This is a genomic window from Streptomyces sp. NPDC048248 (assembly GCF_043201875.1).
In the GTDB taxonomy this organism is placed as follows: domain Bacteria; phylum Actinomycetota; class Actinomycetes; order Streptomycetales; family Streptomycetaceae; genus Streptomyces.
This window is the reverse complement of the sequence record NZ_JBICZL010000002.1, coordinates 1-56284: the sequence shown is the minus strand read 5'-3', so window position 1 is coordinate 56284 and position 56284 is coordinate 1. Positions and strand designations below refer to the sequence as shown.

The 56284-nt window shown below is 71.4% G+C and carries 48 protein-coding genes, 1 tRNA gene and 2 pseudogenes (1 of these 51 cut by a window edge); 32 read left to right on the top strand and 19 right to left on the bottom strand.

Annotated features, from left to right (window positions below):
* The 5 genes from ACGFZW_RS03525 to ACGFZW_RS03505 form a co-directional block, all read left to right on the top strand.
* A protein-coding gene (locus tag ACGFZW_RS03525) for an Asp23/Gls24 family envelope stress response protein (RefSeq protein WP_393891344.1) crosses the window boundary here: on the top strand, positions 1 to 98 show its end. 391 nt of this gene lie to the left of the window's left edge; only the last 98 of its 489 coding nucleotides appear in the window; the start codon falls outside the window, past its left edge; it ends in the stop codon at positions 96 to 98.
* A 491-nt stretch (positions 99 to 589) separates the two neighbouring features.
* Positions 590 to 1921: a polyprenyl synthetase family protein gene (locus tag ACGFZW_RS03520; RefSeq protein WP_393891343.1), complete on the top strand. Its 1332-nt coding sequence runs from the start codon at positions 590 to 592 to the stop codon at positions 1919 to 1921.
* Positions 1918 to 3453, top strand: a complete 1536-nt coding sequence (locus ACGFZW_RS03515) for a phytoene desaturase (RefSeq protein ID WP_393891342.1) — start codon at positions 1918 to 1920, stop codon at positions 3451 to 3453. The genes ACGFZW_RS03520 and ACGFZW_RS03515 overlap by 4 nt, the downstream gene beginning before the upstream one ends.
* Positions 3450 to 4451 carry a phytoene/squalene synthase family protein gene (locus ACGFZW_RS03510; RefSeq protein WP_393891341.1) on the top strand — a complete coding sequence of 334 codons (1002 nt, stop codon included), beginning with the start codon at positions 3450 to 3452 and terminating at the stop codon, positions 4449 to 4451. The genes ACGFZW_RS03515 and ACGFZW_RS03510 overlap by 4 nt, the downstream gene beginning before the upstream one ends.
* Positions 4448 to 5458, top strand: a complete 1011-nt coding sequence (locus ACGFZW_RS03505) for a DUF5914 domain-containing protein (RefSeq protein WP_393891340.1) — start codon at positions 4448 to 4450, stop codon at positions 5456 to 5458. Before ACGFZW_RS03510 ends, ACGFZW_RS03505 begins: the two co-directional genes overlap by 4 nt.
* A 27-nt stretch (positions 5459 to 5485) precedes the next feature.
* Here ACGFZW_RS03505 and ACGFZW_RS03500 read toward each other — a convergent pair whose 3' ends face one another.
* From ACGFZW_RS03500 to ACGFZW_RS03490, 3 genes are read right to left on the bottom strand one after another with little or no spacing between them, the layout of a single operon-like run.
* Complete coding sequence (locus ACGFZW_RS03500) at positions 5486 to 7054, bottom strand: FAD-dependent oxidoreductase (RefSeq protein WP_393891339.1); 1569 nt, start codon at positions 7052 to 7054, stop codon at positions 5486 to 5488.
* The gene (locus ACGFZW_RS03495) at positions 7051 to 7779 is read right to left on the bottom strand and encodes a class I SAM-dependent methyltransferase (protein WP_393891338.1); all 729 of its coding nucleotides are present in this window, start codon (positions 7777 to 7779) and stop codon (positions 7051 to 7053) included. The genes ACGFZW_RS03500 and ACGFZW_RS03495 overlap by 4 nt, the downstream gene beginning before the upstream one ends.
* Positions 7776 to 9020, bottom strand: coding sequence for a lycopene cyclase family protein (locus ACGFZW_RS03490; RefSeq protein WP_393891337.1), 1245 nt, complete (start codon positions 9018 to 9020; stop codon positions 7776 to 7778). Before ACGFZW_RS03490 ends, ACGFZW_RS03495 begins: the two co-directional genes overlap by 4 nt.
* A gap of 416 nt (positions 9021 to 9436) precedes the next feature.
* On the opposite strand from ACGFZW_RS03490, the gene ACGFZW_RS03485 reads away from it, so the two are divergent.
* Together ACGFZW_RS03485 and ACGFZW_RS03480 are read left to right on the top strand one after the other, a co-directional pair.
* Positions 9437 to 9955: a lytic polysaccharide monooxygenase auxiliary activity family 9 protein gene (locus tag ACGFZW_RS03485; protein WP_393891336.1), complete on the top strand. Its 519-nt coding sequence runs from the start codon at positions 9437 to 9439 to the stop codon at positions 9953 to 9955.
* Between the two features lie 473 nt (positions 9956 to 10428).
* Complete coding sequence (locus ACGFZW_RS03480; protein ID WP_393891335.1) at positions 10429 to 11376, top strand: hypothetical protein; 948 nt, start codon at positions 10429 to 10431, stop codon at positions 11374 to 11376.
* 184 nt (positions 11377 to 11560) lie between these two features.
* On the opposite strand, the gene ACGFZW_RS03475 is transcribed toward ACGFZW_RS03480, so the two are convergent.
* Positions 11561 to 11911, bottom strand: a complete 351-nt coding sequence (locus ACGFZW_RS03475; protein ID WP_393891806.1) for a DUF779 domain-containing protein — start codon at positions 11909 to 11911, stop codon at positions 11561 to 11563.
* 438 nt (positions 11912 to 12349) lie between these two features.
* Between ACGFZW_RS03475 and ACGFZW_RS03470 the strand changes: the two genes are divergently transcribed.
* Positions 12350 to 12907, top strand: a complete 558-nt coding sequence (locus ACGFZW_RS03470) for a PadR family transcriptional regulator (RefSeq protein WP_393891334.1) — start codon at positions 12350 to 12352, stop codon at positions 12905 to 12907.
* Positions 12908 to 12987: 80 nt separating this feature from the next.
* Entirely contained in the window at positions 12988 to 14709 is a 1722-nt protein-coding gene (locus ACGFZW_RS03465; RefSeq protein WP_393891333.1) for an acyl-CoA dehydrogenase family protein, read from the top strand.
* A gap of 98 nt (positions 14710 to 14807) precedes the next feature.
* Here the strand turns inward: ACGFZW_RS03465 and ACGFZW_RS03460 are convergent, their stop codons facing one another.
* From ACGFZW_RS03460 to ACGFZW_RS03450, 3 genes are all read right to left on the bottom strand, one after another.
* Positions 14808 to 15497, bottom strand: a complete 690-nt coding sequence (locus ACGFZW_RS03460; RefSeq protein WP_393891332.1) for a hypothetical protein — start codon at positions 15495 to 15497, stop codon at positions 14808 to 14810.
* 318 nt (positions 15498 to 15815) lie between these two features.
* Positions 15816 to 15971, bottom strand: coding sequence for a hypothetical protein (locus ACGFZW_RS03455; RefSeq protein ID WP_393891331.1), 156 nt, complete (start codon positions 15969 to 15971; stop codon positions 15816 to 15818).
* Between the two features lie 288 nt (positions 15972 to 16259).
* Positions 16260 to 16688 (bottom strand): DUF5997 family protein, encoded by a 429-nt coding sequence (locus ACGFZW_RS03450; RefSeq protein WP_393891330.1) that lies wholly within the window; start codon positions 16686 to 16688, stop codon positions 16260 to 16262.
* A 59-nt stretch (positions 16689 to 16747) separates the two neighbouring features.
* On the opposite strand from ACGFZW_RS03450, the gene ACGFZW_RS03445 reads away from it, so the two are divergent.
* Entirely contained in the window at positions 16748 to 17509 is a 762-nt protein-coding gene (locus ACGFZW_RS03445) for a LysR family substrate-binding domain-containing protein (protein WP_393891329.1), read from the top strand.
* Positions 17510 to 17590: 81 nt separating this feature from the next.
* Here the strand turns inward: ACGFZW_RS03445 and ACGFZW_RS03440 are convergent.
* Positions 17591 to 18329 (bottom strand): annotated as a pseudogene (locus ACGFZW_RS03440) (methyltransferase domain-containing protein).
* Between the two features lie 164 nt (positions 18330 to 18493).
* Between ACGFZW_RS03440 and ACGFZW_RS03435 the strand changes: the two are divergent.
* Positions 18494 to 18566 (top strand) — tRNA-Arg (locus tag ACGFZW_RS03435).
* A 48-nt stretch (positions 18567 to 18614) separates the two neighbouring features.
* Here ACGFZW_RS03435 and ACGFZW_RS03430 read toward each other — a convergent pair.
* From ACGFZW_RS03430 to ACGFZW_RS03420, 3 genes are read right to left on the bottom strand one after another with little or no spacing between them, the layout of a single operon-like run.
* The gene (locus tag ACGFZW_RS03430) at positions 18615 to 19382 is read right to left on the bottom strand and encodes an SDR family NAD(P)-dependent oxidoreductase (protein ID WP_393891328.1); all 768 of its coding nucleotides are present in this window, start codon (positions 19380 to 19382) and stop codon (positions 18615 to 18617) included.
* Complete coding sequence (locus ACGFZW_RS03425; protein ID WP_393891327.1) at positions 19379 to 21061, bottom strand: PQQ-binding-like beta-propeller repeat protein; 1683 nt, start codon at positions 21059 to 21061, stop codon at positions 19379 to 19381. The genes ACGFZW_RS03430 and ACGFZW_RS03425 overlap by 4 nt, the downstream gene beginning before the upstream one ends.
* Before the next feature lie 29 nt (positions 21062 to 21090).
* Positions 21091 to 22935: a flavin-containing monooxygenase gene (locus tag ACGFZW_RS03420; RefSeq protein ID WP_393891326.1), complete on the bottom strand. Its 1845-nt coding sequence runs from the start codon at positions 22933 to 22935 to the stop codon at positions 21091 to 21093.
* A 356-nt stretch (positions 22936 to 23291) separates the two neighbouring features.
* Here ACGFZW_RS03420 and ACGFZW_RS03415 point away from each other — a divergent pair, with 356 nt between their 5' ends.
* A complete protein-coding gene (locus ACGFZW_RS03415; protein WP_393891325.1) occupies positions 23292 to 23747 on the top strand; it encodes a MarR family winged helix-turn-helix transcriptional regulator in 456 nt (151 codons plus the stop codon).
* On the opposite strand, the gene ACGFZW_RS03410 is transcribed toward ACGFZW_RS03415, so the two are convergent.
* Complete coding sequence (locus ACGFZW_RS03410; RefSeq protein WP_393891324.1) at positions 23684 to 26272, bottom strand: helix-turn-helix domain-containing protein; 2589 nt, start codon at positions 26270 to 26272, stop codon at positions 23684 to 23686. The two genes, ACGFZW_RS03415 and ACGFZW_RS03410, sit on opposite strands and share 64 nt — an antisense overlap.
* 160 nt (positions 26273 to 26432) lie before the next feature.
* On the opposite strand from ACGFZW_RS03410, the gene ACGFZW_RS03405 reads away from it, so the two are divergent.
* The 3 genes from ACGFZW_RS03405 (at position 26433) to ACGFZW_RS03395 (ending at position 29166) form a co-directional block, all read left to right on the top strand.
* Positions 26433 to 27500 (top strand): BTAD domain-containing putative transcriptional regulator, encoded by a 1068-nt coding sequence (locus tag ACGFZW_RS03405; protein ID WP_393891323.1) that lies wholly within the window; start codon positions 26433 to 26435, stop codon positions 27498 to 27500.
* The gene (locus ACGFZW_RS03400; protein ID WP_393891322.1) at positions 27497 to 28228 is read left to right on the top strand and encodes a DUF6585 family protein; all 732 of its coding nucleotides are present in this window, start codon (positions 27497 to 27499) and stop codon (positions 28226 to 28228) included. The genes ACGFZW_RS03405 and ACGFZW_RS03400 overlap by 4 nt, the downstream gene beginning before the upstream one ends.
* 182 nt (positions 28229 to 28410) lie before the next feature.
* Positions 28411 to 29166, top strand: a complete 756-nt coding sequence (locus ACGFZW_RS03395; RefSeq protein ID WP_393891321.1) for a PE-PPE domain-containing protein — start codon at positions 28411 to 28413, stop codon at positions 29164 to 29166.
* Between the two features lie 73 nt (positions 29167 to 29239).
* Here ACGFZW_RS03395 and ACGFZW_RS03390 read toward each other — a convergent pair whose 3' ends face one another.
* Together ACGFZW_RS03390 and ACGFZW_RS03385 are read right to left on the bottom strand one after the other, a co-directional pair.
* Positions 29240 to 29671: a GNAT family N-acetyltransferase gene (locus tag ACGFZW_RS03390; RefSeq protein WP_393891320.1), complete on the bottom strand. Its 432-nt coding sequence runs from the start codon at positions 29669 to 29671 to the stop codon at positions 29240 to 29242.
* A gap of 229 nt (positions 29672 to 29900) precedes the next feature.
* On the bottom strand, positions 29901 to 30083 hold the full coding sequence (locus ACGFZW_RS03385; RefSeq protein ID WP_393891319.1) for a hypothetical protein: 183 nt from the start codon (positions 30081 to 30083) through the stop codon (positions 29901 to 29903).
* 330 nt (positions 30084 to 30413) lie between these two features.
* Between ACGFZW_RS03385 and ACGFZW_RS03380 the strand changes: the two genes are divergently transcribed.
* The 8 genes from ACGFZW_RS03380 to ACGFZW_RS03345 all read left to right on the top strand — a co-directional run bounded on the left by ACGFZW_RS03380 (position 30414) and on the right by ACGFZW_RS03345 (position 40116).
* Positions 30414 to 31238: a hypothetical protein gene (locus ACGFZW_RS03380; RefSeq protein ID WP_393891318.1), complete on the top strand. Its 825-nt coding sequence runs from the start codon at positions 30414 to 30416 to the stop codon at positions 31236 to 31238.
* Positions 31235 to 31918 carry a class F sortase gene (locus ACGFZW_RS03375; RefSeq protein WP_393891317.1) on the top strand — a complete coding sequence of 228 codons (684 nt, stop codon included), beginning with the start codon at positions 31235 to 31237 and terminating at the stop codon, positions 31916 to 31918. The genes ACGFZW_RS03380 and ACGFZW_RS03375 overlap by 4 nt, the downstream gene beginning before the upstream one ends.
* A 260-nt stretch (positions 31919 to 32178) precedes the next feature.
* Entirely contained in the window at positions 32179 to 32472 is a 294-nt protein-coding gene (locus ACGFZW_RS03370) for a putative quinol monooxygenase (protein ID WP_393891316.1), read from the top strand.
* Positions 32473 to 32717: 245 nt separating this feature from the next.
* On the top strand, positions 32718 to 35561 hold the full coding sequence (locus ACGFZW_RS03365; RefSeq protein WP_393891315.1) for a SpoIIE family protein phosphatase: 2844 nt from the start codon (positions 32718 to 32720) through the stop codon (positions 35559 to 35561).
* Between the two features lie 358 nt (positions 35562 to 35919).
* Complete coding sequence (locus tag ACGFZW_RS03360) at positions 35920 to 36912, top strand: phospholipase (RefSeq protein ID WP_393891314.1); 993 nt, start codon at positions 35920 to 35922, stop codon at positions 36910 to 36912.
* Positions 36913 to 37173: 261 nt separating this feature from the next.
* Positions 37174 to 37464 (top strand): hypothetical protein, encoded by a 291-nt coding sequence (locus ACGFZW_RS03355; protein ID WP_393891313.1) that lies wholly within the window; start codon positions 37174 to 37176, stop codon positions 37462 to 37464.
* A gap of 17 nt (positions 37465 to 37481) precedes the next feature.
* A complete protein-coding gene (locus ACGFZW_RS03350) occupies positions 37482 to 38399 on the top strand; it encodes an endo-beta-N-acetylglucosaminidase H (RefSeq protein ID WP_393891805.1) in 918 nt (305 codons plus the stop codon).
* Positions 38400 to 39285: 886 nt separating this feature from the next.
* Positions 39286 to 40116, top strand: coding sequence for a PIG-L family deacetylase (locus ACGFZW_RS03345; protein WP_393891312.1), 831 nt, complete (start codon positions 39286 to 39288; stop codon positions 40114 to 40116).
* Between the two features lie 640 nt (positions 40117 to 40756).
* Here ACGFZW_RS03345 and ACGFZW_RS03340 read toward each other — a convergent pair.
* Both ACGFZW_RS03340 and ACGFZW_RS03335 read right to left on the bottom strand, forming a co-directional pair.
* Positions 40757 to 42280, bottom strand: a complete 1524-nt coding sequence (locus ACGFZW_RS03340; RefSeq protein WP_393891311.1) for an aldehyde dehydrogenase family protein — start codon at positions 42278 to 42280, stop codon at positions 40757 to 40759.
* A 68-nt stretch (positions 42281 to 42348) separates the two neighbouring features.
* Positions 42349 to 43665: a GAF domain-containing protein gene (locus ACGFZW_RS03335; protein WP_393891310.1), complete on the bottom strand. Its 1317-nt coding sequence runs from the start codon at positions 43663 to 43665 to the stop codon at positions 42349 to 42351.
* Positions 43666 to 43856: 191 nt separating this feature from the next.
* Here ACGFZW_RS03335 and ACGFZW_RS03330 point away from each other — a divergent pair.
* A pseudogene (locus ACGFZW_RS03330) lies at positions 43857 to 44159 on the top strand (TetR/AcrR family transcriptional regulator); the annotation flags it as partial.
* Between the two features lie 95 nt (positions 44160 to 44254).
* On the opposite strand, the gene ACGFZW_RS03325 reads toward ACGFZW_RS03330, so the two are convergent.
* Together ACGFZW_RS03325 and ACGFZW_RS03320 are read right to left on the bottom strand one after the other, a co-directional pair.
* Complete coding sequence (locus ACGFZW_RS03325; RefSeq protein WP_393891309.1) at positions 44255 to 45532, bottom strand: glycoside hydrolase family 18 protein; 1278 nt, start codon at positions 45530 to 45532, stop codon at positions 44255 to 44257.
* Between the two features lie 209 nt (positions 45533 to 45741).
* Positions 45742 to 45894 carry a hypothetical protein gene (locus ACGFZW_RS03320; protein ID WP_393891308.1) on the bottom strand — a complete coding sequence of 51 codons (153 nt, stop codon included), beginning with the start codon at positions 45892 to 45894 and terminating at the stop codon, positions 45742 to 45744.
* On the opposite strand from ACGFZW_RS03320, the gene ACGFZW_RS03315 reads away from it, so the two are divergent.
* The 3 genes from ACGFZW_RS03315 (at position 45878) to ACGFZW_RS03305 (ending at position 49670) form a co-directional block, all read left to right on the top strand.
* Positions 45878 to 47050 (top strand): acyl-CoA dehydrogenase family protein, encoded by a 1173-nt coding sequence (locus ACGFZW_RS03315; RefSeq protein ID WP_393891307.1) that lies wholly within the window; start codon positions 45878 to 45880, stop codon positions 47048 to 47050. The two genes, ACGFZW_RS03320 and ACGFZW_RS03315, sit on opposite strands and share 17 nt — an antisense overlap.
* A gap of 359 nt (positions 47051 to 47409) precedes the next feature.
* On the top strand, positions 47410 to 48582 hold the full coding sequence (locus ACGFZW_RS03310; protein WP_393891306.1) for a hypothetical protein: 1173 nt from the start codon (positions 47410 to 47412) through the stop codon (positions 48580 to 48582).
* Positions 48579 to 49670, top strand: a complete 1092-nt coding sequence (locus tag ACGFZW_RS03305; RefSeq protein WP_393891305.1) for a phosphotransferase family protein — start codon at positions 48579 to 48581, stop codon at positions 49668 to 49670. The genes ACGFZW_RS03310 and ACGFZW_RS03305 overlap by 4 nt, the downstream gene beginning before the upstream one ends.
* Before the next feature lie 24 nt (positions 49671 to 49694).
* On the opposite strand, the gene ACGFZW_RS03300 is transcribed toward ACGFZW_RS03305, so the two are convergent.
* Complete coding sequence (locus tag ACGFZW_RS03300) at positions 49695 to 50123, bottom strand: hypothetical protein (RefSeq protein WP_393891304.1); 429 nt, start codon at positions 50121 to 50123, stop codon at positions 49695 to 49697.
* A 209-nt stretch (positions 50124 to 50332) separates the two neighbouring features.
* Between ACGFZW_RS03300 and ACGFZW_RS03295 the strand changes: the two genes are divergently transcribed.
* From ACGFZW_RS03295 to fxsA, 5 genes are all read left to right on the top strand, one after another.
* A complete protein-coding gene (locus ACGFZW_RS03295; RefSeq protein ID WP_026170119.1) occupies positions 50333 to 50773 on the top strand; it encodes an Lrp/AsnC family transcriptional regulator in 441 nt (146 codons plus the stop codon).
* Between the two features lie 56 nt (positions 50774 to 50829).
* On the top strand, positions 50830 to 52470 hold the full coding sequence (locus tag ACGFZW_RS03290) for an amidohydrolase (RefSeq protein ID WP_393891303.1): 1641 nt from the start codon (positions 50830 to 50832) through the stop codon (positions 52468 to 52470).
* 540 nt (positions 52471 to 53010) lie between these two features.
* A complete protein-coding gene (gene lnt / locus ACGFZW_RS03285) occupies positions 53011 to 54684 on the top strand; it encodes an apolipoprotein N-acyltransferase (RefSeq protein WP_393891302.1) in 1674 nt (557 codons plus the stop codon).
* A complete protein-coding gene (locus ACGFZW_RS03280) occupies positions 54681 to 55439 on the top strand; it encodes a polyprenol monophosphomannose synthase (protein ID WP_393891301.1) in 759 nt (252 codons plus the stop codon). The genes lnt and ACGFZW_RS03280 overlap by 4 nt, the downstream gene beginning before the upstream one ends.
* 115 nt (positions 55440 to 55554) lie before the next feature.
* Positions 55555 to 56130 (top strand): FxsA family membrane protein, encoded by a 576-nt coding sequence (gene fxsA / locus ACGFZW_RS03275; RefSeq protein ID WP_393891300.1) that lies wholly within the window; start codon positions 55555 to 55557, stop codon positions 56128 to 56130.
* Positions 56131 to 56284: the final 154 nt, after the last annotated feature.

Genomic DNA, 56284 nt, shown 5'->3' with positions numbered 1-56284 from the left:
TGGAAGTCGTCGAGGTGAACATCGCCGTCGATGACATCCATCTGCCGGACGAGGAGGACGAGGAGGAAGAGGGGCAGACACGGGGACGCGTGCGCTGAGCGGGGAGACCTTGCTCGCCGCATCCGAAGGGCAAGCGGCTCCGGGGAGTGCACCTCGTGGAGGCCGAACGGCGGCTCTCCGAGCGGGGGATGGGCTGCTGTGCTCGCTGGTGCCGCCGCCCGCAGCGGAGATCCCGTCGGCATGGGTGCCGCTGTGGGTGACGTGCGTTCGGGTCGTGCCGCGGGGCCCTGTGCTTCGACGGCGCCCCAGCAGACCTGTATGGAACGGGTCCTGGCGCCGTGTCACCTGAGCAGAGGTCACCAGGCGTGCGGAGGCGGGCTGTCTCCTCCGCCGAACGGGCGGCCTCCCGGCCGTGGCGCCGAAACGGGCGGGAAGGGCCGTGATGGACTGAACCGGCGGTGACCGCGCCGGCTCGGGGCCCACGGCACGGCGCCGTTCACCGCATTTTCCGATGGCGCGCCGAGCCGGGAACATCTGCGACCTCATTCGATCGACGCCATGAGAGATCGACGCCAGGAGAGGACGTGCGATGCGCACCCGGGCGAACGAGTCCCTCGCTTCCCTGTGCAGTGCGGCTGAGCGGTCCGGCTTCGGCGCGGCTCCTCCCGGCCCCGGTACGGCTCCGTCCGGCCCGTCGCGCGGGCCGGGCTCCGCAGGCACCGGCGCACCCGGTGCCTGCGACACCTTGGATGCCGATGCGGTGGACGCCGACGTGCCGGGCGCGGTCGACGTGGTCCTTGCCGCCGTACTGCGCGAGCGGGCCGCCGACGCGGTGGGGATCGATCACACCTTCGCGGCGGACCTCGTCGAGCGGGTCGCCCGCTTCACCCTGAGCGGCGGGAAACGTACGCGCTCGCAGTTCCTGTGGTGGGGGTTGCGGGCATGCGCCGGCGGCACCACCGCGGTGGAGGTGACGGCCGCCCTGCGGATCGCCGCCGGGCTGGAACTCGTCCAGACCTGCGCCCTGGTGCACGACGACGTCATGGACGGCTCCCCACTGCGCCGTGGCCGGCCGGCCGTGCACGCAGACCTGACGGCGCAATACGGTGCCGGGAGCGGTGACGGCGCCACGGAGCCGTTCGGTAGGGCGGCCGCCATTCTCGCCGGGGACCTCGCGCTCGCCTGGGCCGACGACACCGTCACCGAGACCGACCTGGCGCCTGCACCGCGCCGCCGGGTGGACGGGATCTGGCGGGCCATGCGCACGGAGATGGTCGCCGGCCAGTACCTCGATCTGCACAACCAGGTCACCCGCTCCCGTTCGCGGGAGCAGGCGATCCGCACCGCGTCCTTGAAGAGCGGGCGGTACTCCGTCGAGCGACCGCTGACTCTCGGAGCCGCCCTGGCAGGGGCCGATGAGAGCACCGGTCGCGCCCTGGGCGCCGCGGGCCGCTGCGCGGGGATCGCCTTCCAGCTCGGCGACGATCTGCTCGGGGTCTTCGGCGATCCGGACCGCACCGGCAAACCGTCCGGCGACGACATCCGGGAAGGCAAGCTGACCTACCTCGTCGCCGTCGCCCGGGCACGCGCCGAGGACGCCGGGGACGAGGCGGCAGGGGCGCTGCTCGACCGCTCCCTCGGAGACGCCGGTCTGTCGGACGACGACGTGGACCGGGTGCGCGAAGTGCTCGTCGCGACCGGAGCGCGTGCCGCCGTCGAAGCCGAGATCGGCCGGCTCGCCGCGGAGAGCGCGCGCCACCTGGACGAGGCGGGCGTGGAGCCCGGAGCGGGCGGCCGCCTGCGCGACTTGGTGCGCGCCATCGCCGGTGAGCGGGCCGCGGCCCGGCCGTGCGGCCCTGGCGGTGAGGGCTCCGGCGAGGAAACGACCGTCCCCCGCACCGCCGGAGGAGGCAGCCGATGAAGGTACTCAGCGGGCCCACGGACCACGTCGTGGTCGTCGGGGCCGGGCTCGCCGGGCTGTCGGCCGCCCTGCATCTGCTCGGTGCCGGGCGCCGGGTGACCGTCGTCGAGCGCGACGCACTGCCCGGCGGCCGTGCGGGCCGCATCGAACGCAACGGCTACCGCATGGACGCGGGGCCGACCGTGCTCACCATGCCGGACCTCGTCGAGGAGGCCTTCGCTGCGGTCGGCGAACGGCTCGCCGACCGCATGGAACTCATCGCCCTGCACCCCGCCTACCGCGCCCGGTTCGCCGACGGCACCCAGCTGGACGTGCACACCGACGCCGAGGCGATGGAGGCCGAGGTCGAGCGGTTCGCCGGGCCCGCCGCCGCGGCCGGCTACCGGCGGCTGCGCGAGTGGCTGGAGAAGCTGCACCGCGTGCAGATGCGCCGCTTCATCGACGCCAACTTCGACTCGCCGTTCCAACTGCTCCACCCCGACCTCGCCCGGCTCGCGGTCCTCGGGGGCTTCGGCCGCCTCGACGCCCGCGTCGGCCGGTTCCTCCCCGACGAACGGCTGCGCCGAGTCTTCACCTTCCAGGCCCTCTACGCCGGCGTGCCGCCCGCCCGCGCCCTCGCCGCTTACGCCGTCATCGCCTACATGGACACGGTCGCCGGGGTGTACTTCCCCCGCGGCGGCATGCACGCGCTCCCGCAGGCCATGGCGGACGCCGCCGCCGACGCGGGCGCCGACTTCCGCTTCGGCCGGCACGTCACCCGGCTGGAGCGCACCGGCGACCGGATCACCGCCGTCATCACCGACCAGGAACGCCTGCCGTGCGACGCGGTGGTCCTCACCCCGGACCTGCCGGTCAGCTACGGCCTCCTAGGACGGCAGCCGCGTCGCCCCCTCGCGCTGCGGCACTCGCCGTCAGCGGTGGTCCTGCACGCCGGAACCGACCGTACCTGGCCCCAACTGGCCCACCACACCCTCTCGTTCGGCGCCGCTTGGCGAAGCACGTTCCACGAACTGACGCGTTCCGGGCGCCTGATGACGGACCCTTCGCTGCTCATCACCCGCCCCACGACCACCGACCCGGGGCTCGCGCCGCCCGGCCGACACCTGCACTACATCCTGGCCCCCTGCCCCAACACCGACATCGGACCGGGCGCCCGCGAGTGGCGGGACCTCGCGCCCCGCTACCGGGACCGGCTGCTCACGACGCTCGACCGCCGCGGCCTCGACGGCTTCAGCTCAGCCATCGAGGAGGAGTGCCTGGTCACCCCGGCGGACTGGACCGCGGCAGGGCACGCCGCCGGCAGCCCGTTCGCCACCGCGCACACCTTCGCGCAGACCGGCCCCTTCCGCCCGCGCAATCTGGTGAACGGCACCGAGAACGCCGTGCTCGCGGGCTGCGGCACCACCCCGGGCGTCGGCGTGCCGACGGTCCTCCTCTCCGGCAAGCTCGCCGCCGCCCGCGTCACCGGCCCCCGGCCCCGACGCGTCGCGTCCCGAGCACCACGGCCGGCGGCGAAAGGTGTCCCGGCGTGACCGACCGCGAACTGGACGCAGCGGGCATCACCGATCCGGCACTGCGCGCCGCCTACGTGCAGTGCCGTCGCCTCAACGCCCGGCACGGCAAGACCTACTTCCTCGCCACCCGGCTGCTCCCCGTCGCGCGGCGCCCCGCGGTGCACGCCCTCTACGGGTTCGCGCGCTGGGCCGACGACATCGTCGACGACCTCGACAGCGACGCGACCACCGCGGAACGCGGCCGTGCCCTCGCCGCCCTGCAACGGCGGCTGGAGTCCGGGCTGCACCACGGAGACAGCGTCGAGCCGGTGGTCAGGGCACTGGCCCACACCGCACGCGTGTACGGCATCGACCACCGCCACTTCGCGGACTTCATGGCGTCCATGCGCAGCGACCTGGAGGTGACGGACTATCCGACCTTCGAGGACCTGAGCCGTTACATGCACGGGTCGGCCGCGGTGATCGGCCTCCAGATGCTGCCGGTCCTCGGCACCGTCGTCCCCCGCGAGGAAGCGGCGCCGCACGCGGCCGCCCTCGGTGTCGCCTTCCAGCTCACCAACTTCCTGCGGGACGTCGGCGAAGACCTCGACCGCGGCCGGGTCTACCTGCCGGCGGACCTGCTCGCCGCCCACGGCGCCGACCGCGAACTCCTGCACTGGAGCCGGGCGACGGGCGCCCGGGACCGGCGCATCACCGCCGCCCTCGAAGCCGCCGCCGACCTCACCCGCGGCGTCTACCGCGAGGCGGCCCCCGGCCTGGCAATACTCGACCCGGTCTCCCGCCCCTGCATCCGTACCGCGTTCGTCCTCTACGGCGGCATCCTCGACGCCGTACGCGACGACGGCTACGCCGTACTGCACCGCCGCGCGGCCGTGCCCCGCCGGCGCCGCCTCGCCGTGGCACTCGACGGGCTGACGCGCGTCGCCGCCGCCCGCCTGCGCGCGGCAGGCTTTCCCCGGCCGGCCCCGGCGCACCGGATGCCCGCTCCCGGGCGCATCCACGAGGAGGCGGCATGAGCGGCGCGGACCGCACGTGGCGGGGGCGTTATCCCCTGCGGCTGCGTCGTCGTCCCGTTCCGTGGGAGCGGCAGCAGCCCACCTGGCAGGACGCCAAGCCCGGCCTGATCGCCGCCGCCCTGAAGCGTGCGACGGCCCGTCCTTCCGGGAACTGGTACGTGGTCTGCGCCGCGCGCGACATCAAGCAGGGCCGTCCCTTCGGCCGTACCGTCGCCGGCACGGAAGTGGTGCTCTGGCGTGACGCGGGAGGGCGGCTGGTCGCGGGACCGGGGGCCTGTCCTCATCTGGGCGCGCCGCTCAAGGACAGCCCGGTGCGCTGCGGCACCCTCATCTGCCACTGGCACGGACTCGCCCTGGACGGCGCGCCGTTCGCGGGCTGGGAGCCCTTCCCGGCGTACGACGACGGCGTGCTGGCCTGGGTGCGCCTGGACGAGGCGGGGGCGGAGGAGCCCCTGGAACGGCCGGTCCTCCCCGAGCGTCCGCACCCCGCAGGAGCCGTCGCCGCGGTCTACACCGGCACCGGCGTGTGCGAACCGCAGGACGTGGTCGCCAACCGGCTCGATCCCTGGCACGGAGCGTGGCTCCACCCGTACTCGTTCGTCGATCTCAGCGTGGTGGACGTGCCTGCCGAGGGCGCGGGCCGGGACGGCTTCGTGCTGGACGTCTCCTTCAAGGTCGCCGGACGGGCCGTGGTGCCGGTCCGGGCGGTCTTCACCACGCCCGAACCCCGCACGGTCGTCATGCACATCACCGAGGGGGAGGGGCGTGGATCCGTGGTGGAGACACACGCCACTCCCCTCGGGCCGGACGGCCGGGGCAGGCCGCGCACCGCGGTCATCGAGGCGGTCGTCGCCTCCTCGGACCGGCCCGGCTTCGCCGTTGCCCGAGCCGCCGCGCCCGTGCTCCGCCCGTTGATGCGGGCGGCCGCCGGGCGCTTGTGGCGGGACGATCTGGCCTACGCGGAACGGCGGTGGGCCTTGCGCAGCAGCGGCCGCTTCCCGGGCTGATACGCGCCGCGTGCCTGCCGGCCGGAGTCAGCCGGCTCCCAGTCGGGCCACGGCCCGCAGCGCCACGGAGCGGCCCTTCTCCGGGACCGTCCACAGGACCTGGCCGCGTACGCCCCACCGTTCCAGCAGGGTGTTCGCGGCCAGGAACCCGGTGGTTGCCGCACGCTCCATCAGCGCCACCGGATACGGCGTGTGCACCAGATCGCCCGCCATCACCACGGACGGGTCGGGTGTGCGCACCGTGGGCCGGTCGGAGAAGCCGCCGACGGGGAACAGCGGGCAGTCCGCACGCCACTCGTGCCGGGCGTCGATGACCCCCGCCTTCCGCGTCTCCGGGTACACGCGCGCCAACTGCGCTGCCAAGCGGTCCTGTTCGGCGGTGCGGTCGGCTCCCGGATCGACCGCGTAGGCGTGCAGTTCCACCACCGAGCCACCGGTGCGCGCGGCCCAGCGGGCGGCGTCGCCCTCCCACCGCTCCAGCACGCTGACGTTGTCCAGCGGCCCGTAGCCGCTGGTGCCCAGGAACCCGGGGCGGTGTGCCGCCACCGGGCGATCCAGCCACAGCCGGGACACCAGGAACGGGGGCGCGCTGCGCAGCCGTGCCAGGCGGGCGCGCCACGGCGCGTCGCCCAGCCGCGGCGACGCGCCGGCCAACTGCCGCAGGCCGCCGGTGTCCAGTGCGAGGACCACCGCGTCGTGGTGCCGGGTGCGGCCCTCCGCTTCGACGACCAGCCCACCGCCCACCGCCGGCTGCACGCTCCCCACCTCCACGCCGGTACGCACCTGTGTGCCGTGCCCGGTCAGATAGCGGGCCAGCGGCTCCCACAGCGCCTGGGGAAAGGGCTCGCCCGGGACATCGAAGAGCAGTCCCTCGCTGGAGCCGAGGAAGTAGATGTGGAACATCAACACCAGCTCGGCGGCGGACAGTTCCCGAGGATCGGCGAAGAAGCTCCGGGAGAACACCTCGAACGCCAGATGGTGAGCGGCCTCCGGGAAACGGATGCGGGCCAGGAACTCCCGTGCGCTCAGGTCGTCGAACCGCTCGTACACCTCCGGCACCCGCACGTCGAGCAGCGGCAGCGCCGCCCCCGGATTCAGCCGCAGCAGGTCCTGCCAGCCGAACGCGGGACTGCGCGCGACGAAACCGAGGGCGCTCCACGGCGGGGTCCTGGGTACCCGCGCGAAGCTGTCGTACATCCCGCCGCTGTGCCGCAACGGATAGTCGGGCAGCGCGGTGAGCATCCGGAGCGACGGGTCCGCGCGGCGCAGCAGCCCCCGCAGGTTGTAGTACTGGCGGAAGAAGGCGTGGAAGCCACGGCTCATGGTCGTACGGGAGCCGTCCGCGAGTTCCACCGGCCAGCCCGCGAGCCGGCCGCCGAGCTGCTGCTCACGCTCGTACAGCGTGACGCGCGCGCCGCGTTCGGCCAGTGCCGTGGCCGCGGCGATTCCGGCGATGCCGCCGCCGATCACCGCCACGCCGGGCGCGCTTTCGGCGTTGAACCGGCGGCTGCCCGGCGCCGGCCACACCACCCGCGCCCGTCGGTCCCTGCCGCGGGCCGGAGCCACGGCCCCCGCCTCGACCACGCGGCTGCTCACCGCCGGCCCTCCGCGGCCCCCGGCGCGCGGGCAACGAAGGTGTGGGTGATGCCGGTCTGCCACCCCGGCAGGGGCAGCACCCGCACGGCCTCGAACCCGGCGCGGGCCACCCGCTCGCCGAATTCGGACGCCGTGTCGAACTCGACGACACTGCGCCACAGATGCCGGTACAGCTCCGCGTCCCCGGCGAGTCGCCCGGCCGGCATCACAATGCCGCGACACACCGCCGTCCACAGCGCGCGGTGACCGACGCTCCCGCCGAGGGAGTACTCGTGAACGGCCAGTCTGCCGCCGGGCGCGAGCAGATCGCGTACCGCGGCGAGAGCCCCGTCGGGGTCGGTGACATTGCGGAACAGATACGCCGCGAACGCGGCGTCGAACGGCCCCGCCACACCCGCCGCACCCAGCTCCTCCACGGTGGCGTGCACGAACGACACCGCGCGCGGCCAGGACTTGGCGGCCGCCCGCTCCAGCATCCCGGCCGACGCATCCACCGCCACGATCTCGGCACCGGGAGCCGCGGCGAGCAGCGCGGCGGTGGAGGCACCTGTGCCGCAGCCCAGATCGAGCAGGCGCATGCCCGCCCCGTGGCCGGGCAGCCGCAGCCGGCGGGCGGAGCGCCGCAGATCGTGGTGGTAGCCGGGATTCACCGCCACCAGCCGGTCGTAGGCACGGGAGGCATGGTCGAAGGCCGCGGACAGCTCGTCATCGCGCAGCAGGGTCATCTGACGCTCTCTTCCTGGTCGAAGGGCCGGTCCGGACGGCCGGACGCGGATCGTGCCGGGGACGGCCGTCTGGGCAGCCACGGGATTTCGAGTGCGGTACGCGCCATCGGCGCCATGGGCGTGTGCAGTCCGACGAGGAGGTCCTCCCACACCCGGGACCGGCCGTCGAGGAAGCGCAGCATCCGCTCCATCGGCAGGGCGCGGAACAGTCCGGTGAAGAACTCCGCCCCGTCCACCCGCCCGCTGTCCAGGGCACGCAGCAGCACCGCGTCCATCGCTCGGGACCGCCACGCGTGCGGGGGCGGCGGCGACGGCGGGCGCCCGGCCAGCAGATCGTCCGCGATCGCCGCGGTCTGGCGCTGTACTGCTGCGAACGTGTAGCCGGTCGAGGGGCGGGTGGCACCGCCCGCCGTGCCGATCCGCAGCACCGAGCGGCCCACGCGAGGGGGGAAGCGTGCGTCGGTCATCGGGATCACGCCCTGTTCCACGGCCGTGACGCGGAATTCGCCGAGCCCCAGAACGTCACCGGTGTAGTGGCGCAGTGCCCGGTCGTAGGCGGCGTCGTCGCTCACCGTCCGCGAGAACTCGGTGTGTTCCACCAGCGCTTCCCGTGGCCCCAGCGGCAGGACGTAGCCGAAGGACAGGCCGTGCGCGGGCTGCCGGGTACGGAAGTCCATCAGGTCCGCGACCCGCGGATCGAATGCCGGGCGGGCGGTGTGCAGGAACCAGCCCCGAAAGTGCTGGAGCAACGTCGTGCGCGCGGGCGGCAGATGAGACGGCGGGCGGGAGTCGAAAGCCCACCGGGCCCTGAGGCGCACCGGGTTGCCCGCCGCGTCCTGCCCGTGGACCTCCGCGCCGCCCGGCGCGTCGCGGACGCTGCGTACCGTGGCCTCGACCCGGCGGAAGCCGTCCACGTCCGACAGCCGCTCCCCGGTCAGGGTCTCGAAAGCCCTCGATCGGAGCATCTTGTACCGCAGGGGCGCCGGCCACCCCACGGAGGAGCCGCCGTCCCGGCCCCGTACCCGCAGCTGCTCCCACGACGCCGACAGCGCGGCGTCGTACTCGCCGCCGGGCCCTTCCCAGAAGCACCAGGTGCGCTCCGGTGGTCCGAGCGGACCGTGAGGCGCGTCGACGAGGATGACGGAGGGGCGCGCGGATCCGGCGGCCGCCGTGCACAGGCGGTGCGCGAGCGACAGACCTGCCGCACCCGCTCCCACGATGACGATGTCCGCGTCGCGCACCGCACCTCCTCCCGGACGATCGGCCCGGGCAGCTGACGCCAGGCCGGCTCCGGCGATCTTTCCGCAGAGCGGACGCGCACCGGCGCAGGCGGCGCCCGGGAAGGGGAGGTTCTGCCTCTCGCGGCCTATTGGCCGTGTTCTTCCGCAGGTGCCGCGAGTGGTGCGGTGCGGAGAGCGACCGTCCTCTTGACCGTGCGCCATCAACCGGTAAAGTCTAGACCAATTGGCGGATCGTTCGTGGCCGCTCATGCCCGGTGTCGGCGCCGGGTGGGGAGCGGTGCGGGATGGTCGCCGAGGAACACCTTCGCGTCACATCCACCCCCCAACGAGGCTTCCCGAGGCGGACGTTCGGCGCCCATCGGTGGCGTCAGGTCCCCTGTTCCCGCGCGGCGGCCTCCCTTCGCGAAAGGGTTGACATGAACAGGAAAAGAAGGCTGGCGCTCGCCATCGGCGCGGGCATCGCTCCGCTCCTCGTCGTGACCTTGCCCGCGAGCCCGGCGAGTGCGCACGGCTATGTGTCCTCACCGCCCAGCAGGCAGGCGCAGTGTGCGGCGGGCACCATCGAATGCGGCCCGATCAAGTGGGAGCCGCAGAGCGTCGAGGGCCCCAAGGGGCTGACGAGCTGCAGCGGCGGCAACAGTCAGTTCGCCGAACTCGACGATGACTCCAAGGGGTGGCGGGTCACCCCGGTCGGCTCGTCCGCGACCTTCAACTGGAAGCTGACCGCCCGTCACTCCACCAGCACCTGGCAGTACTACGTCGGCGGCCGCAAGGTCGCCGAATTCAACGACGGCGGCGCGCAGCCGCCGGAGACGGTCTCCCACAACGTCAACTTCGGCGGGGCGACCGGCAAGCAGAAGATCCTGGCGGTCTGGAACATCGCCGACACCGCCAACGCCTTCTACGCCTGCATCGACGTCAACATCGGCGGCTGACCGCCGGACACCGCTCCTCGCCCCGTTGCCGTTCCCGGGCAACGGGGCGTCAAGCCTGCCCGGCAGCCCCGACCGAGCCCCCGGGTCACCGTCCCGGCAACCCCGTGACGAGCGGTCGCCCGGCCCCGCGCCCACAGCAAGGTCCTCCCGCCAGATCCGTGCCGACACCCGCAAGCCGACCGGATCGCGAAGGAGTTGAGGAGTCACGGACCGGTAGTCTCGGCGCACTGATCGGATGGACTGAGCAACGGGCGGGTACGGAGAGACGGTAGGCGGTATTCAACGGTGCGGCGGAGGGGGCCGGATGCGGGCGGGGAACGAGCCCGGCGGTTCCCCGGCGGCGTCCGCGTGTCGGGTGTACGGCCGGCGCCCGGTCCGGCACCGGCCAGGTGGAGCGCGCCGATCGCGTCGGACGCACCCGTTACGATCGCCCCATTCGTGGCCGTCGCCGAGGCCGTCGCCGGGAGGAAGAGATGGGCCTGTTCCGCCGAGGACCCAAGCGGGATTCCCGCGACCTCGCACGCGATGAGGAATTCACCTTCTTCTCCGAGCGTGAGGGCGGCGTCTTCAGATCACAGGTCCGGCAGGCCTTCGCCGAGCAGGGACTCGAAGTCACCGCCTACGCGGGAGTCGTCACGGACTCCGCGGGCCGCCAGTTCGGCCTCGGCAACCTCGCCGCGGTGTGCCACCGCGACCGGCGCGGCGAACGCAGCTGGCCCGGCCTGATCCGCGATCACGTCGGCAAGGTGCTGCGCACGATGGACGGGCCGCAGCCGCTGGAGATCCTCTCCGAGGACGAGATCCGCGCCTGCCTCTACCCCCGCGTGGTCGCCCAGGAGACGCTGCCCGCCTCCGACTCCTTCCGGTACGGCAAGCAGCCGGCTCCCGGGCTGCGCGAAGTGCTCGCGCTCGATCTGCCCGAGGCGGTGCAGATGCTGAGCGAGGACTCCCTGGCCGACCTCGGGGACGTCGCCGAACTGCGTATTCGCGCGATGAACAATTTGCGGTCGCTGCCGGTCGAGGGGCACGAGACGGTACGTCGCGGCGACGGATCGGCCTTCGAGGTGCTGCTCGGCGACTCCTTCTTCACCGCGAGCCGGGTGCTGGTGCTCGACGAACTGGTGCAGCGGATCATGGGCTGTGAACTCACCCCGGACGGGGCGCTGGTCGCGATGCCCTTCCGGCACCAGCTGGCGTTCCACCGCATCCAGGACGCCCAGGTCATCCCGGCGCTTCAGGCCATGGCGCAGTTCGCTGCGGCCGGTCACGAGGACGCGGCGGGGGCGATCAGTCCCAACGTCTTCTGGTGGCGCCGAGGTGTGATGACCCCGCTGAGCGAGCCGGACGGTGAGGGCTTGCGCGTGGTCGTCGACCTCGACTTCCAGGACATGCTGGAGCGATTGGTGGGAGACGACGTCTGAAGCGGGGCGCGGGTGAAAATCTCTTCGCGAAATCTTCACGACCCGGGAACTCGCGCCCCTGCCTGCCCGTTGTCCGTGGTGAGGCCCCGTGTCATCCCCCGTGCGCGGGGCCTCACCAGCTTTCGGTCCGCGACCGCGTACCTGTCGTCGTCACGGCACCCTGCCGGCCCCGGCGCGCCCCGCTTCAGTCGACGAGCCGCTCGCTCTCCTCGTCGGTGAACAGCCGGGAGCGGATCAGGAACCGCACCCCCTCCGGTGCCTCCAAGGAAAAACCGCTGCCGCGTCCCGGCACGACGTCCACGGTCAGATGCGTGTGCCGCCAGCGTGCGAACTGGTCCGCCGACATCCAGAAGCCCACCGGCTCCGGTACCCCTTCCACGGCGAGCCGGGCCAACAGCACATCCGAGGAACCCGTACGGAATTCCCCTGCCGGGTAGCACATGGGCGCGCTGCCGTCGCAGCAGCCGCCGGACTGGTGGAACATCAGCGGCCCGTGCTGCTCCCGCAGCAGGCGCAACAGTTCGACGGCCGCCATGCTGAGCGCGATCCGCGAGGTGCCCTCGGCGACCGCGGCATCCGCTCCGTCGGCGGGGCGCGGGGCGTCCGGGGCGGGGCCGCCGGCAGCGGCGTCCTGCGCCGTCATCGGCGCACCGGCCTCTTCGCCGAGCAGCTGACCCGCAGCTTCTTCTCGTATCGGTACACGCCTCGTCCTTTCGCCTGGCCGCCGGCCGGTGATCCCGCCCGGTCGGCGTCGGGAGCGCCGCTACGGGCCACGTTCGGAAACGGCCGGAGCCCGTCCGCCTTCCGTTCGCCCGAATCGCCACCAGGACGGGAGTACCCAGCTAACGCCGCCCAAGGTTGCGCGGAGGTTGCACGCCTCACACCAGGGGCCGCCCCGCCCCGCCGGGTGAGCCGTGTCTCACCGGGCCGCTGCCTCTTGTCTATGCAACGAGTTGCATAGAAGGATCGGGGTATGGCGCTCGACCACGCGATCCTCGTCTCCCTGCTGGAGAAACCGGGCTCCGGCTATGAGCTGGCCCGGCGGTTCGAGCGGTCCATCGGATACTTCTGGACCGCCACCCACCAGCAGATCTACCGCGTTCTCAAGCGGATGGAGAGCGATGGCTGGATCGATGTGCGCGAGGTGCCGCAGCAGGGCAGGCCGGACAAGAAGGAGTACTCCGTCGCCGACCTCGGCCGGACCGCACTCTCCGACTGGCTGCACGCGCCGATCGAACCGGAGAGCGTCCGGCACGACCTCGCCGTGAAGATCCGCGGCGCGGCCTTCGACGACCCGGCCGCGCTGATCCGCGAGGTCGAGCGGCATCACCAGGCACACAGCGACCGCCTCGCGCACTACCTCGCGGGGGAGCGGCGCGACTTCCCCGACCCCGAGGCACACGGGCCGCCCGACGCGGGCCGGGAGCTCCAGCATGTCGTGCTGCGCGGCGGCATCGCCTACGAGCGCATGACGCTCGCCTGGCTGGACGACGTCCTCGCCACCCTCCGCCGACTCCGACCCGAGCACTGAATCCGGGTCGACGCGCCACCAGCCCGCAGCTCTCACACCTCAACCCTCACCCTCAACCCGAGCCGGAAAGGCGAACATCCATGGCCGACCCGCTGCTGTTCAACCCGAGCACCTACGACCCGGCGCACTTCGACCCCGAGACCCGCCGGCTGCTGCGCGCCACCGTCGACTGGTTCGAGGCCCGTGGCAAGCGCCGGCTGATCGAGGACTACCGCTCCCGTGCGTGGCTGGCGGACTTCCTCGCGTTCTCCGCCAAGGAAGGGCTGTTCGCTGCCTTCCTCACTCCGGAGTCCGCAGCCGAGGGGAACCAGGACAAGCGCTGGGACACCGCCCGGATCGCGGCCCTCAACGAGATCTTCGGCTTCTACGGCCTGGACTACTGGTACGCGTGGCAGGTCACCATCCTCGGACTCGGCCCGGTCTGGCAGAGCGACAACGCCGCCGCCCGTACCCGCGCGGCCGAACTCCTCGACCAGGGCGAGGTGTTCGCCTTCGGTCTCTCCGAAAAGGCCCATGGCGCCGACATCTACTCCACCGACATGCTGCTGGAGCCCGACGGTGACGGCGGCTTCACGGCGAGCGGTTCGAAGTACTACATCGGCAACGGCAACGAGGCCGGACTCGTGTCCGTCTTCGGCCGCCGCACCGACATCGAGGGCCCCGACGGCTATGTCTTCTTCGCCGCCGACAGCCGCCACCCGGCCTACCACCTGGTGAAGAACGTCGTCGACTCCTCCAAGTACGTCAGCGAGTTCCGCCTCGACAACTACCCGGTCGGCCCCGACGACGTCCTGCACACCGGCCGCGCCGCCTTCGACGCCGCGCTGAACACCGTCAACGTCGGCAAGTTCAACCTCTGCACCGCCTCGATCGGCATCTGTGAGCACGCGATGTACGAGGCCGTCACCCACGCACAGAACCGCATCCTCTACGGCCGTCCCGTCACCGCCTTCCCGCACGTGCGCCGCGAGCTGACCGACGCCTACGTCCGCCTCGTCGGGATGAAGCTCTTCAGCGACCGGGCCGTCGACTACTTCCGCTCGGCCGGCCCCGACGACCGCCGCTACCTCCTCTTCAACCCGATGACGAAGATGAAGGTGACCACCGAGGGCGAGAAGGTCATCGACCTGATGTGGGACGTCATCGCGGCCAAGGGCTTCGAGAAGGACACCTACTTCTCCCAGGCCGCCACCGAGATCCGCGGCCTGCCGAAGCTGGAGGGCACGGTCCACGTCAACCTCGCCCTGATCCTCAAGTTCATGGGCAACCACCTGCTGAACCCGGCCGAGTACGAGGCGGTGCCGACCCGCCTCGACGCGGCCGACGACGCGTTCCTCTTCCGGCAGGGGCCGGCCCGCGGCCTGGGTTCCGTGCGTTTCCACGACTGGCGCACCGCCTACGACGCGTACGCCGACGTGCCCAACGTCGGGCGCTTGCGGGAGCAGGCGGACGCGCTGTGCGAGTTCGTCACCACCGCCGCGCCCGACGCGGAGCAGGCCCGCGACCTCGACCTCCTGCTCGCCGTCGGCCAGCTGTTCGCGCTGGTCGTGCACGGTCAGCTGATCCTGGAGCAGGCACGGCTGACCGGCCTGGAGGAGGACGTACTCGACGAGCTCTTCGCCGTCCTCGTGCGCGACTTCTCCGCGCACGCCGTCGAGCTGCACGGCAAGGACTCCGCCAACGCGGCGCAGCAGAACTGGGCGCTCGGCGCGGTCCGGCGTCCGGTCGTCGACGACGCCCGCTCGGCGCGCGTCTGGGAGCGCGTCGAAGCGCTGGCAGGGGCGTACGAGATGGCTCCGTAGCCACGGAGTGACCGGCCCGGCCTTGTGTGCCGGCCCCGGAGGGAGGCGGGCCCGGCCCGGCATTCACGCGATGCCGGCCGGGCCCGCCGTTCGCTCTCTCAGCGCTTGACCACGAAGGAGCGGCCCTTCTTGGCGTCGGCACTGCACGACGCCTTCTCCTCGGCCGTCATCTTGCGGGACTTCACGATCACCGCGTTGCTCTGCCCGTCCGTGCCGTTCGGCGCCGGGCCGGTGACGGTCTCGGGCACGAACCAGTAGTAGTGGTCCCACTTGGGGCTGTCGTAGTGCGTCTGCCAGGTGCCCGACACCTTCTGCATCACCTGTGCGCGGGAGATCCAGCCCACCTCACCCGGCTTCACCGTCATGTTGAGGGAGCTGTTCTCGGTGTGGGAACTCGTCCAGGTGTGGCTGTAGGTGGCGGTCACGCTGAGGTCGATGAGGCCGGCGATCTTGCCGCCCGCGGTGACCGAGACCCCCACCGAGTCCGTGGCGCCCACGGTGTCGGCCCAGCCCATCGACTGGCTGGCGTCCGAAGTGCTGCAGTTGTAGAGCGAGTCGGAGACCTGCCGGAAGTCACCGAGGTAGGCCTTGCCGAGGGTCGGCTCGTTGAAGGTGCACTTTCCCTCTCCGGAGGCGCAGTCGGCTATCAGCTGCTCCCGGGTGGGTTCCTCGGTGGTTGCGGCGGCAGCGGGCAGTGCCATCGCTCCGACCATGCCCAGGGCTGCCGTCGACAGCGCGACCGCCCGGCGTCCGTACCGGGTCCTGCGGGTTCTTGCCATAGTGCTCATACCTCTCGCCTGGCATTGCGGAAGCGGCGGTTCGCGAGTGCCGCGTGCGCCGCCTGTTGCCGTCGAGACTGGAGTGAAAATTCGTTCAACTACACCAAAGTTCAGTAAAGTTGTAGTTGATGACGAAACAGATGCTATGGGGGAATTGAAGGGGAGGCAGCCTCCCCTGTCGCCGAGGTCAGCGTGGGAGAGAGCCGCGGCCGCGAGATACTGAAAGCCCGTCATGCGCCTGGCTGCCGGCTGCCCCGCTGGTCCTGGCGATGCTGACGGGGTGAACACAGAGCTGCTCGGTGCTGCTGCGCTGCGGGCGCGCGTTGCTCACGCGGACGACGGCCGGCCCGCCCGCCACGCCGACGCGAGCACGACCCAGATCTCCTCGATCACGCGCGCGGCCCGGGTCACCAGCCCCCCCCGCCGACCACCGAAAACCCTCGGCCGACAGCCGACCTCGGCGGCGCCCGGTTCGATGTCCATGGTTCGAAGATGACGGCGCCGACCGGTTTCCCGTCCGACCGGATGCCGCGGATCCGCCCCGTTCGGCCGCGGCCTTCTCCGCGTACGCCCCTGGAACGGGATCTTGGCCCGGGCGGTGCCACGCGTGTCTGCGGCTGCCGGTACGCACGGCCGGGAACGGAGACCGCCCCGGCCCGGACCGCGCGGGACGAGTCCGGTCCGCAACCCTTCCAGGCTCCGGTCCCGGCTCCCGGTACGACGAAGGCGCCCGACGGGCCTCAGCCCGGTCGGACGCCTCCGTCGGAAAGATCAGGAACGCGGACGGTCCGGCTGGTCGCCGCGCTCCGTGTCCTTCTCCTTGCTCTTCTCCTTGGCCTTCTCCTTGATGCGCGCGGTTTCCTTGCGGACCTCGGCCTGGGTGGCGCGCTCCCGCTCCAGCCACTCGGGGCTCTCCTGCTTCAGCGCCTCGATCTGCTCCGTGGTGAGCGGGTCGGTGATGCCGCCGCGGGCGAGGCCCGAGATGGAGATGCCCAGCTTCGCCGCGACCACCGGCCGGGGGTGCGGGCCATTGCGTCGCAGTTCCACCAGCCACTCGGGCGGGTCGGACTGGAGGGCGTTCAGCTCGGTGCGCGAGACCACACCCTCCTGGAACTCGGCGGGGGTGGCCTCGAGGTACACGCCCAGCTTCTTCGCCGCGGTGGCGGGCTTCATCGTCTGGGTGGATTGGTGCGACGTCATGGTGTCAAGAGTATCGACCGTGTGCGCTACCTCCGACCACGGACCGGTAACCTGGCTGAGTGACAGGCTCGGAAGTAACCCCTTCATTCCGGCTGGCGTACGTCCCCGGGGTGACGCCCACCAAGTGGGTGCGGATCTGGAACGAGCGGCTGCCCGACGTGCCCCTGACCCTTGTCGCGGTGCCCGCCGCCGCGGCCTGCGGAGTCTTGCGGGGCGGCGAGGCCGATGCCGGATTCGTACGGCTTCCGGTCGACGGGGAGGATCTCAGCGCGATCCCCCTCTACACCGAGACGACGGTGGTCGTGGTCCCGAAGGACCACATCGTCGCGGCGGTCGACGAGGTCTCCGCGGAGGATCTCGCCGACGAGATCGTGCTGCATCCCCTCGACGACACCCTCGTCTGGGAGACCCGGCCGGGTGTGCCGGCGAACGATCGCCCCGCCACGACGGCGGATGCCATCGAGCTGGTGGCGGCCGGGGTGGGCCTGCTGGTCGTGCCGCAGTCACTCGCCCGCCTGCACCACCGCAAGGACCTCACCTACCGGCCCGTCCCGGACGCCCCCGAGTCCCGCGTCGCCCTGTCGTGGCCGCAGGACGCCACCACCGACCTGGTGGAGCAGTTCATCGGGATCGTCCGCGGGCGCACGGTCAACAGCACACGGGGCCGCCCCCCGACCCCGGCGCAGCCCAAGCGCAAGCGTCCCGAGACCGGCGGTGCGCAGCGCAAGCCCGCGGGCGGCAAGCCGACGGGCAAGAATCCACGGCGCGCCTCCGGCGGCCCCAAGGGCGGCAAAGGCGGCAAACCCCGTCGTCGGTCGTAGCGCGGCCGTATCGTCCCCGAGCTCCGCGGTCGGCGGATCTGATCAGCCGAACGCCCAGGTCGGGCGGCCCCCTCTGCTCGATCAGCCGGCCGGCTTCTCCCAGACGGAGACGTGCCCCCTGCTCTCGTGGGTGAAGGGCGCCCGGGTCCAGTCCTCCCACCGGTGGCGCAGCCGGAGCCCCGCGAGCCGCGCCATCAGGTCCAGCTCGGACGGCCAGACGTACCGGAACGGCACGGACCGGTACTCCGCGCTCCCGTCGACGATCGTGACGTAGTGCGAACTCATGGCCTGGCTGACCACGTCGTAGGTGTCGAAGGCCCACCGCGTCGGGCCGATGTGGAACGGTACGGCCTCCTGCCCCGGTGGCAGGCGGCGCAGGTCCGGTACGCCCACCTCGACGACGAAACAGCCTCCCGGCGCGAGGTGGGCGGCGGCGTTGCGGAAGCAGGCAACCTGGGCGTCCTGCGTCGTCAGATTGTTGATGGTGTTGAACACCAGATAGGCGACCGCGAACGTGCCGGCCACCCGCGTCGTCGCGAAGTCGCCGACGGTCGCCCCGATGGCCTCGCCACCCGGCCACCATCGCCCGGGACATGTCGATACCGTGCACCGGAACGCCGCGGCGGGACAGTGGTAGCGCGATCCGGCCGGTGCCGATGCCGAGTTCCAGGGCGTCACCGCCGCCGGCGAGCTCGGCCAGCACATCGACCGCCGGGTCCACCACGTCCGGCCGGAACATCTCCGCGGAATCTTCGTCATAGGTGGAAGCGACGTCCGCTCCGAAGTAGCCGTCCTCGTCATGCACCCGCTCGTCATGCATCCCCGGACCGTACCGCCGGCGGATCCGCGGCGCGCGTGAATTTCCAAGGGCGATCGTCCGCCGCCGCCGCCGCGGTGTTCCGGGCGGTGCCCTGTGGCCGACAGGCCGTCAGCTGCGGTACTATTGATCTTGAGCGCGCCGTTCACCGGTTGACGGTGTGCCCGGCGTCGGTAGTCCAAGGAAAGACGTCCCGCTTCCTGCGGGGAGATGCAGGTGCAAGGCCTGCCCGGCGCTCCATCTCGGCCCCGGTCCCTCATTCGTGAGGGACCGGGGCCGTTTGCGTGCTCAGACCGCGGCCCAGCCGTCGTCGACCGGGAGAACGGCGCCGTTGACGAACGCGGCGGCGTCGGAAGCCAGGAAGACGATGGCGGCGGCCTGTTCCTCGGCGCTACCCAGCCGGCCGATGTTCGCGCCGATCAGCTGACCTATCAGGGCGGGGCCGTGCGCCTCCGGTGCCGCGTCCACCTGGATGCTGGTCAGAGTGGGGCCGGGAGCTATCGCGTTGGCGCGGATGCCCTGCTTCCGGTACATCACGGCGAGGCTCTTCACCAGGCCGGTCACGCCGTGCTTGGACGCGGTGTAGGCGGCGCCGGCCGCACCCCCGCGCAGGCCGGCCTCCGAGGCCGTGAAGACGATCGAGCCGCGCCCGGCGGCGAGCATGTGAGGCAGCGCGGCACGGGTCAGCAGAAAGGGCGCGGTCAGGTTGATCCGCAGGACGCGCTCCCACTCCGCGTCATCGGTCTCGCCCAACGCGGACATCCGGTCCATGATCCCGGCGTTGTTCACCAGGACGTCCAGACCGCCGAAGGCCGCGACGGCCCGTTCGACGACCGCGTCCACCACCTGCTGGTCGCTCAGGTCGCCGGCGACGGCGACGGCGGATCCCCCCGCTTCCTCGATCTCCCGGGCGACCTCTTCGGCACCGTCCCCGTTCAGGTCGGCGACGAGCACCCGGGCGCGCTCCTCCGCGAAGTGCAGGGCCGTGGCCCTGCCGATGCCGGAAGCGGCCCCGGTGACGACGACACTGCGTCCCGCCAAACCCTTACTGGTCATGGTGAATCCTTCCGTGGAGCGCGATCGTCAACGGGGTGCTGCGGACCGCGGCTGCTCGGGGCGCGCGGCGACAGGCGCAGGACGGTCCCCTCTCCGTTGGCCGAGAGCAGGAGGCAGCCATCGGGAGCCGCGGTGAGACCGGCGAACATGTCCGGCACGCCGGGCATGCCGTGGGTGAACAGTGCGGGACGGGTGCGGTGGACGGCGTCCGGGGGCAGGCCGACCGGCAGATCCTCGGCATCGATCCGGTGTTCCCCTGTGGTGAGCGAGACGGCCCGCAACGTCCGCGAGCCCGTCTCCACGGTGAACACCTCCTCATCCAGCACCGCCAGCCCCTGCGGGACGTCGAGCCCGTCCGCGACCGTGAAAGCGTTCCCGTCCTCGATCCTGAGGACCGCCCCGAGCTGATCGTCGCTCACATAGCAGCGCCCCTCGGCATCGAGGGCCACGTCCACGGGGTGGTCGAGTCCCTCTGCGAGCACGGTGACGGTGTCGTCCTCGTCCAGGGCCAGCAGCCGGCCTGCCCCCGTCTCGGCGACGACCAGCCCGCCCCCCGGCCGTGCGGCGATGCCCGTGGGCTGCCGCAGACCGCTCGCCCGGACCCGCGTGGTCCCGTGCTCGGGGTCGTAGGTGGTGACCTCGCCGTACTGCGAAGTGAGGTGCAGAAGACCGCCCTCGGCGCTGATGCCGTGGGCGAAGGGCCGCAGGATGTGCGTGGTGATCCCGTCCGGATCGTCCGCAGCGCCGCTCTCGGGCCCGGCCACGCGATAGTGGTCCGCGGCGTACACCGTGCCCGCCAGGTCGACGGTCACGCCGAAGGGGCCACCGAGTCCGCGGGGCACGATCTGCCGCGTCCGGCCGTCGGGGTGCAGCTCCGTGATGCCGCCGCTGGCGAAACTGGAGACGAACATCCTGTTCTCCGCGTCGAAGGCCGCGTTGTCGAGCCCCGCCAGACCACTGGTGAGGACGGACCGGGAGCCCGTTCCGTGCAGATCGACGCGGGTCACGATGCCGGCCTGTCCCCGGGACAGCACCAGCATCACGCCGCCCTGGTCGAAGCGGACCGCGACCGGTTCGTGCACGTCCTCCGCGACGAGTTCGGGCTCTCCGCCGTCGGGAGAGATGCGCCAGACCTGGCCCGTCACCATGTGCGGGTAGTACAGGTGACCGTCCGGCCCGAGTTGCATCGCGTTGCCGAGGGCAAGCCCCTCGGTGAGCACCCGAGGGGAGGCGCTGCCGTCGGGGAACAGCTCCAGCAGTCGGCCGTTCATCCTCATCTCGTTGACGAAGAGCCGCTCGCCGACACAGGTGATGCCGTTGGGCACCTTCACCTGGTCGCAGACGAGGGTGTACGCCCCCTGAGGACTGCGGCGCCATACCCTCCCCGGCACCAGATCGGTGATGTACATCGAGCCGTCCGCCGCGAAGGCGAGGTCATCCGGGGACTGGACCGGACCGTCCATGGGCACCACCGTCTCGACGTCCCCGGTGGCGGGGTCCACGGCACTGATCCGGCCGGCCAGGAACTGCGCGGCATACAACCGCCCGTCCGGACCGAACGCGACACCGTTCGAACCCCACAGCGCATTGGGGGTGTTGAGCCTCGTCACCTCCCAACGGGTGCGTGACCTCGGCTCGGACGCGGTCGTGCCGTAGCGGCTGGAGCGCTCCGCCGTCATCTTCCCTCCCCTGGAGCCCCTCGGACTCCTCAAGCCCGGTCCCGCTCGGCGTCGACGAGGACCTCGCTCATGCCGCCGTTCGCGCGCCACTCCCGGAGCAGCGCGTGGAACGCGACGGGCCCGTCCCCGTACGCCTCGCTGCGCTTCCTGGGCATGCCCTCGTTGTTGTAATAGCCGGGCGTGCACTCGGCCTGGAACGCGTACAGGTCGGCAGCCTTCTCACGGATCGTGTCGACCCACGCGGCCTCGGCCTCCGGGGCCGGATCCACATACCGCGCCTGCGTGGCGCGCGCCTCGGCGACGACCTCGGCGACGTGGGTCGCCTGCTCGTCGAGGACGTGGACGAAGTTGACGGCGCTCGCGTTCTGCAGCGGGCCGAGCTGGAAGAGATTGGGGAAGTCGTGACTGTAGAAGCCGTGGAGCGTACGGGGCCCCTCCTGCCACGCGTCGGTCAGGGCGACGCCTCCTCTGCCGTGCACGGGCAGGCGCCCGGAGGTGATCCCCGAGCGGCCGACCTCGAACCCGGTTCCGAAGATGATGCAGTCGACCTCGTACGCGGTATCCCCGACCACGACGGCGTGCTCGGTGATCCGCTCCACGCCGTGGCTGTCGGCCGTGTCGACCAGGGTGACGTCGGTGCGGTTGAAGGTCTCCAGGTAACTGTCACTGAACGTGGGCCGCTTGCACATGTAGCGGTACCACGGCTTGAGCAATTCGGCCGTCCTCGGATCCGTGACGAGGGCGTCGACCCGGGCGCGGATCTCGTTCATCTTCTGGAAGTCGGCCATCTCGTAGGCGCGCTCGCGCTCCTCGGGCGGCAGGGCCCGGTAGCCGTCGCTCGGGATGAGCTTCTGCTGGAGGCGGGCGCTGCTGGTCCAGCCGTCGTCGACCAGGTCCTCGGTCACGCGGCCGCCGGTGACGAGGGCGAGGAAGTTGTCCCTGCGGCGCTGTTGCCAGCCGGGGGAGAGGGAGGCGGCCCAGTCGGGATCCGTGGGGCGGTTGCCGCGTACGTCGACCGAGGAAGGCGTGCGCTGGAACACGTACAGATGGTGGGCGTCCGCGCCGAGGTGGGGTACGCACTGGATGGCTGTCGCGCCCGTGCCGATCAGGGCGACGCGCTTGTCGGCGAGCTTGTGGAGGTTTCCGCCCGCGTCGCCCCCGGTGTAGGCGTAGTCCCAGCGGCTGGTGTGGAACGTGTGTCCCTGGAAGGTCTCGATCCCCGCGATGCCGGGGAGCTTGGCCTCGCTCAGCGTGCCACTGGCCGTCACCACGTACCGGGCCCGCATCCGGTCGCCCCGGTCGGTGGTCACGAGCCACTCCGACGCGTCCTCGTCCCAGCGCAGCGCGGTGACCCGCGTCCGGAAGACGGCGTCGCGGTAGAGGTCGAAGGTCCGCCCGATGGCCCTCGCGTGCTGCCGGATCTCCTCACCGGGGGCGTACTTCCACTTCGGGACGTAGCCGACCTCCTCCAGTAGCGGCAGGTAGATGTAGGACTCGATGTCGCAGTGGATTCCGGGATACCGGTTCCAGTACCAGGTGCCCCCGAAGTCCCCGCCCTTCTCGATCACCCGGATCGAGTCCACGCCCGCCTGCCGCAGGCGTGCGCCCGCGAGCAGGCCGCCGAACCCGCCCCCGATGACGACCACCTCGACCCGGTCGTGCAGCGGCTCACGCGGGGGCGCGGCTTCGGCGTACGGGTCCTCGTCGTAGTACCCGAACCGGCCGGTGGCTTGCTGGTACTGGCTGCCCCCCTCGGGCCGGATCCTGCGGTCCCGCTCGGCCCGGTAGCGGGCGCGGAGGACCTCCGGGTCGAATCCGGGCTCCGACGGGTCGGTAGGGGAAGTGGCATCGGATGAACTGTGGGGGCCGGGCATGGATGTCCCTCTCTTCGTGCTTCCTTCGCGGCCGGGCGGTAGCGCCGGCGCAAGGCTTCCTGCGGTCAACGCGCGTCTTCGGGGGCGGAGTTGGTGAGGTGAGCGGAGGGCGACGCTGCTGCCGGTGTGGCCCGAAGGGCGGGCCGGGGCTCGATGCGGGGCGTGCGTGGTGAGCCGGTTGGTGGAGCGATGTGCATCGTACACATCACATGTATCAAGCACACCGTGTGGGTGATGCATCTGCGTGAGAGGATGGGGCGCCGGTGGCCCAGGAGCCCGGGCACGGCGACGCCACGGGGCGTCGGACGGATCGGCGGCCTGGTGACGAGCAGAGGAAGTGGGAGGCGGTGGGACGCATGGTGAGACCGACGCGCGAGGTCGAGTACGAGCAGATGCTGCTCAGTCGTCACACCTTCCTGCACCAGCGAGGTGGGCGCCGTAAGGACGGCACTCTGGAGCGCAGTGCTTACATCCTCCTCAGCCGCATCCGTATGCAGGGGCCGATGTCGATCGGTGAGCTGAGTGACGCGTTCGGGCTCGATGCCTCCACCCTCAACCGCCAGACCGCCGCGGCGGTGCGCGCCGGACTCGCGGAGCGCATCCCCGACCCCGACGGCGGCATGGCCCGCAAATTCCGCATCACCGACCAGGGCGCGGACATTCTCGACGAGGAACGCGAGGGCATCGTCCGGTCCCTGGATCAGATCCTGGTCGACTGGGCGGACGAGGACATCGCCGCCTTCGCCTCCTACCTGAGGCGCTTCAACACCGACATCGAGCGCATCGGCGGGCGCCCGTGGCCGCGTCGGTGAGGCCATCGGAAAACCTTCGGCGTGGTTCCCTGCCCGCAGGGGGCGTCAGAGCTCGGGCAACCGTCTCGTCCAGAGCTTGAGCAACCGCCCTGTGGGGCTCGGCCCGGTGACCGGTAGGCGCGGGCGAGGTGGTGTTGCAGACGGGCGTGACGGAACTGGTAGACCGCGCCGGCTTGGCGGAGCACGCCCCGCTGGTAGGCGTCCTCGAGGAAGGGGACGACGGCCCAGGGCAACCGGCCGGTCAGCGGCAGCCAGATCCGGGCGAAGACCGCCCACTGGCCCCACGCGGTCAGACTGAGCGCGTAGCCGAGGGCGCCGCCGAGCCCGCTGATGACGCCGAGTTTCAGCGCGGTCGTGAGATTCCAGACGAGCGGTCCCAGGATCGCCGGCAGGGGTCGGACCACCACCACGAATCCGAGGCCGACCAGGAGCCCGAACGCGGGTGCCCAGAGGAGGATTTGGCCGGCGACCGTCCGGTGGTTCGTGCGCAGGAGGCCGACCGGATTGACGGCGGACCTGATGTCGAGCGGGGTTTCGAAGAGGGTCACCAGGACCAGGGCGGGGCCGGCTCCCAGCGCGAACACAAGGCCGTAGATGATGCCGTCGTCGCGGCCGGCGGCCAGCATGGTGGGGACGTCGACGTGGAAGAGGATGCCGTTGACCACCCCGCGCAGGAGGCCGTAGCCGAGGCCGAAGGCGAGGCCGCACAGCATCCCGATCGTCAGCCGGCGCAGGGGCCTCCGCGTGGTCCGCCGGGTCTGCCCTTCCCTGCCGAACATCTTCAGGCGCACGCCCGTCGGCTCCACCGCCGTGTCCTTGGCCGCGACCAGGAACCAGTACGCGATCCCGAACAGGAGGCCGGCGAGGGGCCCTGCCACGAGCCCGTCCGCGACCTGGAATTCGAGGGGGTCGAAGAGGGAGCCGACAACGAGGTCGACGAGCCCGATGGACAGACAGATCACCAGTGCGGTCGCCAGGGTGCGCGTGGCGCGGTGCAGGCCGTGACCGAGTCGCCACCACTCCAGGTTGGGGGTGTCGAGCCGGGTCAGGTGGTGGGCCAGGTAGCCGAGCCAGTACCGGGCGCGTTCCGGTTCGAAGGTGCGGCGTCGCCCGCTGCCCGGGCGGTGTTCGGGCAGCGGGCGGTAGACGGTGGTGGTGAAGTTGTCGAGGAGGTGGTCCTCCAGCTGCTCGGGGCTGCCGAAACGCCGGGTGTCCAGGAGCGCGGCCGGGTCGTTGTCGGGGGTGTCGCTGTAGACGGCGCGGGCGAGCGTGACCATCAGCGGAGTGGTCAGCACCGCGGCGAGGTTGGCACCTGCCCTGGTGAGCGGCTGCTCGCCCAACTCGCTCAGTACCGGATCCCAGGCGGTCGACGGGAGGGCTCCGCCACGGGTCTTGCGCGTGGTGCGCGGCAGATAGTCGGCCAGATCGCGCAATGTGAGATCCGTCAGATCCACCGCGGCGGCCGAGGTGAGCACGTCGGTCTCCGCCACCGCGGCGGCGTACTCGGCAGGACGGCTGGTCAGCAGCAGGGGGAGCGTGGTGGCGTTGAGCGCTTCCAGCGCGGGACGCCGCAGGCCGTCGGCGATCTCGTCGAATCCGTCCAGCACGGGGAGCACCCGGCCGGTCTCGACCAGTGCGGCGGCAAGGCTGGGCCCGCCGGGTCCGGGGGCCGCGAGACCGGGGTGATCGCGCGTCAGTTGTGTGGCGAGCCAGTCCCGGAAGGTGATGGCGGTCGGATTCCACGAGCCGACGGTGAAGATCACCGGTACGGCTTCGGTGCGGCCCCTGGACCGCAGGTGGTCCAGGACGAACCGCACGGCGAGAATCGTTTTTCCGGAGCCCGAGCGGCCCAGGACCACCAGCCGCCCGGAGGGGATCCGCCGGTACACGCCCACGATGTCGTCCAGTTGCCCGCTCAGGTCCAGCGGGCCGTGCTTACCTCCGGCGGGGAGCCGGCGGATGTTCGCCCAGTGATCGGTCAGTTCCTCGGTGACCGGCCGCCAGCGCACCGGCAGCGGGTAGGGATCGTGGACCTGCCGCTGTTCCTCCTCTCGCCGCCAGCGGGCGGCCACCGCCTGGGCGAGCTGCTCGGCCACGTCCGCCAGGGTTTCGTGCAACGCCGACTCCGGCCGGGCGTCTGCGACCGGCTCCAGGCGGTCGTCCGAGACGTTCGGTGAAGTCCCCTCCCCGGTCGGGCACTCCGGCGGGCTGTCGCCCCCGGTCGGGGCCAGGGGCCGATTTCCTCCCCTCGTCACCAGCCGTCCCGCGTCCCCGGTCGGGTCCGGCCGCTCGGCGTCGCCGGTCCGGCGGACGGCGGCCGCCAGCAGCTCCTCGCGTGCCTCCGGGCCCAGCCCGAGCGCGTCGGCCAGCAGCCGGACCGTGGTCACCCTGGGGTCGGCGCGCTCGCCGGTCTCCAACCCGCGGATGGTGCGCACACCCACTCCGGCCCGCTCCGCCAAGGCTTCCTGAGTCATCCCCGCCGCCCGCCGCAGCGACCGTAACAGCGCGCTGAACTCACTGGTCACAGGTCATGGCCTTTCCCCCGGCACGGCGATTTCCCCAGGTGAGGGACTCTAGCGCGGCCACCGGCCGGATATGGCCGGTCTGGCGGCCTGTCCGGTTCCCGGCGCCGGGGCCAGCGTCGACAGCAGCCACCAGACCGACACCCGGAGCCAGGAGCCCGCGATGCCGACGACCGCAATGACCGGCCGACCGACCGTCACCACGCTCACGTATCAGGAGCGCGAGGTGCTCTACGCGGTCGGCTGCGGCCTGAGTGACGCCGAGATCGCCTCCGCCCTGGACCTCCCCGACGACGCCGTGACCGGACACCTCGCCCGGATCCTCGCCGGACTCGGGCTGCGCGACCGAGCCGCGGCCATCGTCCACGCCTTCGACTGCGGCCTCGTCGTCCCCGGTCACGGCCCTCGTGAGGCCGCCAGCCGGGTGCCCCGGGCCGTCCCCCGGCAGGGGCGTGCACCACGGGTGCGGATCTCCGTGCTCGGACCGCTGCGTGCCTGGCGCGACCGACAGCCCGTCGACCTCGGCCATCTCCGCCAGCAAGCCGTACTGGCGGCGCTGGCGCTGTGCCCGGAGCGTACGGTCAGCCAGCAGGAACTGCTCGACGGAGTGTGGGGGATGGAGCCGCCGAACACGAAGGTGGTGCCGGTCTACGTCTACCGACTGCGAAAGCTCCTGCGTGTGGAGGACGGCCAGGACTCGGTGATCCAGCGTGAACGCTGCGGCTACCGGCTGGCCCCTGCTGCCGTCGAGGTGGACGTGACACGCATGGAGGAACTCGTCACCGCCGCCGCGGCGGCCGAGCGCGCCGGCGACCTGGCCGACGCGGTCCACGTCTGCTCCCAGGCGCTGGACCTGTTCGGCGGGGAGCTCCTGGCAGGTCTGCCCGGTCCGCTCGCCGAGCTGGAGCGGCTGCGGCTCACCGAGCGCCGAATCGCCCTCGTACAGCGGAAGGTTGACTGGCAGCTGCGGCTCGGCCGGCACTCCGAGGCGCTCGCCGAGCTGTGGGCCCTGGCCGTGGCGCAACCCCTCAACGAACCGGTCGCCGCGATGCTGATGCGTGCGCTGTCCCGCAGCGGCCGACAGGCCGACGCGCTGGCGGTGTTCGACCGCATCCGCCGCCGTCTGGCCGACGACCTGGGGGTGTCGCCCGGCCCCCTGCTGAGGCGGACGCACCAGATGGTCCTGCGTGGGTACGACGCCGACCTCGGCCTTGCCCGAAGCGCGCCATGACCGGACCTACGACGGGACCGACGCCGCGCGGCGAGGAGCTGCTCCTGGCGAGAGTCTCCGCAGCCGCCGGACGCGCGCACCTCGGAAAGCGACGCGCGACGTACACGGGAGCCGCGCACACGCCCCACGCCCCGGCCGGCCTGGCCCGGATGATCCGAAGCCTGCCGGCCTTCGCCCGGTACGGCCGACGTGCTGCCACATGGACGCGCGCGGAGGCCCGACTGGACCTCTACGAGCACGGGATGACGGTTGTCGTCAGGCGACGGATACACCTCGTCCGGTACGACACCACCTCTGTCTTCCAGGACACCATCAGGCTCCCGCACGGCCCGGTCCGTGGCGCGACCATGCGCACCTGCACGCTCACCGATGTCGAAGGGAAGCGGGTCGAGTTGTACGACGGGCCGGAGGACGCGGACGCGGAGGAGTGGGTGGGCCGGATTCAACAAGCCGTTACGCGCGTTCAGTTGCCCCGAGCACTGGCCGCGCTCGACGACGGCGAACGACTCACCTTCGGAGGCATCTGGCTGACCGGGGAGGGGGTCGGGGCGGGAGACGTGTCCGCCCAGTGGCAGCAGGTGCAGCAGATCGAGATCACACCCGGGGTCATCAGGCTCAAAACCGAGGGCAATTGGCACACCCTGGTGCCCAGGGCGGCCACGGTCCGGAATCTCTTCGTCCTGAGCACGCTCGTCGAGCACTTCCGCACCGGCGGAGCGGGCGGATGAGAATCGGGGCTCCCACGAGCATCCGCCACAGTTCCACCGGAGATCCAGCGGGTCATGACACAGGCGCCAACGGATGGATTCGAGCGCCCAGGCGTTTCATCGCGAATCCACCGCCCGTGGCTAGCGTCGGCGCCGAACAGACAGCAGTCGCGTACGAACTCACCCTGAGGAGAAGCAGAGCGATGCCCCTGTCCCGCAGATGGAAGAAGGCGATCGGTGTTGCCGGTGCGACGGCAGCCATGGTGGCCGGCACGACCGCCGCTCCCGCCGTTGCCCACGCCGAACCGGTGCACCACTACTACCTGGAGGTCGGCGGCACGGGCTCGGCGGCGCCCGCACCCGACTGCACCTCCACGTACACCTTCGCCAACAAGCACCTCGACGGTGGTATCCCGGTACCGGTCTGCTATCCGGCGAGCGCCGGACCATGGCTCAACGGCCAGAACGTCCCGGACCTCAACGCGCCGAGCTTTGACGCCAGTGTGCGCGAGGGATACCGGAATCTGCTGGCCGCCGCCGAGGACACCTACCACCGCGACCCGGGGGCCCGCTTCACGATCGTCGGCTACTCCCAAGGCGCGCACGTGGCCGACCAGGTACTCCAGACGATCGCCAAAGGTGAGACCGACATTCCCCGTTCGCAGGTGAACGGCATGCTCTACTCCGACCCCTTCCAGCCCGACACCGGCATCTGGGCCCGGATCCCCAAGGGCTGGAGCGCCCTCGGCTTCACTTCCCCCGGCGCCGGCCCGGCGAAGTTCGACGGCGTTCCGGTGCAGCGGTTCTGCATCCGCACCGACGGGGTGTGCGACGCTACCTCGATCCAGTCCGTCGGAGGCTTCCTGAACCAGCACCCGAAGTACTGGCAGGAGGGCAACGTCATGGCCCGGACCATCGGCAACGACGGCGGCGACGGGGTGGTCTGGTACGACGCCTGACGCCTCGCAGCGATCCCGTGAGCGGTGGGGATGCGGTGCCACGGTCCGGCCGGTGCAGTCCGGTCGGACCGCTTCAGGTCTGCGGGTTCAAAATCATCAACTGTTCGGGGTTCGGGAGGGGCGTGAAGCCGGCCTTCGCGTAGATCTCGTGCGCGTCGAGAGTGGAGAGTAGGACGCGCTTGACCCTGTAGGGGGCCAGGTGATCGCGAACGGCCCCGACCATCCACGTACCGAGACCCTTGCCGCGGTGCGCGGGGGCGACGTAGACATCGCACAGCCAGGCGAAGGTCGCCCGGTCGGTGACGACACGCGCGTAGGCGACCTGGGGTCCGGAGGCGTGATGGACGGCGAAGTTGAGAGAGGAGCGGATCGACTGCTCGACGGTGTCCTTGCTGCGGCCCAGCGCCCAGTACGCATCGGTCGACAACCAGTGGTGCACGAGGCCGACGTCGAGACGTGCGGGGTCCGTCGAGAGCTCGTAACCGTCTTCCCTGGTGGTGGTCATGTCGAGAGATGGTAGCGAGGGTGCTTGGTTTTTCCAAGTATTAACTTGGGAAAGTCAAGCAGCTCGATGATTCCACCTCATGACGAGGACCAGGAACGGCCGGATGGCCACGGGGGACGCCCACAAGCGCACACCGGCGGGGGAGCGGAACAAGAGCCCCGGAACAGCGCATCGCCCCCGGCCGGAGCCGGGGGCGATGTGGGGGCTTCACTCGCAGGGCGTGCCCCGCTCAGAGAGCGACGTCGAGGATGCTCCAATCGACGGGGGTTCCACGGCCCGTCAGGAGGCCGTTCAGCGGCGTCTGGAGGTGGGGCGTGAGCGGAGCCTCGTCCGTGGGAGCGGCCACGGCCTGGGCCGAGGCAAGGCCGAGAAGCATCGTCGTGAGGGCGAGACCGGCGAGTGCGCGTCGCATGTGTGTCATGTCGTGCCAACGAGTCGACTGCGGTGTCGTCACCGTCCCGGCCCCGGCGCAGGGCCGGTTGGAGCATGAGCCCTCGCCGCCCGTCCGGTGGTGGGATCTGGAGGGGCTCGGATGAGGTTCACGATCGCGCCCCTGGATGCGCTCGGCGGCGCTCCTTCAGTGCCCTGACGTCGCAACCAAGAATTTCTCAACGCGCCACCAATCCGCAGGCGTTGCGGCTCCGAATCACCGTCGGTACCTCGCCGAGGTGCTGCTCTCGAAGCCGGACGACGTGCGGTCCTCCCCCCTTCCCCCGCGGAGGCCGCCGGAAAAGGAACGATCGTGAAAGCCAAGCGCACCAGCCGCCTCGCCGTACTCGTCGCCCTGCCCGCCGCCCTGGCCCTCACCGTGGGCGTCTCGTCCCTGGCCGTCGCCGAGGGCACCGGAGCCTTCCAGATCAATCTGGACCAGCTGAACGACTCCGGTTCCAAGGGCACGGCGATGCTCGGTCTCCAGGGCAACCGGCTGACCGTGAAGATCGAGTCCGAGGGACTCGTACCCGGACAGCCCTCCGCCCAGCACCTCCACGGCTCCACCGATGGGCACGACTTCCACTGCCCGGATGCGAGCGACGACACGAACGGTGACGGCGTCCTCAACAACACCGAAGCCACGGTCGACTACGGCGACATCAATATCTCCCTCACCACCAAGGGGCCCACGGACATGGCGAGCGGCCTGGCCGTCGACCGTATGCCCGTGGCGGACGGGGAGGGCAAGCTTTCGTATCAGCGCACGCTCACCGTCTCCCAGGACGTGGTCGACCACATCAGGGACCTGCACATCGTGCAACACGGCATCGACCGCAACAGCAACAAGAAGTACGACTTCGACGGTGCGGGCAAGAGCGAACTCGATCCCAAGCTCCCCCAGGAGGCCACCGCCCCGACCAACTGCGGCGAGGTACAGGGCGCTGCGGTGGGCTCCATACCGGTCGGCGGGGTCGAGACCGGGACCGGGCCCGCCGAGGAGAAGGGGGTCCCGCTCGCGGCGCTGGGCGCGGGCGGCGCCGGCTTCGTGGCGGTGACCGGCGCACTGGCCCTCGCGCGACGGCGGAAGGGCGTGCTCGGCGCCGGGCGGACCGGGGGAAACGGGGCCGCCGCATGAGCCGCCGGAGTGCAGACGGCGTGATCGCCGTACGCCGCCGGGGCCACCGCGCCCTCGGCTGTGCGGTCGCCGCAGCGTTGGCCACCGTGCTCGTCGCCGGGTGCGGAGGGCAGGAAGCGGCCTCGTCGCAGCCCTTCCCAGCGGGGCAGTCGCCGGCGCAGGACGGGGGCTCGGCGCCGGACGGGGCGTCGAGCGGCAGCTCCGGGGACCGGGCCTCGGCCGGCATGTCCAAGTCGGTTCCCGAACGGCTCTCCATCCCTTCCCTTCAGGTCTCCTCCCCGCTGGAGACGCTGGGGCAGGGCAAGAACGGCGTCATGCAGACCCCGCGCGATCCGGACAAGGCGGGCTGGTACCAGCCGGGTCCGACGCCGGGATCCCAGGGGCCTGCCGTGATCGCCGGCCATGTCTCCTGGGACGGCGAGCCATCGGTGTTCGAGAAGCTGTCGACGATGAAGACGGGTGACACCATCGAAGTGGCCCGGCGGGACGGGAAGACCGCGAAGTTCACCGTCGACCGCGTCGCCCAGTACCCGAAGAACAAGTTCCCCACGGTCGAGGTGTACAAGAACCTCGACCACGCCGGCCTCCGCCTGATCACCTGCGGCGGCGAGTACGACGAGGGCCGGCATTACTACCCCGACAACGTGGTGGTGTTCGCGAGTCTCACGGGAAGTGCGTAGGCCGAATCGTGAGACCGGGAGCGGCGGCCCGGTGGGTCCCCGCGGCGACCGGGCCGCCCCCTCAGCCCGCCCTGCGGTGCCTGAGGGGGAAGTCGCGCGCCGCCCCGACGATCACCAGCTGACCCGGGATGCGTCTGGTCGAGATGCGCCGCCCACGCGGGAGCCGATGAGTTTCGGCTCGGTGCGGAGTCGGTAATCAGGAAGGCCGTTCAGCCGGCCGCGGCAGGGGTCGCGGAGGCGCCAGGGAAAGGGTGAGCACCATGACGGTGATCGTTGCCGGGAAGGCGTACGTCGACCCGGGGGACCGTGACCGGGCCGTCGAGGGGTTCTACGACCTCGTGAAGCAGTGCCGTCGGCAGCCCGGGTGCCTCGACGTGTCGATCTCCCCCGATCCCGTCGAGGCGGGACGGGTGAACATCTTCGAGTACTGGGAGTCGCAGCAGACGTTGGACGCCTGGCGTGCGATCGCGCCGCGCCCCTCGGTCTCTGTCGAGATGAAGGACATCCAGGTGCTCAAGCACGAGATCTCCCGGTCAGGGCCGCCTTTCGACTGACCACCCGTCGACCGCCCCCTTCGATTCGCCCCCGTCCCGGGGTTCGTCGTGGGCGGGGTCGGGGGCGGAAGTTGACCGCACAAAGGATCGAAACGACATGGACGGCATAACGGTCAGGAGCATCTCCCGCGCCTGACGCGATGACGCCGGTCCGACACCGCATCGCCCGGGACGGATCCGCTGTCGCGTGGCGCCACGCCCGGGGCGGTCGGGATCCGTCGGCGGCAAGTGGAAAAATGGACTGGATGAGACGCTTCCGCCGACCCTCGGCCCGCATCCGTCTGTTCCGTATGCGGGACAGGCGGGCCGATTCGCGCGCGGCATCCGGACAGCCGACGCGGACCCAGGGCGGGCCGGGCGTCTCGCAGCGCTCGCCGGGGCGGCGCGCGCGGTCCCTGCTGAGCCCGCGGAGCGTCGCCGGTCAGGTCTTCCTCCTGCAGCTGGGCGTGGTCGTGCTGCTCGTCGCCGCGACGTTGGTTGCGCTGGTGCTGCAGGCCCGGGATCAGGCCACGGACTCGGCACGCGAGGAGATGCTGATCGCCGGCGAGGCGTTCGCGAACTCCCCGGGCGTGGTCGAGGCCCTCGACGGCCCCGACCCGACCGCGGCCCTGCAGCCGCACACGGAAGCCGCCCGGAAGCGGGCGGGCATCGACAACATCGTGGTGTCGACACCGTCCGGAATCCGCATCACCCACCGTGACCCGGATCAGATCGGCAAGCGCGTCATCGGTCCGTACAAGGAGGCCGCGCAGGGCAATCCCTTCACCGAGATCGTGAAGGACCCGCTGGGCCTGTCCGTGTACGCGGCGGTGCCGGTCTTCCGGCCCGACGGCTCGGTCGCCGGGATCGTGTATCCGGAGGTCACGGTCGAGAACGTGAACGACGCGGTGGAGCAGCAGCTGCCGGTGCTCTTCGGCGCAGCGGGCGGCGCGCTCGTGCTGGCCGCGGGTGGGTCGGCACTGGTGAGCAGGCGGCTGCGGCGGCAGACATCGGGCCTCGGCCCGGCCGAGATGACCCGGATGTACGAGCACCACGACGCGGTGCTGCACGCCGTCCGCGAGGGAGTGCTCATCGTCGGGGGCGACGGGCGGCTGCTGCTGGCCAACGACGAGGCCCGGCGGCTGCTGGACCTGCCCGAGGACGCGGAGCAGCAGCCGGTCACCGACCTCGACCTGGCCCCGGGCATCGGCGAGCTGCTGGCCGGCGGCCGGACGGTCACCGACGAGGTGCACCTGGCAGGAGATCGGCTGCTGGCCGTCAACGTACGGTCCGTCGACCGCCACGGAGGTCCGGCGGGCAGTGTGGCCACGCTGCGGGACACCACCGACCTGCAGGCGCTGGCGGGGCGGGCCGAGGTGGCCCGCGAGCGGCTGCAACTCCTCTACGACGCCGGGATGCGGGTCGGCACCACGCTGGATGTGGTGCGCACCACCGAGGAGCTGGCACGCATGGCGGTGCCCCGCTTCGCCGACGTGGTCACCGTGGAGCTGCTGGAGCCGGTCCTGCGCGGGGAGGAGCCGGACGGAGCGAGTACCGAGATGCGCCGCACCGCCATGGCCGGCCAGGAGGGGCACCATCTCCTCTACCCCGTGGGCGAGCTGATTCACGTTGTCCCCACCACCCCTGTGGCCGCCGGTATCGCGCACGGACATGCCGCCCTGGTGCCGGACCTGGCCGCCTCCGACGGCTGGCGCGCCCAGGATCCGGAACACGCACAGGAGATCCTGGACCACGGCTTCCATTCGTGGGTCGCCGTGCCGTTGTGGGCCCGCGGAGTGGTGCTGGGGGTGGCGAACTTCTGGCGGACCGGTGAGTCCCCACCGTTCGAGGAGGACGACCAGTCCTTCGCCGAAGAGTTGGCCGCAAGGGCCGCGGTGTGCATCGACAACGCCCGCCGCTACACCCGAGAACACACCCTGGCCGACACCCTGCAGCGCAGCCTGCTGCCGCGCGACCTGCCCGAGCAGTCCGCCCTTGACGTCGCCCACCGCTACCTTCCCGCGCAGGCGGGGGTGGGCGGGGACTGGTTCGACGTCATCCCCCTGCCCGGCGCACGCGTCGCCCTCGTCGTGGGCGATGTGGTCGGCCACGGTCTGCACGCGGCGGCCACCATGGGACGGCTGCGCACCGCCGTGCACAACTTCTCCGCCCTGGACCTGCCCCCTGACGAACTCCTGGCCCACGTCGATGAACTGGTGGCCACCATCGACGCCGGGGAGGCCACGGACACCGACGGGACCGGCATCACCGGTGCCACCTGCCTCTACGCGATCTACGACCCGGTCGGCGGGGTGTGCACCGTCGCGCGGGCCGGGCACCCCGGCCCCGCTCTCGTCCATCCCGATGGCGCCGTCACGTTCCCCGACGTCCCCGTTTCGCCGCCTCTGGGTGTGGGCGCCGGTCTGCCGGTCGAGACCGCCACCCTGCAGCTGCCCGCCGACAGCCGCCTGGTCCTGTTCACCGACGGACTCATCGAGGACCGCGATCGCGACATCGACGCCGGCCTCGCGATCCTGCGCGGCGTCCTGGCCGACCACCCCGGCCGGGCTCCCGAGGAGACCTGCGACGCCGTCGTGGAAGCGCTGCTGCCCGAGCACCCAGGCGACGACGTCGCGCTCCTGGTGGCCCGCACCCACCTGCTCGACCCGGACCATGTCGCCGACTGGGACGTGCCGGACGACCCCGCCGCCGTCTCCCGCGTCCGTGCCGAAGCCACCCGGCAGCTTCAGACCTGGGGCCTGGAGGAGAACGCGTTCGGTACGGAGCTGATCGTCAGCGAACTGGTCACCAACGCCATCCGCTACGGCACCCCGCCCATCCGGCTGCGGCTGCTGCGCGACACCGACAACCTGATCTGCGAAGTCTCGGACGCCAGCAGCACGTCCCCTCGTCTGCGCCGTGCCGCGATCACCGACGAAGGCGGACGCGGACTGTTCCTGGTGGCCCAGAGTTCCCAGCGCTGGGGCACCCGGTACACCCCCCACGGCAAGGTCATCTGGACCGAACAGTCCCTGCACGCCACCACGGCCGAACCGGACGCGGCCACCACGGACGAGCTGCTGGACCAGTGGACCGACGACGAGTGGTGACCGAAATGTGTGCGCCGACGACGGCGGTTGCCCTGACCACGGTCCGCCGCTGACCACGGTCGTGCGGCAGGCGCCTTCGCCGACTGTCAGAAGAACCCCAGCTTCTTTGCCGAGTAGCTCAGCAGCAGGTTCTCCGTATTACGGACGTTCTGTTCGGCACCGCCGACCGGTTTCCGCTCCCTTGCCTCGAACGGGCAGGGCGGTCGGGTACGGACCGCAGCCAGCGATTACCCGCGGGTAACTTGACGTACAGTGCTGAAGTCGCGGGCAGTGGGCCCGCCGTCTGACGACAGACAGCCACAGCACGGCACACGGGCTGCCACCACGAGTAGCCCGTGCAACGAAAGGACCCGTTCTCATGCCCGCCCCACGTCGGCTTCGCGCCATACTGCTGCCGCTGGCTCTGGCCGTCTCTGCAGCCACCCTGGGCACCGGAGCCGCAATGGCCGTACCGGAGGGCGAGCCCTCGGAGGCCGCGCCCAGCACCGCTGAGCAGCGCCCCACCTGGGCCATCGCGCACCGGGTGCTGACGACGGGCGGTGTGACCACGGCGCTCGAGAACGGGGCCAACGCGCTGGAGATCGACGCAACGGCCTGGCGCAAGGGTTGGTGGGCCGACCACGACGGCACTCTCACCAGCTACGGGGACACCATGTCGGACATGTTCGACCAGGTGGCGAAGGAGCACGAGGACGGCCATCAGGTCTCCTTCGTCTGGCTGGACATGAAGAACCCCGACTGGTGCGACAGCAGCGACCCCGAGTGGCGCCATTGCTCCGTGGCCGCGCTGCGGGACATGGCGCGCAAGAAGCTGGAGAGCAGGGGTATCCGGGTGCTCTACGGCTTCTATGGCAAGGAGGGCGGCAGCGGCTGGAAGAACGCCCTCGGTGACCTCAACTCCAAGGAAGCGGTCAGCTTCAGCGGCGATTACGCGCAGGTCCGCGATGGCTTCGCCGAGCACGGGCCGAACGTCCCCGGCAACCAGAGGGTGATGGACAACGGCCTGTTCAGTATGGCCTTGAAGTTCGGCAGCATCCGGGAGGAGCTGGAGGCCGGCAGGAAAGCACGGGACTCCGGAAAGCTCGCGCAGACCGTCGGCTGGACGGTGGGGAAGGGGGACGGTGAGCGTGCCGCCACCCTGCTCGACTCCTCCGACGGCAGTGCCGCCGTGGACAGCCTGATCTACGGGAACCGGATGTCGTGCTACCCGGACGGAGTCAGCGGCCTGAAGGGCTGCGGCACGGACGACACCGCGGTGCGGGAGTCGCTCTCGTACATCACGGACTACGTGAACGCCCACCCGGACACCCGCCGGATGGCCACCCCTCGGGACATCCCCTTCGGCAGCTGACGCCACGGGCCGGGCCAGCCCGGCCCCGGTTCCTGTCGGCGCAGTCGCTGCCCGGACTGTCGGGGGCCGAGTCGTACGCGGCGGTTCCGCGGTCACGGCTGGGCAGCCGGGACGAGAAGCCCCGCCGGAATGCTCCGGCGGGGCTTCCGGACTTCCCCGCCGTGCCGTGATCGGTGTGCACGGAAGGTCGCAAGAGGGCTGAGCGCTTATGTTCCGCCTATGGCGCACGCCGGGCCGAGAGGCACCACACTCCTCCCGCTCATGTTCATGTACGGGGATCAGAACAACACCCAGCCCTCTCTCCCCGCCCTGGCCGAAGGCGGCGTCGAACTCGCCGAGATCGAGCACTGCGCCCCCGACGGCCTGCCGCCCGACGCCGTGCAGGCCGTGATCTGGTCCCGCCAACTCCCTTGCGCGGTAGCAAGGTTGTGGCACAACGTGCGTGGGGGCTTTGAAGAGTTCGGCCGTGGCGCTCGGGATTCGGTCACGGGAGCGGAAGGCTCGGAGGGCTCACTCGGCGCTTTCGAACAGGTCGGGCGCCGACCTATGTGATGGGAGACCGATCAATGATGTTCACTCTGTTACGGAGCAGAGTGCGGACGGCCGCACTCGCGCTCTCGGCCGTCGCCGCCCTTGCCTTCGGCGCGACAGCCACGGCCGGCGCGTCAGCGGCCCCCGCTCCCGCGAAACAGGGGCCGACCTCGGTGGCGTACGTCGAGGTGAACAACAACAGCATGCTGAACGTCGGCAAGTACACCCTCGCCAACGGCGGCGACAACGCCTTCGACGTCGCCGTGATCTTCGCGGCGAACATCAACTACGACACGGGCAAGAAGGAGGCGTATCTGCACTTCAACGAGAACGTGCAGCGCGTCCTCGACAACGCCGCCACGGAGATACGACCGTTGCAGCAAAAGGGCATCAAGGTCGTCCTCTCGGTGCTCGGCAATCACCAGGGCGCCGGCTTCGCCAACTTCCCGTCCCAGCAGGCGGCTTCGGCGTTCGCGAAACAGCTGTCGGACACGGTGACCAAGTACGGTCTCGACGGCATCGACTTCGACGACGAGTACGCCGAGTACGGCAACAACGGCACCGGCCAGCCCAACGACAGCTCGTTCGTGCACCTGGTGACGGCCCTGCGCGCGAACATGCCGGACAAGATCATCAGCCTCTACAACATCGGCCCGGCCGCGTCGCGCCTCTCCTACGGCGGCGTCGACGTCTCTTCCACGTTCGACTACGCCTGGAACCCGTACTACGGCACCTGGCAGGTGCCCGGCATCGCACTGCCGAAGTCCAAGCTGTCCCCGGCGGCCGTCGAGATCGGCCGGACCTCGCAGAGTACGGTCGCCGACCTCGCCCGCCGCACCGTCAGCGAGGGGTACGGCGTCTATCTGACGTACAACCTCGACGGCGCCGACCGCAGCGCCGATGTCTCCGCGTTCACCAGGGAGCTGTACGGCAGTGACGCCGTCTACACGCCGTAAGGCCACCGCACGCCCCGGTGCGCGGTGCTCCCGTGGTGCTTGCCGCATCCCGTAGGCCCGCGATCCGTGCAGGCCGCGCCTTCGACAACGATGTCGGAGGCGCGGTGCGGGTTGACCATTCACTTTCGTGTGCCTCCGCGACGCGGGCTGCTGTGCGGGGACCACGGGTGAGTGCTGTCCCGGGCCGAGGGCTTGACTCGTGCGAGTTGCGAGCGCGCGGACCCGGGGTGTCTTGCACACGCTGTGCCGCCGCTGGCCGGGGATGGTGCCGGTGCCGGGCCGTGCGGGTGTGTCCCGATACGGGCTGACCGACCAAGCCCGGCGTTGTCACAGTTCTGACCGCCCGCGCGGTCCGGTGCCGGCGACGCGATGTGCCATTGGGGCGGGCTGTGAACGAGCATGACCCGTACGTCCCCCGTTCCGCGTGCCCGCCGTCGCCGGCCCATGGGGGAGATGGAGTTTGGAGAGGAAGCGCACCGGGACGCTCATGTTGCCGCTGTGCTCTCCTTGCTGGGGGCAGAGGTCGACACCCAGGAGCTCTTGGTCACCGAGGCCGGATACCGCGAACTGCTCAAGTTGGCGCGAGGGTAAGGACTCGGCCGAAAGGCCCTCCCTAGGCGATCAATCAGACGCGGTCGTCCGATGTCGCAACGCTACGTGGCCCGGGAGCGCCTCGTTCGCGTTGAAATGCCGACGCCTGGAAGTCACGGCCGTGCCGGGAACAGCCGGCCGGTCGGCACGGTTGCATGGTCCGAGGGACCGGCGCCGCAGGGGTGGGGAGCACGGAGACCACGAGGTCGTCCGCCCCATCAGGATCCGGACCCCGGGGGTGCGGTACGCCCGCCGCGCGCTCGGCCCACGACGTATTTCTGCAGAGGACTTTTTCATGACTGACCGGCCCTTGACGCTCATGGCAGTGCACGCCCACCCGGACGACGAGGCCACCGGAACCGGAGGGGTCCTCGCGCGGTATGCGGCGGAAGGCATCCGCACGGTTCTCGTGACGTGTACCGACGGCGGTTGCGGTGACGGACCGGGGGGTGTCAAGCCGAGCGATCCCGGGCACGATCCGGCGGCCGTCGCCTTGATGCGCCGTCAAGAACTCGAGGCGAGCTGTGACGTCCTGAAGATCAGCGATCTTGAAATGCTGGACTATGCAGACTCCGGGATGATCGGCTGGCCGAGCAACGACGCCCCCGGCTCCTTCTGGCAGACCCCCGTGGAGGAGGGCGCCGCCCGACTTGCGGAACTCATGCGGCACTACCGACCCGATGTGGTCGTCACCTACGACGAGAACGGCTTCTACGGCCACCCCGACCACATCCAGGCCCACCGCATCACGATGGCGGCGCTGGAGATGACCGCGCTGACACCGAAGGTGTACTGGACGACGATGCCCCGCTCGATGATGCAGCGGTTCGGGGAGACCATGCGCGAGCTTGGAGACATGCCGGAGCCGGATCCTGCCGAGGCCGCCGCGTTGGCCGAGATCGGCCTCCCCGATGATGAGATCACCACGTGGGTGGACACCACCGCATTCAGCGGTCAGAAGTTCGATGCGCTGGCCGCGCACGCCAGTCAGGGCGAGAACATCTTCTTCCTCAAGATGGGCAAGGAGAGGTTCGGCGAGTTGATGGGCATGGAGACCTTCGTACGTGTCAAGGACGCCACCGGCGCAGCCGTACCCGAGAACGATCTCTTCGCCGGACTGCGCTGATCCGCCCGTCCGTCCGGGGCCCGGGGTCCGCGGCCCGGGAAAGCTCATCGGCCGCCGGCGCAGTCGAGCGGGCCACACACCCGGAGGCTTGTCCACGAGGGCTCGGCTCGGGAGACCACATCCAGGCCCTCGCCGGCGTGGCTTTGTTCACGGGGAGCGACAGCGGTTGTTCACGAGTTGGGATGAGTTGGGGAGGCACGGGGGGTCTTGCCGGGGCGGCAGCCGGGCCCGAGCCAAGGAGCCTGCAAGGGCTGGTTGATCCCCGCCGCACGGCGCGTCCTGCCGAACGTCGCGATGCCACCCCGTACTGCCCGGCGCGGGCAACCTGACCCACGCGTCGTCCGCCTCAACGCTCTGTCGCGGCGAGACAGCGTGCGCAATGTGGGCCACGCCGGCTCGGGCCGGGGTGGCCCACATTGCCCAGCGAGCTTGGGGAGGCCTACTACGGCTTCAGCACTGGCGCAGGCCAGGGGCGGGGTCCGCGCCCGTGTGCACGGATACGGCGGGGCGCTCCCTCACTGACCGTTGTCCAGCTGCGTCCATCGCGGTGGGAGGCGCAACGTGAACCGGCCCTCGCTCCAGGCGGGCCGAGCGAAGGGCGCCTGACGGGGGAAAGCTCGGTTCAGGCGCCTTCATGCCGTCAGAAGAACCCCAGCTTCTTCGCCGAGTAGCTCACCAGCAGGTTCTTCGTCTGCTGGTAGTGGTCCAGCATCATCTTGTGGTTCTCACGGCCGATGCCGGACTGCTTGTAGCCGCCGAACGCGGCATGTGCCGGATAGGCGTGGTAGCAGTTGGTCCACACGCGGCCCGCCTGGATGGCGCGGCCGGCGCGGTAGGCGGTGGAGCCGTCCCTGGTCCACACGCCGGCGCCCAGTCCGTACAGCGTGTCGTTGGCGATGCCGATCGCGTCCTCGAAGTCGGTGAAGGGCGCGACGGCCACCACGGGGCCGAAGATCTCCTCCTGGAAGACGCGCATGTCGTTGCTGCCTTCGAAGATCGTGGGCCGGACGTAGTAGCCGCCCTCCAGCTCGCCGCCCAGCTCGGCGCGGGAGCCGCCGGTGAGGATGCGGGCGCCCTCCTTCTGGCCGATGTCGAGGTAGGACAGGATCTTCTCCAACTGGTCGTTGGAGGCCTGGGCGCCGATCATGGTGTCGGTGTCCAGCGGATGACCTTGGACGATCTTCTCCGTACGGGCGACTCCCGCCGCCAGGAAGTCCTGGTAGTGACCGCGCTGGATGAGCGCACGGGACGGGCAGGTGCAGACCTCGCCCTGGTTGAGGGCGAACATGGTGAAGCCTTCCAGCGCCTTGTCGTGGAAGTCGTCCACCGAAGACGAGACGTCGTCGAAGAAGATGTTGGGGCTCTTGCCGCCGAGTTCGAGCGTGACCGGCCGCAGGTGCTCGGAGGCGTACTGCATGATCAGGCGCCCGGTGGTGGTCTCCCCGGTGAAGGCGACCTTGGCCACGCGCGGGCTGGAGGCCAGTGGCTTGCCCGCCTCGGCGCCGAAGCCGTTGACGATGTTGACCACGCCGGGCGGCAGCAGGTCCGCGATCAGACTCATCAGGAAGTGCACCGACGCAGGCGTCTGTTCGGCCGGCTTGAGGACCACCGCGTTGCCCGCGGCCAGCGCAGGGGCGAGCTTCCACGTCGCCATGAGGATGGGGAAGTTCCAGGGGATGATCTGCGCGACGACGCCCAGCGGTTCGTGGAAGTGGTAGGCGACGGTGTCCTCGTCGATCTCCGAAAGGGTGCCCTCCTGCGCCCGCACGGCACCCGCGAAGTACCGGAAGTGGTCGATGGCGAGCGGGAGGTCGGCCGCCAGGGTCTCCCGTACGGGCTTGCCGTTCTCCCAGCTCTCGGCGACCGCCAGCGCTTCGAGGTTCTGCTCCATCCGGTCCGCGATCTTGTTGAGGACGGCTGCCCGCTCGGCCGCCGCGGTGCGGGCCCAGCCGGGCGCGGCCGCGTGCGCCGCGTCCAGCGCGCGCTCGACGTCCTCCGCCGTGCCGCGCGCGATCTCGGTGAACGGCTTGCCGTTGACCGGGGTCGGGTTCTCGAAGTACCGGCCGAGCGCGGGCGCCACGTACTCGCCGCCGATCCAGTGGTCGTAGCGGGCCTGGTAATTCATCACGGCATCGGCGGAACCCGGGCTGGCGTAACGGGCCATGGGGCGGCCTCCCCTTCACATTCGACGCGGTGCCCACCGCTTCCGTGCGGTGGGCGTTGCGCGGCACGCTAGGGCGGCGGAGGTTGCGCGAACGTTGCGCGCCGGGCGGGCCGCGTCCGCGGGGCGGCCGGACCGCCGGTCAGGCCATACGCGGCGCGCAGGCTGCGGGCGGTGGCGCTCGGCACGGAGCGTGCCGGCGAGCGCTCAGGGAGGGCCTCCACCAGGGCCTCCCAGATCTCCAGGTCGTCCTCTCCCCATGGGGTGCGGGACCACTGGCACAGCTGCCCGGGGTCCCGCGCACCGAGCAGCGCGCGACGCATCCGATCCGCCAGGCCGTCGCGCAGCCGCCGTACACCGGGCGCCTCGGACAGCGGCAGCAGCGGCCCGCGATAGGTGTCCAGGGCGGCATCGAGCCGACCGTCGGCCACTTCCCGCTCGGCCGCCGCGAGATCGGTCTCGACGGATCGGCCGAGGCGGTACGGGCGGGAGCTGATCAGCGGGCCCACCAGATGCCGGAGCCGGGACATCTCGGCCCGCAGCGTCACCGGGCGCATCTCGCGCTCGCCGTACAGGGAAACCGAGAGCTGATCACCCGTCAGCCCCTCGGGGTGCTGGGCGAGAAGCACCATGATCTCGCTGTGCCTGCGGCCCAGCCGCAGTCGCTCACCGTCGACGACCAGCAGAGCCTCGTCCCGCCCCAGCGCCGTCAGGAAGACGCCCGGCTCGCGCGCCGACGCGGCGAGATGGGCCTCCGCGGCGCGCGCGGTGGCCTGCACCAGGGCCAGACTGTGCGGGCTCGCGAGGTGGTCACCGCCGGTGATGTCCACGGCGCCCAGCAGGCGTCCGGTCCGCAGGTCGTGGAGGGGCGCCGCGGCGCAGGTCCAGCGCTGGACCTGCCGGTTGTAGTGCTCCGCCGCGAAGATCTGTACGGCGTGATCCGAGGCGAGCGCGGTTCCCGGCGCGTTGGTGCCGGCGTGCCGCTCGTCCCAGCGGGCGCCGACGACGAAGTTCATCCGTGCCGCCTTGCGCAGAACCCCCTGGTGTCCCTCGACCCACAGCAGGCGGCCCAGCGGGTCGCAGACGGCCAGCAGATGCGCACCGTCCTCGGCGATGGCACCGAGCAGGTCCCGGAAGACGGGCATCGCGCGGGCGAGGGGGTGCGCGTCGCGGTAGCTGTGCAGTGCGGTGCCGTCCAGTTCGATGGGGGCGGCGCCGTCCGAGGTGGCCCGGGCGTCGGCCGAACGGCGCCAGGACTCCGCGACCACCCGGCGGACGGGTGGTGCGACGGCCTCGCCCGCCAGGAACGCCTCATGCGCCCGCCGTACCGTGCGCGTGCGCTCGACGGGGTCGGTGCCCGCCTCCATCGCCAGCCAAGGGTTGACCACGTGTCACCTCTCCGGTGCTGCCGCCTGCCCCGTCACCGCCGATGGTGCTCGCAGCGGGCGGACCCGTAAACCCCACCGGTCTCAACCTGCCGCCGCGGTGCTGCTGTTGACCGCATGAGGCTGGGCATCGGGAGGGTGAGCGGGCGACCGACGCAGGGCCTCAGGCGAACCGGGAGGCGCCGTGAGGCGCCATCATCAGCGGTGGCGTGGGGTTCGACGCGGAGGTGGTGGCGATCCGGGACACCGTCCGCGCCGAGCTGCTCGCCACCATCGCGCGGGGCGCCCGGGGGAGGGAGGACATCCCGCCGCTGGCCCGCACCGCGCTGGTCGGCTGGCTCGCCGGCGTCGAGGGCGTCACCCTGGACTGGATCGCCGAACGGCAGGTGCCGCGCGAGACGGTGGTGGCGCTGCTGGTGCGCGGCCTGGGGGACACGCTCCGGCTCGTCGAGGAGTACGAGCCGAGCTGGCCGGCGCCGCCCCGCCCGCAGCTGTGAGACCACGGCGAAGGCGGGGCGGCTCCGACCCGGTGGGCACACGCAAGGGCGGGAGACCGCAGCCTCCCGCCCTCGTCGCGCGTGTACCGCCGCGGCTAGCGGATCGCCTTGATCAGCTCGCCGTTGGAGGTGTCACCGCTCAGCTCCCAGAAGAACGTGCCGCCCATGCCCTGCGCGTCCTTGAAGGCCATCTTCGTGCCGATGGTCTCGGGAGTGTCGTAACTCCACCACTGGTCACCGCACTTGGCGTAGGCGGTGCCACCCACCTTGCCGGTGGCCGGGCAGCGTCCCTTGAGGTTCTTGTAGTCCTCGATGCCCGCCTCGTACTTGCCGGGCGCCGCGCCGGTGGCCGTACCGCCCGGTGCGTCCTGGGTGACGCCGGCCCAGCCGCGTCCGTAGAAGCCGATGCCCAGCAGCAGCTTCCCGGCCGGGATGCCGAGGTCCTTGAGCTTCTTGGTGGTGTCGGTGGTGTTGAAACCGGCCTTGGGGATACCGCTGTACGACGCCAGCGGGGAATGCGGCGCCGTCGGCCCCTTGGCGTCCCACGCACCGAAGTAGTCGTACGTCATCGGGTTGTACCAGTCGACGTACTGCGCAGCGCCCGCGTAGTCGGTGGCGTCGATCTTGCCCCCGGCCGAGGCGTCCGCGGTGATCGCCGCGGTCACGAGGTTGCCCGTGCCGAACTTCGCACGCAGCGACTTCATGACCTTGGTGAAGGCGTCCCTGCCGCTGCTGTCGCAGGTCAGACCGCAGGCGTTGGGGTACTCCCAGTCGATGTCGATGCCGTCGAACACATCGGCCCAGCGCTTGTCCTCGACCAGGTCCAGGCAGGACTGCGCGAACGCGTCGGGGTTCTTGGCCGCCTCCGTGAACCCGCCGGACCAGGTCCAGCCGCCGAACGACCAGATCACCTTGAGGTCGGGGTGCAGCTTCTTGAGCTTGCGCAGCTGGTTGAAGTTGCCACGCAGCGCACCGGCGTCCCAGGTGTCCGCCTTGCCGTCGACGCTCTGGTCGGCGGTGTACGCCTTGTCGTAGTCGGCGTAGGAGTCGCCGATCGCGCACTTGCCGCCCTGGACGTTGCCGAAGGCGTAGTTGATGTGGGTCAGCTTGGCGGCGGACCCCGACGTCTCGATGTTCTTGACGTGATAATTGCGGTCGTAGACACCCCAGTTGGTGAAGTATCCGACGACCTTGTTGCCCGCGGCGGCCGGCTGTGCGGTGGTCGTGGCAGCGGTTCGCGCGGTGGTGGGGGCGCCGGCCGGGAGTGCGGTGGCCGATCCGGCGAGCAGGGCGCCGGCCAGCGCCGCCGTACACAGGGTGGTGGCGGCGGCGATCAGCCTGCGCGGTGATCGCTTCCGGTGCGGTCTGAGCATGTCGTCTCCTCGGAGGGGGATCGAGGGGTGGAGCCTGACCTGCGTTCCGAATTGGCATGAACGCGTTGAACGTTGGAGCAGAAGGTAGAAGGACTAGACCACTGGGGTCAATGGTTCGGACCAATTTGGTGGCGGGGCGCGCGCCCGATGCCCCTCGGCCAACGGCTGAAGATCAACCCGTGACGTGGGGCCGCCGATCGGGCATACTCCTAGCGCCACAGCTGCAGGTCACCGCCGTCCGCGACCCGGAAGGCGATCATCGGCTCGGCACCACGGAAACCCGGCGTCGCCGCCTCACCCCGCGCGAGCGTCGCCGCAGCGCCCGACAGGGAGGAGAGCGCCGCCATGACCGAGTACGGCATCCAGCCGGTGGACCGCAGGCTGCCCACGGAGGAAGCCCACGATCTGATGACGCTCGTACGCGAGCTCACGGAGCGCGAGATCCGGCCCATGGCCGCCGAGGAGGAGGACGCCGGGCACTTCCCGCGCGAGACCTTCCGGCTGCTGTCGGAAGCCGGTCTGCTGTCCCTCCCGTTCGCCGAGGAATTCGGCGGCGGCGACCAGCCCTATGAGGTGTACCTCCAGGTCCTGGAGGAGCTGGCGGCCGCCCGCCTCACCGTCGGCCTCGGCGTCAGCGTGCACACCCTCTCCTGTCACGCGCTGGCCGGATACGGCAGCAAGGAGCAGCGCGCCGAGCACCTTCCGGCCATGCTCGGCGGCGGACTCCTGGGCGCGTACTGCCTCTCCGAACCCGCGTCGGGCTCCGACGCGGCCTCCCTGGCCACGCGCGCCACCCGGGACGGCGACATCTGGACGCTGAACGGCACCAAGGCGTGGATCACCCACGGCGGCGTGGCCGATTTCTATACCGTCCTGGCCCGCACCGGCGGCAGCGGCTCCCACGGCATCACGGCATTCCTGGTCCCCGGCGACGCCGAGGGGCTGAGCGCCGCCCAGCCCGAGCGGAAGATGGGCATGAAGGGCTCGCCGACCGCCCAGCTGCACTTCGACGGCGTCCGTGTCCCCGACTCCCGCCGCCTCGGCGAGGAGGGGCAGGGCTTCCCCATCGCTCTCTCCGCCCTGGAGTCCGGCCGACTGGGGATCGCGGCATGCGCCGTCGGCGTCGCGCAGGCAGCGCTGGACGAAGCGCTGGCCTACACCGCCACGCGCCGCCAGTTCGGCCGCCCGATCGCCGACTTCCAGGGCCTGCGCTTCATGCTCGCCGATATGGCCACCCAGGTGGAGGCGGGTCGAGCGCTCTATCTCAGTGCCGCCCGGCTGCGCGATGCCGGACTGCCGTTCTCCAAGGAAGCGGCGATGGCCAAGCTCTTCTGCACCGACACCGCGATGCGGGTGACCACCGACGCGGTCCAGCTTCTCGGCGGCTACGGCTACACCCTGGACTTCCCGGCCGAGCGCTATATGCGCGAGGCCAAGGTCCTGCAGATCGTCGAGGGCACCAACCAGATCCAGCGGATGGTCATCGCCCGCCATCTGGCGGGCCCCGAATCGCGCTGACGGAGCCGGCGGAGCCGACAGGGCGGCATGCCGAAGAGCCGGCAGCGCCGACAGAGGTGCGCTGACGGCAAGCCGGCGCGCGCCACCGCTGCCCCGGCCCGTTCGCGCAGACCGGGGTGCTTCGACGCCGGTCTGCGTCCCACAGTCGTACGCCCGGCTCCCGTGGGGGGAGCCGGGCGTATTTGCGCCATTCTTCCGCCGCAACTCGCCAAGGGGCGAGGGGCTCCCGCCCGACGCATGGCACTTCCGCCCGCGCCGCGGCTATGGCCGCTCACCAATTCCTGACGTACCGTCAACTCCGGCTGCCCGAACCGCACTCCGGGCGACGACCGTGCCGACCGCGCGTCCAGGAGGAGACCGTGTCCGACCGCCCGATCGCGCTCGACGAGTACCCGATCCACCAGGCCCCGCTGTCCATGCGGCATGTCGCCACCGGCGACCGCAACGCCTACGACCGGTGCATCTTCCACGTCATGGACCACTCGGGCCGCGCTTTGCTCATCGCCGGCCTCGGCGTCTACCCCAACACCGGAGTCATCGACGCCTACGCCACTCTCCGTCTCGGTGACCGACTGCACGCCGTACGGGCCTCCGACGCGCTCAGCGACGATCGGCTGGCGCTCACCGTCGGCCCGCTCGGCATCACCGTCGACAAGCCGCTGCAGCGGCTGCGCCTCACCTGCGCCGCCGACCCCGACGACCCGGACGGTCTCGCCTACGACCTGACGTGGACCGCGGCCTTCCCCGCCACCTGGGAGCCCCACCACACCCAGTACCGCGGCGACCGCCTGATGCTCGAAGGCCGCCGCTTCGTGCAGGCCGGCACCTGCACCGGGACGATCCGCGTCGGCGGACAGGAGATCGCCGTCACGACGGGGGAGTGGACGGGCACCAGGGACCGAAGCTGGGGCGTGCGTCCCATTCCCGGTGAGGACGGCGGCCGGGCCGCCGAGGAGCTGCGGCCCGAGGGCTTCCACTGGGTGTGGTGCCCGGTGCGCTTCGACGACCGGTTCCTCATGGTCATCGTCCAGGAGGACGCCGACGGCCACCGCACGCTCAACGAGGCCATGTCCGTCCGTGAGGGGGCGCGCGACACCCAACTCGGCTGGCCGCACACGGACATCACCTACCGGCCCGGCACCCGCCACCCCGAGCGTGCCGTCATCCACCTCACCGACCCGGCCCGCAAACCCCTCACCCTCACCGCGGAGATCCTCACCTCCTCGCCCCTCGCGGTCGGCGCCGGCTATCCGCCGGCCGACGACTGGCAGCACGGCACCTGGCGGGGGCGGGGCTGGTCCGACCGCCGCGTCCACGACCTCTCCGACCCCGCGGCCCACCCGCTCGCGGCCTACGGCGTCACCGATCACGCGGCCCGCTTCACCCTCGACGGCCGGACCGGGTACGGCATCTTCGAGCACGGCAGCTTCGGGCGGCACGACCCCAGCGGCTTCACCGGCTACGATTCCGTGGCCCCCGCAGCCGCTCCCGACGCGTCGCTGACCTCCGGGCAGGAGGAGGCCGGCCGATGACCACCGCGCCCCGCCCCCGGACCACCACCCGCGACCCCGAAGCGCTCACCCGCCGCCTCACCGCCTGGCTCGGTACCCGTCTGCCCGGCGCCCGCGCCGTCGGAGCGACCGTTCCCGACTCCAACGGCATGTCCAGCGAAACGCTGCTCTTCGACATCGACCACCCCGGCGCGCCGGTCCGCTCCTGCGCCCTACGGCTGGCCGCCGACCCCACGGCGTACACCGTCTTCCCCCGCTACGACATGGCCCGGCAGTACCGCACCATGCGCCTGGTCGCCGAGCGCACCGACCTCCCGGTGCCCCGCACCCTCTGGCTGGAGGAGGACCCGGCGCACCTCGGCGCGCCGTTCTTCGTCATGGAGCGAGCCGCAGGGCGCGTCCCGCCGGACGTCATGCCCTATACGTACGAGGGAAGTTGGCTGCATGCGGCCACCGACGCCGAACGGGAGCACCTCGAAGCCGCCAGCGTCTCGGTCCTCGCCCGCCTGCACGACCAAGTGCCTTCCGGGGCTGCCGACTTCCTCGCCACGCCCGGCCCGGGAACCGCCCTGCACCGACATGTCGAAGCCCAACACGCCTACTACGCCTGGGTCGTCCAGGGGCGCCCCCGCTCACCACTGATCGAGCGCGGCTTCCGATGGCTCGCGGACCACTGGCCGTCCGACCCCGGCGAGACGGTGCTGACCTGGGGAGATGCCAGGATCGGCAATATCGTCTACGACGGTTTCACGCCGGCGGCCGTACTGGACTGGGAGATGGCCGCCCTCGGGCCCCGCGAACTGGACCTGGGCTGGATGGTGTATCTGCACCGCTTCTTCCAGGACCTCACCGTCGCCTCAGGTCAGCGCGGACTGCCCGGCTTTCTGCGGCGCGACGACATCGAGGGACGCTACGCCCGGCTCACCGGGCATGCGCCCCGCGACATGGAGTTCCACGCCCTTTACGCGGCGCTGCGGCACGCGATCGTCATGCTGAGGGTGGCCTACCGGCGGATTCACTTCGGCGAGGCGGCCGCCCCCGACGAGCCCGATGCGCTGGTCCTGCACCGGGACACGCTGGAGGCCATGCTCGCCGGCCGTTACTGGTGACGCCGCCGCCTGAGCCCGCCCGGCTCAGGCCTGACGGCGCACCTGGGGCTCGATCCGGGTCGGCCGGGTGCCGGGCCCTCCGACGTGGGAGAAGGGCTGACGGCGCCAGTCCAGGCCCTCCGGGAGCGTCAGCAGCACGGCGGCGTCCTGCTCCTGGGCGTCCAGGGTGTCGTCGGTCGAGGGGGCCTCGGCCACCGGCCGCCCCGACCCCTGGCACACCGTCAGGCCGAAGGGGTTCCACGGCGAGGGGCACAGTGCGTGCTCGGGAAGGGTGTCCTCGTCCGCGAGCAGCGCGATCGGCTGCATGCAGTCCGGGCAGGTCACCCGGTAGATCTCAAAGGTCTCGAATGCTTCGTACGCGTCGTCGTCGCCGGTGGAACCGGGACTGTCGCCCTCCTGGGCGCCGACGTTCGCCGCAGCGGATTCCTGCTTCAGGCGTCGCATGATGTCCATCCCCCTCGGGTGGGCCGATCGGGCCGCTGACTTCCTGTGACGGGCGGCCCCGGCCACCACGAGCAATTCCCCTCATGCCGCGCGCATAATCGCCGCCGCCCGACGGACACGGGGGCGCACGTGTGGCATTCGTCACACTGCTCGCCGCAGGGGTGTCCACGATCCGGCGCGCGGTGCGCGCACGCGCCTGGGCGCAGTAAGTTGAGCGGGTGGAGGAGTTGGACCGACAAATCGTGGATCTTCTCGTCAAGGACGGGCGGATGAGCTACACCGACCTGGGCAAGGCCACCGGCCTTTCGACCTCGGCGGTACATCAGCGTGTGCGCCGCCTTGAACAGCGCGGTGTCATCCGGGGCTATGCGGCCATCGTCGACCCCGAAGCCGTGGGGCTGCCGCTCACCGCCTTCATCTCGGTCAAACCCTTCGACCCGAGCGCGCCCGACGACATCGCCGATCGGCTCGCCGAGGTCCCCGAGCTGGAGGCATGCCACAGCGTCGCCGGCGACGAGAACTACATCCTCAAGGTCCGGGTCGCCACCCCCCTGGAGCTGGAGCACCTGCTCACCCGCATCCGCACCCTGGCCGGTGTCTCCACCCGCACCACGGTCGTGCTCTCCACCCCGTACGAGGCGCGGCCGCCCCGCATCTGACCGGGCATCCGACCCCGCGCGCGGCGGCCGCGCGCGCAGGCGGCAAACTGTCCGGTATGAGCGAGCGCACCCCCGACCCGGCCCGTCCCCGAACCGTTCTGCTGCGCGGCGGTGAGGTGCACAGTCCGGCGGACCCCTTCGCCACCGCCATGGTCGTGGAAGGCGGCAGCATCGCCTGGGTCGGTGAGGAGGGTGCCGCCGACTCCTTCGCCGACGGCGTCGACGAGATCGTTCACCTCGATGGCGCACTGGTCACCCCCGCGTTCACGGACGCACACGTGCACACCACGGCGACCGGTCTCGCGCTCACCGGCCTCGACCTCTCCGGCGCCGCCACGCTGCCCGACGCACTGGCCCGGATCCGTGCCCACGCCACGGCCCGCCCGGCGGACCGGATCCTGCTCGGCCACGGCTGGGACGCCACTGCCTGGCCCGAGGGCCGCCCGCCGTCCCGCGCCGAACTGGACGACGCCGCCGGCGGCCGTCCCCTCTACCTCACCCGGGTCGACGTGCACTCCGCCGTCGTCACCACCGCTCTGCTCGACCTCGTCCCGGGCATCCGTGAGCGCACCGGCTTCCGGCCCGACGCCCCGCTGACCGGCGATGCCCACCACGCGGTGCGGCAGACCGCGTACGCCACGCTCACCGCGGCGCAGCGCGCCGACGCCCAGACCGCCGCGCTCGCCCGCGCCGCCTCCCTCGGCATCGGCACCCTCCACGAGTGCGCCGGCCCGGACATCTCCGGTGAGGACGACTTCACCGCCCTGCTCGCCCTGGCCGCGGAGGGGCACGGCCCGCGGGTCGTCGGCTACTGGGCAGAAAAGATCGCAACCGCAAAGGAAGCCGACCGGATCCGTGACCTGGGCGCCGTCGGTGCCGCCGGAGACCTCTTCGTCGACGGCTCCCTCGGCTCGCACACCGCCCACCTCCACGCCCCGTACGCCGACGCCCCGCACACCGGCAGCGCGCACCTCACCGCCGAGGAGGTCGCCGCGCACGTCGCCGCCTGCACCGAAGCCGGCCTCCAGGCCGGTTTCCACGCCATCGGCGACGCCGCCCTGACCACCGTCGTCGACGGCGTACGCGCCGCCGCCGACCGCGTCGGCCTGCAGCGGGTGCGTGCCGCACGGCACCGCGTCGAACACGCCGAGATGCTCACCGACGCCACCCTCGCCGCCTTCGCCGATCTGGCCCTGACCGCCTCCGTCCAACCCGCCTTCGACGCCGCCTGGGGCGGCGACAGCGGCATGTACGCCGCCCGCCTGGGCGCCGACCGGGCACGCACCCTCAACCCCTACGCCGCCCTGCTCAAGGCCGGAGTGCCGCTCGCCCTGGGCTCCGACAGCCCGGTCACCCCACTCGACCCCTGGGGCACGCTGCGCGCCGCCGTCTTCCACCGCACCCGCGCCCACGGCATCTCCGCCCGCGCCGCGTTCACCGCGCACACCCGCGGCGGCTGGCGCGCCATCGGCCGCGACGACGCGGGCATCCTGGTCCCCGGAGCCCCCGCCGACTACGCGGTCTGGCGCACTGGAGACCTCCTCGTCCAGGCCCCCGACGAGCGCGTCCAACGGTGGTCGACCGACCCCCGCTCCGGCACCCCTGGCCTGCCCGATCTCACCCCCGGCAGCGCCCTCCCGGAATGCCTGAGCACCGTCGTCGGCGGCCGGACGGTCTTCGGGCGGCCGAACGAGTGACATCGCGCGGCCGCGTGCCGCCCGAGGACGTCCGTGCGGCTACTCGCCCGACCTGCGAAGGCGCGCCACTGACCTGGCCCGACGCGAAAACGACGCAGGCGGGGCACCTGTTGACAGCAGGCGGTCGGCGGCCGGTAGGTTCGGCCGAGTCCACCACCAGGACGTCCGATCGGGAGACCTCCGCGCAGTCGTCGAACGCAGCTGGGCCATGGGGCGGGGTGCCACACCGGCACACCGCCGCTGGGAGCCAGGTCCAGCATCAGCGGCCCGACGCGCCGGATTGGTTTCGGCCGGATGGGGGTCCCTCCCTGCTCCTTCAGAGCGTGGGGGAAGGTGCGACCCGGGTGGGGCCCGGATGCTCAGTAGACAACGGCTTTCGGTCGACCCGCAGCCAGCGGGTCCCAGGTCGGCCCGAAGGGCGCCGGGCCCCGATCCGCACCCTCCCGCTGCGCCCTCTACCGCGCGCACCCCGCACCCGCAACCGCGGCCACCCGATGTACGGTCAGCTCACCACCGCACGACCTGAAGGAAGGCGCGACCGTGCCATCGGGTTCCGACACCACCGTAGAAGCCGTCAGCGACACCTCGCCCGACGGCCCGGTGCCGCCCGCGGAGGCGGGTTCGGCCGACGGGCGGAGCCGTCCCGGCCGCGCCCGCCGGCTCCTCGCGCTCGCCCGCCGTACCGCACCGCGCACCGGCGTGGCCGTCGTCTCCGGGGTGGCGCTGGGCTTCGCCTTCCCGCCGTACGACCTGTGGCCGCTGTCCCTGGTGGCCGTGGCCGCGCTCTCGCTGCTGACCCGCGGCCGGAGTGTCCGTCAGGGCGCCTGGACGGGCTTCGCCTTCGGCGTGCCCTTCTTCCTGCTCCTGCTGAAGTGGCTGCATGTCATCGGCTGGGACGCGGTGGTGGGACTCTCCGTCGTCCAGGCGCTCTTCGTGACGCTTCTGGGGGCCGCGCTGGCCGGCACCTCGCGGCTGCCGGCCTGGCCGCTGTGGGCCGCCTGTCTGTGGGTCGCGGAGGAGTGGGCCCGCGACCGCCTCCCGTTCGGCGGCTTCCCCTGGGGACGGCTCGCCTTCGCCAACACCGCCTCGCCGTTCACGCCGCTCGCCGCGCTGGGCGGCGCCCCGCTGGTCACCTTCGTGGTCGCCCTGACCGGCACCCTGCTGGCCGCTTGCGCCGCCATCCTCTGGGGCCTGCGCGGCTCGGGCACGCTGCGCCGCGCGGTCCCGGCCCTGGAAGCGTTCGGCCTCGCCGCCGCCCTCACCGTGGCCGGCGCGGCCGTACCCGTCCCGACCAAGGCCGACGACAGCGTCGACATCGCCGTCGTCCAGGGCAACGTCCAGCAGGCCGGTATGGACTTCCTGGGCCGCCCGATGAAGATCCTCGACAACCACGCCACGGCTACCGAGAAGCTCGCCGCCGACATCAAGGCGGGCAAGGCGAAGAAGCCCGATCTGGTCATCTGGCCAGAGAACTCCTCCGACCTCGACCCGTTCCAGTACCCGCAGGCCTACGACCGGATCGACGAGGCGGTGAAGGCGATCGGCGTCCCCGTGCTCGTCGGTGCCCTCGTCGACCATCCGTCCCGGCAGGGCTATGTCTTCAACGAGGGCATCGTGTGGGACCCGAAGAAGGGCCCGGGCGCCTCGTACACCAAGCAGCACCCCGTGCCGTTCGGCGAGTACGTGCCGTTCCGTGAGCAGCTCAGCAAGATCATCACGCGTTTCCAGCGGGTGCCGCGCGACTTCTACCCGGGCGACCACACCGGCGTGCTGAACATCGGTCCCGCCAAGCTCGGCGATGTCATCTGCTTCGAGGTCGCCTACGACGAGATCGTCCACGAGACGGTCGACGCCGGAGCCCGCGCTCTGGTCATCCAGACCAACAACGCCACCTACGGCCGGACCGGCCAGCCGGAACAGCAACTGGCCATGTCCAAGCTCCGCGCCGTCGAGCACGGCCGTGCCGTCGTCACCGCCGCCACCAGCGGGATCAGCGCCGTCGTCGCCCCGGACGGCACCGTCACGCACCAGATCCCGGAATTCACCCGGGGCGTGGTGTCCGCGCGCATCCCGCTGCGCGACGAAACGACGCTCGCCGACCGCGTCGGTGCAGCTCCTGAGTGGGCGCTCGCTATCGTTGGTCTTCTGTCCTGCGCCGCCGCGACAGTCATCGGCCGGCGCGGGCGTTCGAAGGACGAGAAGGGGCAGCAGTGACAGACGGCGGTCAGCGGCAGTACGGTCCGCTCGGCACCACCTTGGTGATCATTCCGACGTACAACGAGGCGGAGAACATCAAGCCGATCGTCTCGCGGGTGCGGTCCGCCGTCCCCGAGGCCCATGTGCTCGTCGCCGACGACAACAGCCCCGACGGCACCGGCAAGCTCGCCGACGAGCTGGCCGTCTCCGACGAGCAGGTCCACGTCCTGCACCGCAAGGGCAAGGAAGGGCTCGGCGCCGCCTACCTCGCGGGCTTCCGCTGGGGCATCGACAACGGCTACGGCGTGCTGGTGGAGATGGACGCCGACGGCTCCCACCAGCCCGAGGAACTGCCCCGGCTGCTCACCGCACTCAAGGGCGCCGACCTCGTCCTCGGCTCCCGCTGGGTTCCCGGCGGCCGCGTCGTGAACTGGCCCAGGACCCGCGAGATGCTCTCCCGCGGCGGCAGCACCTACTCCCGCATCCTGCTGGACGTCCCGATCCGCGATGTGACCGGCGGCTTCCGGGCCTTTCGTGCGGAGAGCCTCGAGGGGCTCGGTCTGGCCGAGATCGCCTCCCAGGGCTACTGCTTCCAGGTCGACCTCGCCCGCCGTGCCGTCCAGGCCGGCCACCACGTCGTCGAGGTGCCGATCACCTTCGTCGAGCGGGAGCTGGGCGACAGCAAGATGAGCCGTGACATCGTCGTCGAGGCGCTGTGGCGGGTCACGGCCTGGGGCATCGGCTCCCGCGTGGGCAAGCTCCGCGGCCGCTGACGGCCGGTCCACCGCTCTCCTCCGGGCGCGGACCGGGAAGCGGCGCGGTGGGCGGATGGTCGCCGACGCGTGACCCTCAGGAGTCGCCGCGCGCCGGGCCAGGCACACTTGAGGCATGACGTTCGGAGCCACGCCATCGCAGCCCGGTCCCCGCCCACCCAGGCGTTCACGCGCCCGCAGGTTCGTCCCGTTGGGCATCGCCGCCTGGATGGTGCTGGAGATCTGGCTGCTGATCGTGGTCGCCGATGCCACGAACGGTCTGACGGTCTTCCTGCTGCTTCTGGCCGGCGTGATCGCCGGTGCGTATGTGATCAAGCGGGCCGGCCGTCGCGCCTGGAAGAACCTCACCGAGAGCCTGCAGGCCGGCCGCGATCCCGCAGCGCCGCCCAAGGACCCGGCGTCCGGCAGCGGCAACACCCTGCCGATGCTCGGCGGTCTGCTGCTGATGGTGCCGGGCCTGGTGTCCGACGCGCTGGGCCTGCTCTGCCTCTTCCCGCCGACCGGAAAGCTGATCCACCACCGCGCGGAGAAGATCCTCAACCGGCGGGCGGCCAACAGCCCGGGGACGTTCGGTGACGCCTTCCAGCAGGCACGCATGCGCCGCCCGGACGGCAAGGTCGTCCAGGGCGAGGTCATCCACGACGACGAACCTCCGGCCCCCCGGCGCCAGGACCCGCCGCTGACCGGCTGAGGGCCGCGAACGGCAGTCGCGAACAGGCAAGGGCCGGGGGCCCCCCGGGGGGGTGGGCCCCGCCCGTGTTAGTGGTGTGGGGGCGTAGGAAGTGCGGTTGTGATGCGGTCGTTGGGGTGGGGTGGGGGCGGTGGAGGGCCAAGTTAATGGTGGC

What these genes read in the sequence shown, in the direction of transcription:
- ACGFZW_RS03520 (WP_393891343.1), top strand. Translation starts at nt 590, where the DNA reads ATGCGCACCCGGGCGAACGAGTCCCTCGCTTCCCTGTGCAGTGCGGCT.
- ACGFZW_RS03515 (WP_393891342.1), top strand. Translation starts at nt 1,918, where the DNA reads ATGAAGGTACTCAGCGGGCCCACGGACCACGTCGTGGTCGTCGGGGCC.
- ACGFZW_RS03505 (WP_393891340.1), top strand. Translation starts at nt 4,448, where the DNA reads ATGAGCGGCGCGGACCGCACGTGGCGGGGGCGTTATCCCCTGCGGCTG.
- ACGFZW_RS03495 (WP_393891338.1), bottom strand. Translation starts at nt 7,779, where the DNA reads ATGACCCTGCTGCGCGATGACGAGCTGTCCGCGGCCTTCGACCATGCC.
- ACGFZW_RS03485 (WP_393891336.1), top strand. Translation starts at nt 9,437, where the DNA reads ATGAACAGGAAAAGAAGGCTGGCGCTCGCCATCGGCGCGGGCATCGCT.
- ACGFZW_RS03480 (WP_393891335.1), top strand. Translation starts at nt 10,429, where the DNA reads ATGGGCCTGTTCCGCCGAGGACCCAAGCGGGATTCCCGCGACCTCGCA.
- ACGFZW_RS03475 (WP_393891806.1), bottom strand. Translation starts at nt 11,911, where the DNA reads ATGGCGGCCGTCGAACTGTTGCGCCTGCTGCGGGAGCAGCACGGGCCG.
- ACGFZW_RS03470 (WP_393891334.1), top strand. Translation starts at nt 12,350, where the DNA reads ATGGCGCTCGACCACGCGATCCTCGTCTCCCTGCTGGAGAAACCGGGC.
- ACGFZW_RS03465 (WP_393891333.1), top strand. Translation starts at nt 12,988, where the DNA reads ATGGCCGACCCGCTGCTGTTCAACCCGAGCACCTACGACCCGGCGCAC.
- ACGFZW_RS03460 (WP_393891332.1), bottom strand. Translation starts at nt 15,497, where the DNA reads ATGAGCACTATGGCAAGAACCCGCAGGACCCGGTACGGACGCCGGGCG.
- ACGFZW_RS03455 (WP_393891331.1), bottom strand. Translation starts at nt 15,971, where the DNA reads ATGGACATCGAACCGGGCGCCGCCGAGGTCGGCTGTCGGCCGAGGGTT.
- ACGFZW_RS03450 (WP_393891330.1), bottom strand. Translation starts at nt 16,688, where the DNA reads ATGACGTCGCACCAATCCACCCAGACGATGAAGCCCGCCACCGCGGCG.
- ACGFZW_RS03430 (WP_393891328.1), bottom strand. Translation starts at nt 19,382, where the DNA reads ATGACCAGTAAGGGTTTGGCGGGACGCAGTGTCGTCGTCACCGGGGCC.
- ACGFZW_RS03425 (WP_393891327.1), bottom strand. Translation starts at nt 21,061, where the DNA reads ATGACGGCGGAGCGCTCCAGCCGCTACGGCACGACCGCGTCCGAGCCG.
- ACGFZW_RS03420 (WP_393891326.1), bottom strand. Translation starts at nt 22,935, where the DNA reads ATGCCCGGCCCCCACAGTTCATCCGATGCCACTTCCCCTACCGACCCG.
- ACGFZW_RS03415 (WP_393891325.1), top strand. Translation starts at nt 23,292, where the DNA reads ATGGTGAGACCGACGCGCGAGGTCGAGTACGAGCAGATGCTGCTCAGT.
- ACGFZW_RS03405 (WP_393891323.1), top strand. Translation starts at nt 26,433, where the DNA reads ATGCCGACGACCGCAATGACCGGCCGACCGACCGTCACCACGCTCACG.
- ACGFZW_RS03400 (WP_393891322.1), top strand. Translation starts at nt 27,497, where the DNA reads ATGACCGGACCTACGACGGGACCGACGCCGCGCGGCGAGGAGCTGCTC.
- ACGFZW_RS03395 (WP_393891321.1), top strand. Translation starts at nt 28,411, where the DNA reads ATGCCCCTGTCCCGCAGATGGAAGAAGGCGATCGGTGTTGCCGGTGCG.
- ACGFZW_RS03390 (WP_393891320.1), bottom strand. Translation starts at nt 29,671, where the DNA reads ATGACCACCACCAGGGAAGACGGTTACGAGCTCTCGACGGACCCCGCA.
- ACGFZW_RS03385 (WP_393891319.1), bottom strand. Translation starts at nt 30,083, where the DNA reads ATGCGACGCGCACTCGCCGGTCTCGCCCTCACGACGATGCTTCTCGGC.
- ACGFZW_RS03375 (WP_393891317.1), top strand. Translation starts at nt 31,235, where the DNA reads ATGAGCCGCCGGAGTGCAGACGGCGTGATCGCCGTACGCCGCCGGGGC.
- ACGFZW_RS03370 (WP_393891316.1), top strand. Translation starts at nt 32,179, where the DNA reads ATGACGGTGATCGTTGCCGGGAAGGCGTACGTCGACCCGGGGGACCGT.
- ACGFZW_RS03365 (WP_393891315.1), top strand. Translation starts at nt 32,718, where the DNA reads ATGAGACGCTTCCGCCGACCCTCGGCCCGCATCCGTCTGTTCCGTATG.
- ACGFZW_RS03360 (WP_393891314.1), top strand. Translation starts at nt 35,920, where the DNA reads ATGCCCGCCCCACGTCGGCTTCGCGCCATACTGCTGCCGCTGGCTCTG.
- ACGFZW_RS03355 (WP_393891313.1), top strand. Translation starts at nt 37,174, where the DNA reads ATGTTCATGTACGGGGATCAGAACAACACCCAGCCCTCTCTCCCCGCC.
- ACGFZW_RS03350 (WP_393891805.1), top strand. Translation starts at nt 37,482, where the DNA reads ATGTTCACTCTGTTACGGAGCAGAGTGCGGACGGCCGCACTCGCGCTC.
- ACGFZW_RS03345 (WP_393891312.1), top strand. Translation starts at nt 39,286, where the DNA reads ATGACTGACCGGCCCTTGACGCTCATGGCAGTGCACGCCCACCCGGAC.
- ACGFZW_RS03340 (WP_393891311.1), bottom strand. Translation starts at nt 42,280, where the DNA reads ATGGCCCGTTACGCCAGCCCGGGTTCCGCCGATGCCGTGATGAATTAC.
- ACGFZW_RS03325 (WP_393891309.1), bottom strand. Translation starts at nt 45,532, where the DNA reads ATGCTCAGACCGCACCGGAAGCGATCACCGCGCAGGCTGATCGCCGCC.
- ACGFZW_RS03315 (WP_393891307.1), top strand. Translation starts at nt 45,878, where the DNA reads ATGACCGAGTACGGCATCCAGCCGGTGGACCGCAGGCTGCCCACGGAG.
- ACGFZW_RS03320 (WP_393891308.1), bottom strand. Translation starts at nt 45,894, where the DNA reads ATGCCGTACTCGGTCATGGCGGCGCTCTCCTCCCTGTCGGGCGCTGCG.
- ACGFZW_RS03305 (WP_393891305.1), top strand. Translation starts at nt 48,579, where the DNA reads ATGACCACCGCGCCCCGCCCCCGGACCACCACCCGCGACCCCGAAGCG.
- ACGFZW_RS03300 (WP_393891304.1), bottom strand. Translation starts at nt 50,123, where the DNA reads ATGGACATCATGCGACGCCTGAAGCAGGAATCCGCTGCGGCGAACGTC.
- ACGFZW_RS03290 (WP_393891303.1), top strand. Translation starts at nt 50,830, where the DNA reads ATGAGCGAGCGCACCCCCGACCCGGCCCGTCCCCGAACCGTTCTGCTG.
- fxsA (WP_393891300.1), top strand. Translation starts at nt 55,555, where the DNA reads ATGACGTTCGGAGCCACGCCATCGCAGCCCGGTCCCCGCCCACCCAGG.